Source organism: Cellulosilyticum sp. WCF-2 (genome assembly GCF_003990395.1).
Classification (GTDB): domain Bacteria; phylum Bacillota; class Clostridia; order Lachnospirales; family Cellulosilyticaceae; genus Cellulosilyticum; species Cellulosilyticum lentocellum.
The window spans coordinates 230,687-288,357 of the sequence record NZ_CP034675.1 but is presented as its reverse complement, the minus strand read 5'-3'; the positions used below and the strand labels follow the sequence as shown (position 1 = coordinate 288,357).

The 57,671-nt window shown below is 34.6% G+C and carries 55 protein-coding genes and 1 other annotated feature (1 of these 56 cut by a window edge); of the genes, 43 read left to right on the top strand and 12 right to left on the bottom strand.

Annotated features, from left to right (window positions below):
- From EKH84_RS01120 to EKH84_RS01060, 13 genes are all read left to right on the top strand, one after another.
- Positions 1-110: the end of a TetR/AcrR family transcriptional regulator gene (locus EKH84_RS01120; RefSeq protein WP_127064782.1), read on the top strand. Its footprint begins 517 nt before the window's first position; the window shows 110 of its 627 coding nt (coding positions 518-627); the start codon falls outside the window, past its left edge; its stop codon occupies positions 108-110.
- On the top strand, positions 110-1,360 hold the full coding sequence (locus tag EKH84_RS01115) for a cation:proton antiporter (protein WP_127064781.1): 1,251 nt from the start codon (positions 110-112) through the stop codon (positions 1,358-1,360). The genes EKH84_RS01120 and EKH84_RS01115 overlap by 1 nt, the downstream gene beginning before the upstream one ends.
- 404 nt (positions 1,361-1,764) lie before the next feature.
- Positions 1,765-2,130: a DUF2294 domain-containing protein gene (locus EKH84_RS01110; RefSeq protein ID WP_127064780.1), complete on the top strand. Its 366-nt coding sequence runs from the start codon at positions 1,765-1,767 to the stop codon at positions 2,128-2,130.
- 121 nt (positions 2,131-2,251) lie between these two features.
- Positions 2,252-2,755, top strand: a complete 504-nt coding sequence (gene purE / locus EKH84_RS01105; protein ID WP_127064779.1) for a 5-(carboxyamino)imidazole ribonucleotide mutase — start codon at positions 2,252-2,254, stop codon at positions 2,753-2,755.
- Between the two features lie 198 nt (positions 2,756-2,953).
- Positions 2,954-4,831, top strand: coding sequence for a DUF4914 family protein (locus EKH84_RS01100; protein ID WP_127064778.1), 1,878 nt, complete (start codon positions 2,954-2,956; stop codon positions 4,829-4,831).
- A 13-nt stretch (positions 4,832-4,844) separates the two neighbouring features.
- Entirely contained in the window at positions 4,845-6,056 is a 1,212-nt protein-coding gene (locus EKH84_RS01095; RefSeq protein WP_127064777.1) for a DUF3360 family protein, read from the top strand.
- Between the two features lie 116 nt (positions 6,057-6,172).
- A complete protein-coding gene (locus EKH84_RS01090; protein ID WP_127064776.1) occupies positions 6,173-7,636 on the top strand; it encodes an NADP-dependent glyceraldehyde-3-phosphate dehydrogenase in 1,464 nt (487 codons plus the stop codon).
- A 268-nt stretch (positions 7,637-7,904) separates the two neighbouring features.
- Positions 7,905-8,543: an HAD family hydrolase gene (locus tag EKH84_RS01085; RefSeq protein ID WP_127064775.1), complete on the top strand. Its 639-nt coding sequence runs from the start codon at positions 7,905-7,907 to the stop codon at positions 8,541-8,543.
- Positions 8,544-8,591: 48 nt separating this feature from the next.
- The gene (locus EKH84_RS01080) at positions 8,592-9,392 is read left to right on the top strand and encodes a sugar phosphate isomerase/epimerase family protein (RefSeq protein WP_127064774.1); all 801 of its coding nucleotides are present in this window, start codon (positions 8,592-8,594) and stop codon (positions 9,390-9,392) included.
- Between the two features lie 24 nt (positions 9,393-9,416).
- On the top strand, positions 9,417-10,250 hold the full coding sequence (locus tag EKH84_RS01075) for a pentapeptide repeat-containing protein (RefSeq protein ID WP_127064773.1): 834 nt from the start codon (positions 9,417-9,419) through the stop codon (positions 10,248-10,250).
- 56 nt (positions 10,251-10,306) lie between these two features.
- A complete protein-coding gene (locus tag EKH84_RS01070) occupies positions 10,307-10,996 on the top strand; it encodes an aspartate/glutamate racemase family protein (RefSeq protein ID WP_127064772.1) in 690 nt (229 codons plus the stop codon).
- Positions 10,997-11,032: 36 nt separating this feature from the next.
- Positions 11,033-11,485: a GNAT family N-acetyltransferase gene (locus EKH84_RS01065; protein WP_127064771.1), complete on the top strand. Its 453-nt coding sequence runs from the start codon at positions 11,033-11,035 to the stop codon at positions 11,483-11,485.
- An 895-nt stretch (positions 11,486-12,380) separates the two neighbouring features.
- The gene (locus tag EKH84_RS01060) at positions 12,381-12,992 is read left to right on the top strand and encodes a GNAT family N-acetyltransferase (RefSeq protein WP_127064770.1); all 612 of its coding nucleotides are present in this window, start codon (positions 12,381-12,383) and stop codon (positions 12,990-12,992) included.
- Positions 12,993-13,153: 161 nt separating this feature from the next.
- Here the strand turns inward: EKH84_RS01060 and EKH84_RS01055 are convergent, their stop codons facing one another.
- Positions 13,154-13,501 (bottom strand): hypothetical protein, encoded by a 348-nt coding sequence (locus EKH84_RS01055; protein ID WP_127064769.1) that lies wholly within the window; start codon positions 13,499-13,501, stop codon positions 13,154-13,156.
- Between the two features lie 3 nt (positions 13,502-13,504).
- Positions 13,505-14,785, bottom strand: coding sequence for a DUF1576 domain-containing protein (locus EKH84_RS01050; RefSeq protein ID WP_127064768.1), 1,281 nt, complete (start codon positions 14,783-14,785; stop codon positions 13,505-13,507).
- A 249-nt stretch (positions 14,786-15,034) separates the two neighbouring features.
- On the opposite strand from EKH84_RS01050, the gene EKH84_RS01045 reads away from it, so the two are divergent.
- Both EKH84_RS01045 and EKH84_RS01040 read left to right on the top strand, forming a co-directional pair.
- Positions 15,035-16,441: an MATE family efflux transporter gene (locus tag EKH84_RS01045; protein WP_127064767.1), complete on the top strand. Its 1,407-nt coding sequence runs from the start codon at positions 15,035-15,037 to the stop codon at positions 16,439-16,441.
- 62 nt (positions 16,442-16,503) lie between these two features.
- Positions 16,504-16,950 carry a MarR family winged helix-turn-helix transcriptional regulator gene (locus EKH84_RS01040; RefSeq protein WP_127064766.1) on the top strand — a complete coding sequence of 149 codons (447 nt, stop codon included), beginning with the start codon at positions 16,504-16,506 and terminating at the stop codon, positions 16,948-16,950.
- A gap of 82 nt (positions 16,951-17,032) precedes the next feature.
- On the opposite strand, the gene EKH84_RS01035 is transcribed toward EKH84_RS01040, so the two are convergent.
- Positions 17,033-19,372 carry a family 43 glycosylhydrolase gene (locus tag EKH84_RS01035; RefSeq protein ID WP_127064765.1) on the bottom strand — a complete coding sequence of 780 codons (2,340 nt, stop codon included), beginning with the start codon at positions 19,370-19,372 and terminating at the stop codon, positions 17,033-17,035.
- Positions 19,373-19,397: 25 nt separating this feature from the next.
- Positions 19,398-21,542: an RICIN domain-containing protein gene (locus EKH84_RS01030; protein ID WP_127064764.1), complete on the bottom strand. Its 2,145-nt coding sequence runs from the start codon at positions 21,540-21,542 to the stop codon at positions 19,398-19,400.
- Positions 21,543-22,264: 722 nt separating this feature from the next.
- Here EKH84_RS01030 and EKH84_RS01025 point away from each other — a divergent pair.
- The 11 genes from EKH84_RS01025 to EKH84_RS00975 all read left to right on the top strand — a co-directional run bounded on the left by EKH84_RS01025 (position 22,265) and on the right by EKH84_RS00975 (position 33,950).
- The gene (locus EKH84_RS01025) at positions 22,265-24,703 is read left to right on the top strand and encodes a heavy metal translocating P-type ATPase (protein WP_127064763.1); all 2,439 of its coding nucleotides are present in this window, start codon (positions 22,265-22,267) and stop codon (positions 24,701-24,703) included.
- Positions 24,704-24,845: 142 nt separating this feature from the next.
- Positions 24,846-25,052, top strand: a complete 207-nt coding sequence (locus EKH84_RS01020; protein ID WP_127064762.1) for a heavy-metal-associated domain-containing protein — start codon at positions 24,846-24,848, stop codon at positions 25,050-25,052.
- Positions 25,053-25,310: 258 nt separating this feature from the next.
- Positions 25,311-25,586, top strand: a complete 276-nt coding sequence (locus tag EKH84_RS01015; RefSeq protein WP_127064761.1) for a hypothetical protein — start codon at positions 25,311-25,313, stop codon at positions 25,584-25,586.
- 15 nt (positions 25,587-25,601) lie between these two features.
- Positions 25,602-26,945, top strand: coding sequence for an urease accessory protein UreH domain-containing protein (locus EKH84_RS01010; RefSeq protein WP_243118626.1), 1,344 nt, complete (start codon positions 25,602-25,604; stop codon positions 26,943-26,945).
- Between the two features lie 3 nt (positions 26,946-26,948).
- A complete protein-coding gene (locus EKH84_RS01005; protein ID WP_127064760.1) occupies positions 26,949-27,566 on the top strand; it encodes a DUF2318 domain-containing protein in 618 nt (205 codons plus the stop codon).
- Positions 27,567-27,637: 71 nt separating this feature from the next.
- Positions 27,638-28,975, top strand: coding sequence for a sensor histidine kinase (locus tag EKH84_RS01000; RefSeq protein WP_190283445.1), 1,338 nt, complete (start codon positions 27,638-27,640; stop codon positions 28,973-28,975).
- Positions 28,968-29,624: a response regulator transcription factor gene (locus tag EKH84_RS00995; protein ID WP_127064758.1), complete on the top strand. Its 657-nt coding sequence runs from the start codon at positions 28,968-28,970 to the stop codon at positions 29,622-29,624. The genes EKH84_RS01000 and EKH84_RS00995 overlap by 8 nt, the downstream gene beginning before the upstream one ends.
- A gap of 159 nt (positions 29,625-29,783) precedes the next feature.
- A complete protein-coding gene (locus tag EKH84_RS00990; RefSeq protein WP_127064757.1) occupies positions 29,784-30,962 on the top strand; it encodes an MFS transporter in 1,179 nt (392 codons plus the stop codon).
- A gap of 340 nt (positions 30,963-31,302) precedes the next feature.
- Positions 31,303-32,226, top strand: coding sequence for an ATP-binding cassette domain-containing protein (locus tag EKH84_RS00985; RefSeq protein ID WP_190283444.1), 924 nt, complete (start codon positions 31,303-31,305; stop codon positions 32,224-32,226).
- Positions 32,219-32,944 (top strand): hypothetical protein, encoded by a 726-nt coding sequence (locus tag EKH84_RS00980; RefSeq protein WP_127064755.1) that lies wholly within the window; start codon positions 32,219-32,221, stop codon positions 32,942-32,944. Before EKH84_RS00985 ends, EKH84_RS00980 begins: the two co-directional genes overlap by 8 nt.
- A gap of 460 nt (positions 32,945-33,404) precedes the next feature.
- Positions 33,405-33,950: a 50S ribosomal protein L25 gene (locus EKH84_RS00975; RefSeq protein WP_127064754.1), complete on the top strand. Its 546-nt coding sequence runs from the start codon at positions 33,405-33,407 to the stop codon at positions 33,948-33,950.
- Positions 33,951-33,984: 34 nt separating this feature from the next.
- Here the strand turns inward: EKH84_RS00975 and EKH84_RS00970 are convergent, their stop codons facing one another.
- The 5 genes from EKH84_RS00970 to EKH84_RS00950 all read right to left on the bottom strand — a co-directional run bounded on the left by EKH84_RS00970 (position 33,985) and on the right by EKH84_RS00950 (position 38,057).
- Positions 33,985-34,692 (bottom strand): YetF domain-containing protein, encoded by a 708-nt coding sequence (locus EKH84_RS00970; protein WP_127064753.1) that lies wholly within the window; start codon positions 34,690-34,692, stop codon positions 33,985-33,987.
- Positions 34,693-34,950: 258 nt separating this feature from the next.
- Positions 34,951-35,673 (bottom strand): OmpA/MotB family protein, encoded by a 723-nt coding sequence (locus tag EKH84_RS00965; protein WP_127064752.1) that lies wholly within the window; start codon positions 35,671-35,673, stop codon positions 34,951-34,953.
- Positions 35,673-36,467, bottom strand: coding sequence for a motility protein A (locus EKH84_RS00960; RefSeq protein ID WP_127064751.1), 795 nt, complete (start codon positions 36,465-36,467; stop codon positions 35,673-35,675). The genes EKH84_RS00965 and EKH84_RS00960 overlap by 1 nt, the downstream gene beginning before the upstream one ends.
- A 179-nt stretch (positions 36,468-36,646) precedes the next feature.
- Positions 36,647-37,570, bottom strand: a complete 924-nt coding sequence (locus EKH84_RS00955) for an anti-sigma-V factor rsiV (protein ID WP_127064750.1) — start codon at positions 37,568-37,570, stop codon at positions 36,647-36,649.
- A complete protein-coding gene (locus EKH84_RS00950; RefSeq protein WP_127064749.1) occupies positions 37,557-38,057 on the bottom strand; it encodes a sigma-70 family RNA polymerase sigma factor in 501 nt (166 codons plus the stop codon). Before EKH84_RS00950 ends, EKH84_RS00955 begins: the two co-directional genes overlap by 14 nt.
- A 377-nt stretch (positions 38,058-38,434) precedes the next feature.
- Between EKH84_RS00950 and EKH84_RS00945 the strand changes: the two genes are divergently transcribed.
- From EKH84_RS00945 to EKH84_RS00930, 4 genes are all read left to right on the top strand, one after another.
- On the top strand, positions 38,435-39,364 hold the full coding sequence (locus tag EKH84_RS00945; RefSeq protein ID WP_127064748.1) for an NUDIX hydrolase: 930 nt from the start codon (positions 38,435-38,437) through the stop codon (positions 39,362-39,364).
- Positions 39,365-39,453: 89 nt separating this feature from the next.
- Positions 39,454-40,140, top strand: coding sequence for a nicotinamide riboside transporter PnuC (gene pnuC / locus EKH84_RS00940; RefSeq protein ID WP_127064747.1), 687 nt, complete (start codon positions 39,454-39,456; stop codon positions 40,138-40,140).
- Complete coding sequence (locus tag EKH84_RS00935) at positions 40,137-41,144, top strand: AAA family ATPase (protein WP_127064746.1); 1,008 nt, start codon at positions 40,137-40,139, stop codon at positions 41,142-41,144. Before pnuC ends, EKH84_RS00935 begins: the two co-directional genes overlap by 4 nt.
- 1 nt (position 41,145) lies before the next feature.
- On the top strand, positions 41,146-41,703 hold the full coding sequence (locus EKH84_RS00930) for an NADAR family protein (RefSeq protein ID WP_127064745.1): 558 nt from the start codon (positions 41,146-41,148) through the stop codon (positions 41,701-41,703).
- Positions 41,704-41,904: 201 nt separating this feature from the next.
- Here the strand turns inward: EKH84_RS00930 and EKH84_RS22690 are convergent, their stop codons facing one another.
- Positions 41,905-42,840: a collagen-like protein gene (locus tag EKH84_RS22690; protein WP_127064744.1), complete on the bottom strand. Its 936-nt coding sequence runs from the start codon at positions 42,838-42,840 to the stop codon at positions 41,905-41,907.
- Positions 42,841-43,209: 369 nt separating this feature from the next.
- On the opposite strand from EKH84_RS22690, the gene licT reads away from it, so the two are divergent.
- The 4 genes from licT (at position 43,210) to EKH84_RS22890 (ending at position 47,629) form a co-directional block, all read left to right on the top strand.
- Positions 43,210-44,046 (top strand): BglG family transcription antiterminator LicT, encoded by an 837-nt coding sequence (gene licT / locus EKH84_RS00920; RefSeq protein ID WP_127064743.1) that lies wholly within the window; start codon positions 43,210-43,212, stop codon positions 44,044-44,046.
- A gap of 135 nt (positions 44,047-44,181) precedes the next feature.
- The gene (locus EKH84_RS00915) at positions 44,182-46,050 is read left to right on the top strand and encodes a beta-glucoside-specific PTS transporter subunit IIABC (RefSeq protein ID WP_127064742.1); all 1,869 of its coding nucleotides are present in this window, start codon (positions 44,182-44,184) and stop codon (positions 46,048-46,050) included.
- Between the two features lie 77 nt (positions 46,051-46,127).
- Positions 46,128-47,549, top strand: a complete 1,422-nt coding sequence (locus EKH84_RS00910) for a 6-phospho-beta-glucosidase (RefSeq protein ID WP_127067938.1) — start codon at positions 46,128-46,130, stop codon at positions 47,547-47,549.
- Positions 47,546-47,629: a fasciclin domain-containing protein gene (locus tag EKH84_RS22890; RefSeq protein ID WP_083801329.1), complete on the top strand. Its 84-nt coding sequence runs from the start codon at positions 47,546-47,548 to the stop codon at positions 47,627-47,629. The genes EKH84_RS00910 and EKH84_RS22890 overlap by 4 nt, the downstream gene beginning before the upstream one ends.
- Before the next feature lie 56 nt (positions 47,630-47,685).
- Here the strand turns inward: EKH84_RS22890 and EKH84_RS00900 are convergent, their stop codons facing one another.
- Complete coding sequence (locus EKH84_RS00900) at positions 47,686-48,984, bottom strand: D-alanyl-D-alanine carboxypeptidase family protein (RefSeq protein WP_127064741.1); 1,299 nt, start codon at positions 48,982-48,984, stop codon at positions 47,686-47,688.
- Positions 48,985-49,190: 206 nt separating this feature from the next.
- On the opposite strand from EKH84_RS00900, the gene EKH84_RS00895 reads away from it, so the two are divergent.
- From EKH84_RS00895 to EKH84_RS00875, 5 genes are all read left to right on the top strand, one after another.
- A complete protein-coding gene (locus tag EKH84_RS00895; protein ID WP_127064740.1) occupies positions 49,191-49,553 on the top strand; it encodes a hypothetical protein in 363 nt (120 codons plus the stop codon).
- Positions 49,554-49,572: 19 nt separating this feature from the next.
- On the top strand, positions 49,573-49,905 hold the full coding sequence (locus tag EKH84_RS00890) for a hypothetical protein (protein WP_127064739.1): 333 nt from the start codon (positions 49,573-49,575) through the stop codon (positions 49,903-49,905).
- 233 nt (positions 49,906-50,138) lie between these two features.
- Positions 50,139-51,176, top strand: coding sequence for a Na+-transporting methylmalonyl-CoA/oxaloacetate decarboxylase subunit beta (locus EKH84_RS00885; RefSeq protein WP_127064738.1), 1,038 nt, complete (start codon positions 50,139-50,141; stop codon positions 51,174-51,176).
- Between the two features lie 57 nt (positions 51,177-51,233).
- Positions 51,234-51,488 carry a TfoX/Sxy family protein gene (locus EKH84_RS00880; protein ID WP_013658869.1) on the top strand — a complete coding sequence of 85 codons (255 nt, stop codon included), beginning with the start codon at positions 51,234-51,236 and terminating at the stop codon, positions 51,486-51,488.
- 49 nt (positions 51,489-51,537) lie between these two features.
- Complete coding sequence (locus EKH84_RS00875) at positions 51,538-52,065, top strand: hypothetical protein (protein WP_127064737.1); 528 nt, start codon at positions 51,538-51,540, stop codon at positions 52,063-52,065.
- 205 nt (positions 52,066-52,270) lie between these two features.
- On the opposite strand, the gene pdxR is transcribed toward EKH84_RS00875, so the two are convergent.
- Complete coding sequence (gene pdxR, locus EKH84_RS00870) at positions 52,271-53,677, bottom strand: MocR-like pyridoxine biosynthesis transcription factor PdxR (RefSeq protein ID WP_127064736.1); 1,407 nt, start codon at positions 53,675-53,677, stop codon at positions 52,271-52,273.
- A 162-nt stretch (positions 53,678-53,839) separates the two neighbouring features.
- Here pdxR and EKH84_RS00865 point away from each other — a divergent pair, with 162 nt between their 5' ends.
- From EKH84_RS00865 to trpB, 4 genes are all read left to right on the top strand, one after another.
- Positions 53,840-54,670 (top strand): pyridoxamine kinase, encoded by an 831-nt coding sequence (locus EKH84_RS00865; protein ID WP_127064735.1) that lies wholly within the window; start codon positions 53,840-53,842, stop codon positions 54,668-54,670.
- Positions 54,667-55,194, top strand: coding sequence for a TIGR04002 family protein (locus tag EKH84_RS00860; RefSeq protein WP_127064734.1), 528 nt, complete (start codon positions 54,667-54,669; stop codon positions 55,192-55,194). Before EKH84_RS00865 ends, EKH84_RS00860 begins: the two co-directional genes overlap by 4 nt.
- Entirely contained in the window at positions 55,194-55,796 is a 603-nt protein-coding gene (locus EKH84_RS00855; RefSeq protein ID WP_127064733.1) for a TIGR04100 family radical SAM protein, read from the top strand. Before EKH84_RS00860 ends, EKH84_RS00855 begins: the two co-directional genes overlap by 1 nt.
- Before the next feature lie 253 nt (positions 55,797-56,049).
- Positions 56,050-56,311, top strand: a binding site (T-box leader).
- A gap of 146 nt (positions 56,312-56,457) precedes the next feature.
- A complete protein-coding gene (gene trpB, locus EKH84_RS00850) occupies positions 56,458-57,636 on the top strand; it encodes a tryptophan synthase subunit beta (RefSeq protein WP_127064732.1) in 1,179 nt (392 codons plus the stop codon).
- The last annotated feature ends 35 nt before the right edge of the window (positions 57,637-57,671 follow it).

Here is a 57,671-nt window from a genome sequence, read left to right as displayed (position 1 = left end):
AGGCATATGAGAGCTCCGATTTTAATTCTTTAATTGAAGCACATGAAATGAAATTATCTAAATTCTTAAATATTATGCTTTATGGCATGGCAAAAGAGAGGAGAGAATAATGTTACTTTTAATACTGAGACTTTTGATGGCAATTGGTATTGCATTTTTTGCTGGAAAACTGGTTTCAAAGATTAAGCTACCAGCAATTTTGGGGTGGTTACTTACAGGAATGATTCTAGGTCCCCATGCATTAGGACTTGTAAATGACGCTATTTTAGATGCCCAGTGGTATCATATCATTGTAAATATTTTAGAATGTGCAGTCGGTCTTTTGATTGGGACAGAACTTGTTTGGAAAAAAATTAAAACAACAGGAAAACAAATCATAATTACAACTCTAACCCAATCTCTAGGGACATTTTTTGTGGTAACCTTGCTATTTGGCGTTGTTTTCTACTTTACGAGTATACCTCTTTATCTAGCAGTTATCTTCGGGGGGATCGCACTTGCAACTGCACCTGCACCTGCGCTTTCTATTGTACGTGAATTTAATACGGATGGTCCTGTGACAAAAACATTGATACCCATGGCAGCCCTTGACGATATGGTGGCAGTTATTGTATTTTTCACAACCATTTCAATTATATCTGCCAATATTTCTGAGCAAAAACTACCTTTTTATATGATTCTAGTAGTAGTGTTACTGCCAGTTGTTATTGGTATTGTAACAGGGCTAATTGCAGGCTGGGTGCTAAAAAAAGAACGAACTGCATCTATTACTCTAGTACTGCTCATAATCACTTTACTTATTTCTTCAGGCGTTGGGTTTATATTCAACTATTGGGTAATGCCAAAGCCAGTCCTTAACTTTATGATAATTGGTATGGCCTTTTCTGCAACCTTTGCCAATATGATTTCAGAGGAACGCTTAAATCAAATCATGCATGATTTTAATCCTATCCTAGGTGTTTCTATGATTGTTGTTATTTTAAATCTGGGAACACCTCTTGACTATCATTTGATTCTAGGTGCAGGTGTGTTCACGGCAGTTTATATTATTGCAAGGGCAGCAGGTAAATACGGCGGCGCATTTCTAGGGGCAAGTATAACGCACTCACCTGAAACTGTTAGGAAATATTTAGGTCTTACCTTATTACCACATTCTGGTGTTTCGCTTGTATTTACAGGCATTGCAGTTTCTGTTTTAACCATCCCGGCGCCTGAATGTGCAAAGATTATCCAAGGTACCATTGCGGCAGCAGCAGTTATAAATGAAATAATTGCTGTAATCGTATCTAAAAAGGCATTTGAATGGGCTGGAGAATTTAATAAGAGACAGGATTTAAGCAATGAATCAAATAACCTATAGAGAAATTCAAAAATGACATTGAGCCGCGTACACTCAATGTTATTTTTTTATAGCGTTATTTCAAAAATTAATTCCTTTGTATTTACATCAGCATGTAGATAGTATTATTTTTATATAAGCAAAATTGTTTTCCAACTGATGCGATAGATATGAGATAGTTAAAATATTTGAGAAAAACATGGGGAATAAGTGTTATAATAAAAGAGATAAGTATTAAGGAATTAGAAATATGAAAAGGCATTCAAAATATTTTTTTAGAGATAGAAAAACAAATGTATGTCAAATAAAAACAATTATGCACACAAATGAATGGAATAAAATGTAATATTGCATTTTAATAAAAATATATTGACAATTATGGTGTAAGTTGATATTATTATGAATAATTAATAGGAGGTAGTTGCGTGACGAAAGGACAGTTAGAAGCTAAGATTAGCGAGGCAGTTAGCAGGTTTGAAGTTGAATATATGGGAAGAGGCCCTAAAGCCATTCGAACACATATAGTTAACGACATGATCATTGTGAGACTCATGGGTTTTCTTAGTCCTTCAGAACAAAAACTCACTGATAATCCTCAGGGTATCGAATTATTTAAAAAGATGCGCACTTCACTTTTTGAAGGTGGGAGAGAATACTTGGAAACATTAATTAATGACATTATTGATGTAGCCGTGATTAGCACCCATTCCGATATTAGTACTAAAACTGGGGAGAAAATCATTATTATTACCACTGATACTAATTTAGAGGAATTAGTCTCTAAAAAATAGATAATAAATGCGGAAGACAATGCAAAATAGCCTAGCTAAGTTGTAAGTAAGCCGATATCCAAGGATTATTCTGAGGGTATCGGCTTTTTTATTTTATTATCACACAAGAAAGGGTGTTTTTATGAGTAAGAAAGTTGCCATTATCATGGGTAGTGACAGTGATTTGCCCATAGTAAAAGGTGCAATTACCACCTTAAAAGGATTTGGCATTACCATAGAAGTTCATGTGATGAGTGCTCACCGCACACCAGAGCAAGTAAGTGCATTTGCAAGTACGGCTAGAAGTAATGACTTCGGTGTTATTATTGCTGCAGCAGGAAAAGCGGCACATTTAGCAGGCGTGATAGCAGCCCATACGACTTTACCTGTAATAGGAATACCGTGTGCATCTACTAGCTTAGAAGGTCTTGACGCTTTATTATCTACAGTTCAAATGCCAAAAGGAATACCTGTTGCAACAGTTGCTATTGATGGAGCTGATAATGCAGGGATTTTAGCAGCACAGATATTAAGTATTTCAGATGAAAAAGTAGCTGAAAAACTAGAAAAAATGAAGAATAACATGGTTAAAGAAATACTAGAAAAAGATGAGCGTCTGCAAACCGAAATATGGTGGAAGATGTAAAGGGCAATGAAGAATGAAAAGTGAAGAATTAATAATGAATGATGAAGAAATAAGAATTAAAAATAAAGAATAAAGAATTAGGGATTAAAGATCCAGGATGAGAAGTTAGAAATAGAGAATAAAACTTTAAGTGTTAATGAGTAATCATACAGAATTAAGACAAGAAGTTAACTAATAAAATAAGGAAGGGACGATAGCATGAAAGCATTAATAAACAAATTAAATTTACCAGATTACGTTGTAGATATTTTGGAGGGGAGTCCTCATATTGTATTTCCAAAATCGAAGGAGGAGTTGGTTAACTTATCTTTTGGTGATACAACAGGAGATGTATTTAATGTAACCTATGAAACAGAGGGGCATGGTATGGTTACTGAAGCAACAGTAACACGTTGCAAAAACGGCGTAGTTGTCAATTATCCAGATGATTATATGAGAAGACGTGATCCAGATTGTTTATTAGTCGCTGACCAGAATGATACAGATAAACCAAAATATGATGATGTATATAGTGAGAACTTTGATGGTCTAAGAAATGAAACTTTTGAATGGCTCAAGAGACAAAATCTTATTGTAGTACCTTTTAAAGCGGGTGGAGATGAATATGGCTATGATGCTCTTTTAATAGCACCAGCTAATGCAGGTTTCTTTGCTTGTGGGCTTGCAGATTTACAAAGCTTCTTAAATATTGATGAGCTTGAGCCAGCATTCTCACCTAAAGCTATTATCTTCCTTGCACCACCTTTTAGACATACGCATTTTGGTGGAAAACAAATGGTTATTCATAATAGACTTGAAAAAGTTCATGAGCTATTCTCTTATAATTTATATCCAGGTCCAAGTGCAAAGAAAGGTATCTATGGTGTTCTCCTAAACATTGGAGAAAATGAAGGTTGGGTAACAGTTCATGCTTCTACAGTTAAAGTGGTTACACCTTATGATAATGAGATTGTGATTATGCATGAGGGAGCTTCTGGTGGCGGTAAAAGTGAGATGCTAGAAGGCATTCATAAGCAATTAGACGGGCGTATTGTGTTAGCAGAGAATACGCAAACAGGAGAAAAAACTTATATCAAGATGGATGAAAACTGTGCCCTTTATCCTATAACAGATGATATGGCTATTTGTCATCCTGATATGCAAAATGACAGTAAAAAACTAGTAGTAAAGGATGCAGAAGCAGGTTGGTTTTTAAGACTAGATCATATTACAGGCTATGGTACTTCACCACAACATGAAAAAATATTTACTCAACCAGAAGAACCTATCGTATTTTTTAATATTGATGCAGTCCCAGGGTCTACTTGCCTCGTTTGGGAACACATTAAGGATTCTGATGGCAAACCTTGTCCTAATCCTAGAGCCATTTTACCACGCAGATTAGTACCTGATGTTATTGATGAACCAGTAGAAATCGATGTAAGAAGCTTTGGTGTAAGAACACCAGCTTGTACCAGAGATAATCCTACTTACGGTATACTAGGTATGTTTCATATTTTGCCACCAGCTCTTGCTTGGGTATGGAGATTAGTAGCACCAAGAGGACATAATAATCCAAGTATTACTGCATCTACAGGACTAGTAAGTGAAGGAGTAGGTTCTTACTGGCCGTTTGCAACAGGAAAAATGGTAGAGCAAGCTAATTTATTATTACAACAAGTAACAGCTAATAGTAATACACGTTATATCTTAATACCAAATCAACATATTGGTGTTTATAAGGTAGGGTTCATGCCTCAATGGATTGCTAGAGAATATATTGCAAGACGTGGAAGTGCTAAATTTAAGCAAGAACATTTAGTAGAAACACGTTGTTCATTACTAGGATATTCTTTAGATTCCATTAAGGTAGATGGACAATATGTAAGAAAAGCCTTCTTGTATCCTGAAAGACAAGGAGAGATGGGCGTAGAAGCTTATGATAAAGGAGCAGCTATGCTTAACGATTTCTTCAAGAAAGAACTAGAGAAGTTTAACACACCAGAACTCGATCCTTTAGGAGCTAAAATCATAGAATTAGTACTAAGTGATGCAAAGGTACAAGATTACGTAGATCTTATACCTATGAAATATTAAGGAAGAAGGCGAAATGAGGAAAATACGAGGCTACTTTAAGGGTAGTGACTTTATACCTGCTTTATCAGGATTAATAGGTAAAATCTCGCTCATTTCTTCCTTTGCAGTAGTTTGGGCTCAGGAGCTAGGAATAACAAATCCCCATTTTGTATTTGATAATGTGCGGCTAGAAATATTTGTGGGAGGAATAATCGCTTTAATAAGCACTTTGATTTTTCCAGAAATAGCAGTTGCAGGAACACTTGCACCATTGGTTGTACTCATTCCTTCTATGGTAAAGTTTGGCGTGCATCCACTGGTTTTAAGTGTATTGGTGGGGATTATTGGGCTCATTTTTGTTAAGGCAGGCTTGTTGTCAAGACTTATTCTTATGTCAAAGCACGTTAGTAAAACAAGTTTGACTTTAGTTTTTGGTATATCAGGAGTGATATTATGTATCCAAAAGCTCACTGCCTTCTTTAATAAGACTTATTGGATTCTAGCAGTACTGCTAATTGTATTAACTGTCTGCTACATTTATTTGTTGAAAAAAGAAAAGGCCTGGCTGATGATTCCTATTTCTGCAATCGTCTCACTTGTGTTACCTCTTTTAGGTGGAATAAAAATTAATCTATTAGAGCCAATGAATAACTTAGTTTTAAATCCTGGATATTGGTGGGAAGGAGTTTGGGGAATTGGTTTAGGTCTAAACTTGCCAACCATTTTAAAAACCTTACCCTTTGCCATATTTGTCATGTTACTCTGGGCAATGGATACAGTTGCTATCACCACTTTGTTAGATGAACAAAGTAAGGAGGAGCAAAAGAGGGAAGAGATAAACTTAAATCAATCATTTATGATGGTAGCCATAAGAAATATCATAGGAGGAATCTTTGGTGGAGCGCAAACAAGTTCTTTGTGGCGTAGCTTTTTAATACCACTTTTTATGATTAAAAGGCCTATGAGAGGGGCAACTATCTTATTAAGTGTGCTATGCATTACTGTAGGTCTATTGGGCATGCCGATTAAAATATTAGCTTTTCCACCCCTTGTATGGACTGTGCTACTTTTTGGTATATTTATGCCTCTATCACTTACAGGATTCAATAAATGGAGAAGAGGGAAACAGCTAGTACAAAAAATAGGGATTATTATATTAGCAGCTATTGGGATTGGCTATAGTCCAATCATTACTTGGCTAGGAGCAGTAGTACTTGAAAAGTTAAGTAAAAATAATGACATATAGATTTAGATGATAAAAAGGAGTATGATGAAACTATAAACATAGTTTTATAAATGAGGTCAGAGACTACAAAAATTTAATGGACATATAAATAATGACCTAAGAATGGAGGGATAATAATGTTTGGAGTATTGAAAGACTCAGATAAGAGATTTAAAAATTTATTAAACGGAGACTGGGTAGGTAGTGAGAGTAATCAATTTATAGATATCTACTCACCACTTGACCAAAGCTTATTAGGTAGTGTGCCTGCTATGACTAAGAATGAGGTAGATATCACTATGGCAACTGCTAAAAGAGCACAAAAACAATGGAAGCTTAAAACAGTAAATGAACGTGCAGATATTTTATATAAAGCAGCAGATCTTTTACTAGAGCATATTCAGGAACTTGCACATTTAATGATGCTGGAGATTGGAAAAGATATGAAGAGTTCACGCTCAGAGGTATCAAGAACAGCAGATTTTATTAGATTTACAGCAGATAGTGGCAAAAATGTCTCAGGAGAAAGTATTCCTGGAGATAGTTTCCCAGGATTTAAAAATAATAAAGTATCCGTTGTAAAAAGGGAACCGCTAGGTGTTGTACTTGCTATTTCACCTTTTAACTATCCAGTTAACTTAGCCGCTTCTAAGATTGCACCTGCGCTTATTATTGGAAATTCAGTTGTATTAAAACCAGCGACACAAGGCAGTTTAAGTGGTTTATATTTAGCGCGTATCTTTCAGTTGGCGGGGGTACCATTAGGGGTACTTAATACTGTGACAGGAAAAGGTAGTGAAATAGGAGACTACATTACAACTCATAAAGACGTTGATTTTATTAACTTTACAGGAAGTACAGAAGTAGGTAGAAGAATATCTAAGTTGACATCAATGGTACCTCTTCTTATGGAACTAGGTGGTAAGGATGCTGCTATTGTTCTTGAAGATGCAGATTTAGAAATGACAGCTAGCCAGATTGTAGCAGGAGCCTTTTCTTATTCCGGACAAAGATGTACAGCTGTAAAAAGAATTATTGTAATGGAAAGTGTTGCAGATGAACTTGTTCAAAGACTAGAAGAGAAAATAGGTCAGTTGAAGGTGGGAAATCCACTTGAACATGAAAGCTTAGATGTCGTACCGCTTATTAGTACAAAGGCAGCAGATTTTGTTTCTGAGTTAATGGAAGATGCTGTAGAAAAAGGAGCAGAGTTAGTTACTGGAGGACACCGTACAGGCAATTTAATTGAGCCTACACTTTTTGACTATGTAACAACTCATATGCGATTAGCTTGGGAAGAGCCATTTGGCCCAGTTGTACCTGTTATTAGAGTGAAGAGTAAAGAAGAGGCAATAGAAATTGCTAATGAATCAGAATACGGACTTCAAAGCTCTGTATTTACTCAAAATATTGAAGATGCATTTTATATTGCAGATCAGTTAGAAGTAGGAACTGTTCAAGTGAATAATAAAACTGAAAGAGGGCCTGACCATTTCCCATTCCTAGGTGTTAAATCTTCAGGTATGGGAACTCAAGGCATTAGATATTCTATTGAATCTATGTCTAGGCCAAAAGCAACGATTATTAATTTGCATAGATAAGTCTTGATTTAATAACCGATTTTAGTATGCAAGAGGAATTTTTTCAGAGGTAATAGGCACAAGCTACAAGCTTGTGCCTATTTGCTTTGTCCAAAACTGGCTTACACCAATATAATTTCTTTCATATCTTCCCCAAATATATTTTTAGAGAACTATTTTATATATTAGACTGAATAGTTGTGAAAATTTTAGTGGTATTACTAATATTGATGATATAATAGGGTGAGATTAATCGGTTCTTTATTGTTTTAAGAGGTGGAGGTGTATAATGGGGCATATTAAAGCCGTATGTTTTGATTTAGATGATACACTTATAAAAGATATTCATTCAGTAATGTATCTAAGTATACTTAATGACAAGCTAGATGAACTTATAGAAATCGAACGTGAGGAGCAGGAAAGAAAGTATGATTGGATTGAAGCGGATTATCTAAAAGCAGAATTAGCTAGAGGCGTACCTGTAACAAGAATAAAAGAACAGTTTGATACTATTCTAAAACCCATTAAAAATGTCAATGAAGTAATGAGTATGCTACATGAACAGCATATAAGAACTATACTTATTACAGCAGGACCTATTCAAGTTGCCAAGGTTGCTAGTGAGTTATGGGGAATGGATGCTTATGATGGCAGTTTATATGAATGTGAAAATGATTTGTTCACTGGCAGAATCTTGAGTCATTTAGGGGACAGGGGTAAGGTGAGTGTTTTAGAGAAATTTTGCTTAAAAGAGGGCATACAGCCTGATGAATGCATGGCTATTGGAGATGGTGCAACAGATATTCCTCTTTTCAGATATTGTGGTACTTCTTTAGGTATTAATTGCGGGGAAGAGGTAGCCAAAGAAGCAAATAGTGTTATTGTAACAGAGGACTTAATGGATATATTACAATACATAGAAAACTAAGTAGCATAAGTCTATGCCTATAAATAAACAGGAAAAGGGGAAATAAATATGAACTTTGGAATGCCAACACTTATTGAATTAGAGGGTTTAGAAGCTAATATAAGCCTATGCAATGAACTTGGACTTGATTTTATAGAGATTAATATGAACTTACCAGCTTTTCAAGCAGAATGTCTAGACGCAGAAGTACTTAATGAATTAAAGACAAAGCATAAGATGTATTTTACCTTCCATTTACCAGAGGATTTAGATGTAGGGCATTTCAATAAAAGAATACGGGAAGCGAATTTAAAAGTTGTAGAAGACACCATACAACTTGCAAGCAGAATTGATGCCCCTCTTATTAATATGCATATGAATAACGGTATTTACTTTACTTTGCCGAATAGGAAAGTTGAACTTTATGAGAAATTTGAAGAAGAGTACTTAAGAAATATTCTAGCGTCTTCCAACCATATTAATCAGATGTTAAAGGGAACAGGTGTTAAGCTTGCTATTGAGAATACAGGGATTTATCATAAGCCTTTTATTAGAAAAGCGGTAGAGATGTTCTTAGAAGAAACAGATTGCTATTTAACCTGGGATATTGGGCATGATTATTCAAGCGGTAAAAAAGACGAGGCCTTTATGCTTATTCATAAAGAAAGAATGAAACATATGCATCTTCATGATGCTATAGGAGAAAGAAATCACCTTGAGCTATTTACTGGTGAGATTGATTTGCCTTATTTCTTTGACTTAGCAAAGGAGAATAATTGTAGTTGTGTAGTAGAAACTAAAACGATTGAGGCTTTAAAAAATTCTACAATACGTTTGCTGGATAGAGATAAGGGTTTTTCGTTAACATAGGAAAGGACAGAGAAAAGAGACAAGATGAATAACAAGATTGAATTAATAGACCAGCTTTTTAAACATATAAAGATTGATTGTAGTAAATGCTTTGGACTTTGTTGTGTAGCCCTTTATTTTTCTAAATTAGATGGTTTCCCAGCAGATAAGGTAGCAGGGTGCCCTTGCAAGCATTTACAGTCAGACTTTGGATGCGATATCCATAGTGAGTTAAGAAATAAAGGCCTCAAAGGCTGCACATCCTATGATTGTTTTGGTGCAGGACAAAAGATAGCTCAGATAACTTATCGAGGGAAAAGCTGGATATCATCACCGAAGCTAGCAAAGCAAATGTATGAGGCGTTTTTAGTAATGAGACAGCTTCATGAGATGTTATGGTATTTGACAGAAGCAGTGACTTTAGAAAACATTGTATCTATCAAAGAAAGTTTACAAAGCATGATTGAAGAAATAAAACAGATGACTTTATTAAAGCCTAAGGCAATCCTTGAAATAGATATAGAAAGTCATAGAACACAAGTCAATATACTGCTAAAAGAAGCTTATAAATTAAATAGACAGGACAAGAAGTCTATTCAAAAAACTAGTTTTGAAAAGATGTTAATTGGCAAAGACCTTAGAAAAGCTAATCTGAAGGAAGCCGATTTAAGTGGGGCTATGATGATTGCCGCAAATTTAAAAGAGTGCGATTTATCCGGTGCTTTATTAATTGGTGTAGATATGAGAGATGCAGATATAAGAGGCGCAAATCTCAGTAAGAGTATATTTTTAACTCAGGCTCAAATAAATACGGCTAAAGGGAATCAATTTACAAAGTTACCAAGTAGGCTAGATAGGCCTTCTTACTGGGAGAAGTAAGTAAAGGATATAAATAGGATATTTAATGAGTAAGTATAACTTTAAGGGAGGTTCATATGAAAACAATTGGTATGATCGGTGGTATGAGTTGGGAGAGTACGGTCACCTATTATCAAATGGTTAATCAAGTAGTCAAAGAACGGTTAGGAGGCTTTCATTCCGCTAAATGTATATTATATAGTGTTGATTTTGATGAGATTGAAGCCTGTCAGGCAAAAGGTGAATGGGAAAAGAGTGGTGAAATATTAGCAGATGCAGCTGTAAATCTGGAAAGAAGCGGTGCAGATTTTATTATCATCTGTACTAATACCATGCATAAGGTAGCAGATCAGATTCAAGCAAAGGTTAATATACCTATTTTACATATTGCAGAAGTAACAGCTGGCAGATTAAAAGAGAATACAATAGAAAAAGTAGCCTTACTAGGCACTAAATATACGATGCAACAAGATTTTTACAAATCTAAGCTTATAGAACAAGGCATAGAGGTACTTATTCCTAATGAAGCAGATATAGAGGTTATTAATCATACGATTTATAATGAATTATGCCTAGGTAGCGTATTAGAAACCTCTAAAAAAGAATTTATTAGAATCATAGAAGAATTAGCTGATAAAGGAGCAGAGGGTGTTATCTTAGGTTGCACAGAAATTGGCTTATTGATTAAACAAGAAGATGTGAGTATTCCTGTATTTGATACGACTATTATTCATGCAACAAAGGCAGCACTTTATGCTATAGAGTAAAGACGACTTGTATTCAAATAGGGAGGAGAATAGATCATGCAGATTGTTTATACAACAAGCAGTGACCCACATTTTATTAAGCTTTGTGCAGCTTTAGATGAAGACTTAAATCATACAATAGGTAGCCAAAAACAAGCTGATCAGTATAGCCAATATAATACGTTAGAAAGTATAAAAGAAGTGGTATTAGCATTGGAGGATGGAGAGCCTATTGGTTGTGGAGCTTTTAAACATTATGAAAAAGGCATAGCAGAGATTAAGCGAGTATTTGTAAGGCCTGATCATAGAGGCAAAGGTATTTCTAAGCAAATAATAAATGCACTTGAAGAGAAAGCTAGAATGCAGGGATATCAGAAACTTATATTAGAAACAGGTAAGCGACTAGTAGTAGCTGCTAAGCTCTATAAGCAAATGGGGTTTGTAATAATAGATAATTACGGCCCATATAAGAATTTAAAAGAGTCAATTTGTATGGAAAAGCAATTGTAACAAGGCAGTTATTCAGCTATGCAAATTAAAATTTGTCTTGGCGTTTATGAGAAGTACGTCTGAGAGAAAATGAGTGGGTATGGGTGCCTTCCGTTGTTCCGGTTCACATTTTTTGAAGCACTAAGTTCACTTATTTAGATGAACGGCAGAACTCACTTCGTTCAAACAGCTGCCTAAAACCCATCTAAAACGTTCACTAAGTGCTTCTAAAAAATGCTCCCAAGTCACTACTCCAGGCACCCATACCCACTCATTTTCACAAACGTTGTTGACCTTATAAACATCCAAGACAGTGAAGCAGCGTGGAAAGAAGGCGTAACGACAGTTAAAAAATACTCGAAGCCGGGGGCAGGCGCCCAAGGCAATAACGTATAAAGCTTCCCATAAGTCTATTTTGTCAAGAAGTAGCTCTGTAAGGAAGCTAGGGAGCCTTACAAGCATTATTGATCTCTTAAGTGTTCAAACCCCTAAGTGAAAAGTGCAGAAAAAAGATAATAACAAGTTTTATTTTTTCTTGAAAACACTTAATGGAGGCGACTTTACGCATTATTGTTGGTAGAACTGAGAGAGGGTGGCTGCCTGACGGGGTGACTTCGGAGTATTTTCAGTAGGCACTTAGTGAACGTTTTGGATGGTACTTAGCCCACGTGTTTGAGCATAGCGAGTTTGTGGGCGTTCATCCAAAAAAGTGAGCTTAGTGCCTACTGAAAATGCGGAGCGGAATCACGGCAGGTAGCCACCCTCTCTCAGTTCCGCCCAAATAGCCCGTAAAGTTACCGACAAATTTCTGTTTGTATTGAAGTTTCTTTAAACAATTAAATGGTAACCTTGAAGCGTTAAAGAGATATTGATAGTATGTAAGTATATTAATCATTAAGAAGTAGGTAAAGAAGATATGGATATTGTACTTAGATTAGAAGAAGCAAAAGACTATGAAGTGGTTGAAAACCTAACAAGAGAAGCTTTTTGGGATGTTTATAAACCAGGTTGTGATGAGCATCTTATATTAAGGCAGTTGCGTGAATCAGAAGGGTTTGTAAAGGAATTAGATTATTTAGCTATTGATGGAGATAAAATTGTTGGAAACATTGCTTATACAAAAGTAACTGTAGAAAATAATAGCGCTGATAATGAGGTTTTATGTATGGGACCAATTGGGGTGTTACCTGAGTATAAAGGAAAGGGCATTGGTAGTATGTTGATGAGACATACTATAGAGTTAGCTAGAAAAATGGGATTTAAAGGCATTGTCCTTTATGGAGATCCTAAATTTTATCACCGTTTTGGTTTTGTAAATGCGGAGCAATATGGGCTTCAAACCTCCTGGGGGGCTAATTTTGAGGAATTTATGGCGCTTGAATTATCAGAAGGAAGCTTAAGTGGTATGAGTGGTAAATGCTTTGAAGATAAGGCTTTTGTAGTAAATGAAATAGCTTTAACGGAATTTGAAAAAAATTTTCCAACTAAAGAAAGTCACTTTGAAGAAAGACCCTCCAAGCATAAATAATAAGGTGTTATAACTCTGTGCTGAGTAGAATGAATTTTGTTTAGAAAATAGAATTGTGGTATTTATAAATAGCAATAAAAAAATAATAATAGCATTGGAAACTCAGAAATAGTTCCAATGCTATTATTATTTTTTTAGATTAGGCATTAACCTAGTGCAAATCAAAGGGCTTTTTCAAGTTCAATGGTTACATAGTTTTCATTGATATGAACACTAGCTTTATCTACCATCATCCCTATTAGTAGTAGTTGGCTGGTTTCACCTGGCTCGCCTAAGCCAACTAATTCCCAGTATACATCTTCAACACTATCATTTTTTTCTCTATTTAGGAAATCCTCCATTGCATCTAACTTATGTGCAAGAGCTAAATCGTAGTTAGAAGTGAATGTAATAATAGCAGTATCATTACTTTCTTGTATTCTAGAGCTGATATCATTACCTCCAATACCAAAAAAGAATATCGTTAATTCTTCTACTATTTTAGCTAATTTTTTTTCTTCATATATCATAGTTTATCTCCTAAGATTTCCTTTTCTTGAATGATTCTTAAAACTCTCCAGTAATGGTACCATGATAATAGCAACAAAGCCAGCTGAAAAGCCATTATTATATAGATTAAGGCCTGAATACATATCACTTGTACACATCACAATAGAAGTGTGTAGCATGCCGGCTAATATACCTGCTATTGGTCCAAATTGTCCGGCAATAGGTGCTATGCCTGCACTAAATAGTGCAGCAAGCTGAATGCTAGGCATAGTAGGTGTAAAGATTTTTAAATAAGTTGATAAATAGACTCCTAACATACATGGAATAAAGTTTTTGACATGGACACCAAATGCACCAAAGCCAAATACAGTTAATATACCACCTATAACAGGGCCAGATAAGTCTCCTTTTACAAGTAAGATATAGGTGAGGCTAACACTTCCTACAACGGACATATTCATTAAAGTTGCACCAAGTCCATCCATTAGGATAAAATCTGCAACTGCCCGTCCTGGATGTCGCAAGATTTTAAATAAAGGTTTTAGTTGCCCTTGATTAACCCATAAACCATAGAAAAAGGTAGCTATAAAATAGCCATATAAGCCAAGTACTAGCCAAATAGGCCTACCTTCCTGCCATATTAAAACAGGAGTACTTTCTAATCCAGTGGCCTCTAGAATACTCACAATACCGAAGCCTAATATACCAGCAGCAAATCCCACATTGAATAAATTGTAACCCATATGCATAGAAGCTGTATGCATCGCTAATGTAGGTAAAGTAAACCCAATTAAAATTCCGATAAGTAGTGCAAGGATTAAGTTAATAGGTTGCTGAAATGGTAATAAATAAACGACTTCAGTAACCAATGGTGATAGGCATGTACCAAACAATGCTGTATAGATATAACGATTCATCTTAGCATCGTGTACACGTGCATAGATATAAGTTCCTAATAATATAGGAAGTATATTGATTGGGTTTTTGCCAAAAAGAGCAAACCCAGCATTAATAAAAATAGCAGCTAAGGTTAGCCCTGTAAAAGAAGCTCTTAGCTTGATAATTAATATAAGCACAATGCTTAAAATAATACCACAATTAAAAAATGCAACACCATAACCTGCTAGTGCAAAGTAATCCGTTATCAGTGCATCTCTAGAAAGAATAATAACTTTCATACCATAGAATAGCTCCAAGGGTGTAGCCAGTATAAAGGATATTATAAAAAGCAAAGAAATAGTAGCAAAACAAAAAAACTTAATCTGAACCTGTTGTGTATTTTCATTACCTTTGGTTTGAATCATCAAAGACCCCTTTCTCTAGTTATTCATTTTGAAATAATGAATAGTGTATATTTAGGTATACTAATTTTATTAGTATACCTAATATTTTAATTAACATAATACACATTGTGCAAGCATAAATTTCTAGTTGGCTTATTTAGGCAGATTTTACAAACAAATCTACAATGCTTATTGTTGCATACGCAACAAAAATGTGTTAAACTTTGTTTCGTTGCATATGCAACAATATTGAACAAGGGAGAAGATAATATGGCAACACAGCAACAGACAAGTGATTTAGGCACAGACAGTATTGGCAGATTACTTATCAAGTTTTCCATTCCAGCTATTATAGGTATGGTCGTTAATATGCTTTATAACGTAGTGGATAGAATTTATATAGGAAATATACCAGATGTAGGAGGCTTAGCTATTACTGGTGTAGGAATTACTATGCCTATTACTCAAATTATCACAGGTATTGGCATGTTAATAGGGATAGGTACTTCAGCAAGTATTTCTATAGCTTTTGGTCAGAAGAAGAGAAAAGAAGCACAAAAATATTTGGGAAATGGATTCACCAGTATTATTATGGTGAGTATTGCTATTGCTCTTTTGGGGAATTTGTTTGTTAATCCCATTTTAAGAGTTTTTGGAGCAAGTGATGCCACGGTTCCATATGCAGCGGCATATATGAGACCGCTTTTTATAGGAACCATTTGTAACTTGTGTGCATTTGGATTGAATCATTCCATTAGTTCAGATTCTAATCCTAAAGTAAGTATGTACACTATGATGATTGGTGCTGCGATTAACATTATTTTAGATCCAATCTTTATCTTTGGTTTAAGAATGGGTATAGCAGGGGCAGCTTATGCCACAGTTATTTCACAATTTGCTGCCAGCTGTTGGGTTATTAATTATTTTACAAGAAGCAAGAAGTCAACTATTAAACTTACACTAGCTGATATGAAAATAGACCTAAGGATAATAAAAAATATTGTAATGATTGGCTTAGCACCTTTTTGTATGCAGGTTGCAAGCAGTATTGTAACAGTTATTTCGAATAGAGCTTTAATGACTCATGGTGGAGATTTAGCAATTGGAGCTATGGCTATAATAACTTCAATAAGTACTATCTTTATTATGCCTATCTTCGGTCTTAATCAAGGAGCACAACCTATTATGGGTTATAATTTTGGGGCAAAGCAATATACGAGGGTGAGACAAACCTATCTGTACTCTTTAGCCATATGTACGGCTATATTAGTTGTTAGCTTTTTATTCATTCAATTATTTCCGCACATAGCGGTAGGCATGTTTAATAATGATCCAGAGCTTACTGATATTACTGTATCAGGTATACGTATTTTCTTATTATCTATGCCATTAATAGGGATTCAAATGACAGCTTCTAACTATTATCAAGCAGTAGGAAAAGTGAAAAAAGCTATGATTATTAGTTTAACAAGGCAGGTTATCTTTTTAATTCCATCATTTATTATATTACCCAAGTTTTTTGGACTAAAAGGGGTATGGTATGCAGGACCAATAGCCGATTTATTAGCAGTAACCTTATCAGGCATTATTATTTTTAAAGAGATGAAGCATCTAAAACAATTAGAAAGTAAAGCTAGACCCATTGGATATGAGGGATATGAGGAGAATGTGGCTTAAAGAGATAGGTTATGATAAGATGATAGCAAGTATAACGATAAAGAAAAGAGTTGTAGACCATTATGAAACAGTATGAAACAGAAGGAATAGGAAGGTATATTAGCTATTTACATCGACTAGGTGCAAATTTCTTATCAAAAGAATATGATCAATATGAAATTGGATTTGGGCAATATCAGTTTCTTCTTAGACTTTATTTAGAAGATGGTGTTAGTCATGATGAATTAACAGAGCAAGTATGTGTAGATAAAGCAACGACTACAAGAGCCATTAAGAAGTTAGAGGAAAAGGGATATGTAAGGTTAGCTCCTAATGAAAAAGATAAGAGAAAATATCACATTTATCTTACAGAAAAGGCTTTGGCACAAAAAGAAGAGATATTAGAGATTTCAAGAAGGTGGGAAAGACAATTAATAGATGGTCTGGAGCAAGAAGAATTAAATCAGTTATTTTATTTGCTTCGAAAAATAACGAGATATAATTCAGGCCATTTATTTGAAGAAGAATGATAAAAGAGCATTGGAATACTGAGTTTCCAGTGCTCTTTTATTGTATAAATAGGAGAAATGATTTATGACCTAAGCAATTTTGCTATTTTAAAGAAGCATTTGTAATAGTCACATTAGATGAGCCACTACCCATGCCACACCCAAAAGTATAACTAGCACCAGCAGCTAGATTAGGCTGCCATGATGGGCTTGAAATAGTATAGGTATTACCATTACTACTTACGAGTTCTGCATTCCAAACAGAAGAAATAGGCCTATCTGTTGTAAAAGTGCATGTCCAGCCATTTAAGTCTTTACCTGTGGTATTAGTAATTGTAATATTAGCAGTTGCGCCATCTGACCAATCTGAAAGGATTTTAATGCTTATAGGAGCATTTGTCGAAGGTGAATCAGGAGTAGGTGTAGGAGTTGGAGTAGGTACAGTACTTTCTGGTGCACTGCAAGGCTCAAGTACCCACATCTGACAACTGTTTTTGTAATAAGTCCACTCACATACATTAGAACCATCAGTAGTTCCAAAGTTATAAACATCTAGAGACTTAGTGTCTACTGAACTCTTAGTTAAAATGCCGTAAACATTACTAGTCCCAGTTGGAACAAGCTTAAACTTTTGAGCATCCATACCATTAGCTGAGTAAATTTGGATATTAGTTCCATCTACATTAGCACCATTAGCAACATCTAACATATAGTCTAAGCCATTTTTAAAAGTAACATAGCCATTACCAGTATTTGTAAGGTACCACTTTTGACCATTAGCACCTGTACCAGTACCTATTTCAACATTCTGGCCATTTGCTCCGATATTATCTTTTACCTGAAGATATTTTTGAGCGTTAGTATTTTTAAGATAATACCAGCCATCGCTAAGCGTAGCGTAATTCTTTACAGTCGTATCTGTTTCAGTAGGTTGATCAGAGTAAGTTGCTGCCTTCCAATAATCTAGCTCCATATTCCCACTAAATACAAAGTATAAATCTTTGACACCAGAGATATTAGAAAGAGCTGAACTCACCTCTACAAAAGCGCCAGATGTATTAGGCACTTCAATATAGCCAAGTGCTGTGCCTGAAGGACTATTCGTACATACTTTAATAACACCACCAGTAGATGATTTAGCAGAAACAGTTATTTTAGATAAACCGTCTGAGAAATCAACGCCTTTAATACCAATCCAATCACCAGCATGAATATCTGTTAAAAGGGTGTTGCCACTACCACTTACATTGACACCTGCTTGAATAGCCATAGTTTCTGCTTCAACTCTTTCGTAAGGATTGAGATAAGAAACTTGAGATGCACCCGCCATTGTACCTTTTACTTCTGAAAGAACGCCATTATTTACAGATAGCTTGTCAAGGTGTGTAGAGCGATAGCCAAGGTTTTTACCAAATTGAGCGAGTTCTAATGTTCTTGTATGATAAGCTAAATAGTAGCTACCTTTAAATTCAAAGATAGAGTGATGATTATTACCGCCAGAACCATTAAAGTAAACACCTGGGTTTTTAAAGACTTCACCAGTAAAGGTAAAAGGACCAGTAGGGCTATTACTTACCATGTATTCTATTGCCCCGCCATTTATTCCTGAACCGGCAGTATTAAAGTTAGAACAGTAAGAGTAGTAGTATTTATTTCCTATTTTATTAATACCAGAGTCTTCGAATAAATAAGGCGCATCAATAGTGATAGGGGTACCAGCTAAACTTGTCATATCACTACCTAATTTAACAACACGTGCTGTTTTGGGATGTGCATTTTGACCTGTAGGAATACCGCCACCAAAATAAAGATAACCAGTACCATCACTATCTACAAACACAGCTGGATCAAAGCACCATACAACATCAGAGCAGTTAGGAGTCGAACGACTGATTAAAGCTTTTCCAATAGGGTCTGTCCAAGGACCTGTTGGACTATCAGCAACAAGTACACCTATACCATTGGCATTATTAGCAAAGTAAAGGAAGAATTTATCCTTGCCATTAATTTTTTTATAGGTTGCACAAGGAGCCCATGAATTACCTGCCCATTTGGCAACGCCTCTACTTCCAGCAACTTGGATAGTACCATGGTCTGTCCAATTTACTAAATCTTTGGAAGACATACAATTAAGGGTTTGTATAGTGCTATAGGAGTTTTCCTTTATACTACCATTTGAGTATTCATAAGAATCATTTGTAGCATAAAGATAAACAGTATCATTATAGACCATAACACTAGGGTCTGCTGCATATCTTTGAGTGATAATAGGGTTGTTTTCGTTTTGCTTTTTGTAGGCAGATGTTAGATTCAAGTTATTAAAAGTGGAAGAAAGGTCTGCAGCAGAGGCTGGGATGCCTGGCTGAGTAACTAGGCCTACCATAAGGAGTCCTGTTAATGCCAATTTTTTAATGTGTTTAATACTTTTTAGATACGCTTTCATATAATATCCCCTCATATCTTATAGATTATTTTAAAGATACATTAGTAATGGTTACATCAGATGAACCACTACCCATAGTGCAGCCAAAAGTATAGCTGCTTCCAGCAGTTAGAAGAGGTTGCCATGATGGATTAGAAATAGTGTAGGTATTACCATTGCTATTTACGAGTTGAGCATTCCAAAGAGCACTAATAGGTCTGCTAGTTGTAAAAGTACATGTCCAGCCACTTAAGTCTTTACCTGTGTTATTGGTAATCGTTATTTCAGCAGTTGCACCCTCTGACCAGTCTGAGATAATCTTAATGTTCATAGAAGCAGGTATTGAAGGCGTCTCAGGAGTAGGGGTTGGAGTAGTACTTTCTGGTGCACTGCAAGGCTCAAGTACCCACATCTGACAACTGTTTTTATAATAAGTCCATTCGCATACATTAGAACCATCAGCAGTTCCAAAGTTATAAACATCTAGAGACTTAGTGTCTACTGAACTCTTAGTTAAAATGCCGTAAACATTACTAGTCCCAGTTGGAACAAGCTTAAACTTTTGAGCATCCATACCATTAACTGAGTAAATTTGGATATTAGTTCCATCTACATTAGCACCATTAGCAACATCTAACATATAGTCTAAGCCATTTTTAAAAGTAACATAGCCATTACTCATATTGGTTAAGTACCATTTTTGACCATTAACCCCTGTACCAGTACCTATTTCAACATTCTGGCCATTTGCTCCTGTATTATCTTTTACTTGAAGATACTTTTGGGCATTTGTATTTTTTATATAATACCAGCCATCCTTTAGCACAGCATAATCCTTTACTGTCGTATCAGTAGGAGTAGGAGTAGGAGTAGGAGTAGGAGTGGGTGAAGGTGTAGGTGTAGGCTCTATAGGGCTTGAGGATCCTAAGGTGCAAACGAATGTAGAAACACTATTAGCAGGTAGGTTAGCCCAGAAGCTACTATTGCTAGTATCTATATTAGCTGTTTTGGCTAGATTTTCATTAGCAGAAGTTCTATAACGATCTACACTTTTTATGCTACCATTATTGATAACGAAATTTTGATTAATAGCTGAGGAACCCTTATTAATTGCAACAATAACGGCTTTATTATCACCTTTATAAGCAGATACATAAACATTTGTATTAGGATTACTGGTAGCAGCAACTTTTACGTAACCAGGACGTACAAACTTAGAGTATTGAGCCATACAATAACCTCTTTTACTGATTGTACCGTCCTCTTTCATAGGACCATATTGCCTACGAATATACCACCATACATAGGATTGAAAGCCATTTTCTAAAGCATTATGCATGTTATATGAAACTTCAATTGCCTCTGGCCAGCGATCTGCTGAATTATTATCACTATTAGGAACGTAAACCTCTGTCATCCAAAGATCTTTTCCTGCACCTTTTTGTTTAAAAAGTGGATAAGACATATTGCTGATACTAGTACCATAAAAGTGAGCACCAAGAATATCCATATTAGCAAGTGCTTGTGAATCATTTAAGATAGGATCTGACATATTTTTTAGATACTGAAATGACTCAGGAGCAATAACCCTGCAATTGATTGAGCCAGCATAGTTTTTCATAAAGTTAAGCATTTCTTGTGGTGTCCACCATGTCCAATCGTGTGCATAATCAGGTTCATTTTGAACAGAAATAGCATATAAATTGACATTGTTATTCTTCATATAGGTAACAAAATCATTGAGATGCTGCGCATATGCAGCATATTTATCGTATTTAAGGCGCTTTTGATTTGCAACACCATTACGAGTAAAGGTTTCAATCATATCACTTGGGGGATTCCAGGGTGAAGCAAAAACAATTGCTCCTTTAGCTACTGCAGCTTTTGCAGTTTCTAATTCTCTTGCCCAGTTATTCTTATTTTCATCCACATGAATTCTTAAAATAGAAAAGCCTAATTGATTATCTCCATTGCCAAAAGCGGTTTCTCTTTGAACGGATGTTAAATCTCCAGCCCAAGCTGGATGATTCATTCCTCCAAAGCCACGAATTGTTTGATATTCTGATGATAAATTAATGATTGCATCACTTGCGGCTAAAGCTTCATTAGGTGGCAATATTGTTATAACCAAAGCTAATGCAAGTACGTAAGATGATAATTGGGTGAATATTTTTTTTATACAGGTAATCATTTTTACATCTCCTTTGTATTCTTATTCTCCATAAATGTGCAAATTGAGATTAGATGATTTAAGTTATGTAAGTTGTTAGATAAATGATTAATCTTTTAGACTGAAATAAAGAGGTATTTTTATATGCTTTAGCATTTGAGAGTCTATTTCTGCTGTTAGAGTCATATTATTCTAGCGTCTCAGATGGTATCGTTTTGCACCTCCTTTATATAGTTCTTTTACTTTTATTATGAGTTTTACTTGGATGTAAATAACACTAAGATGACTTATGCATAGATTAGTTTTTTTATTGAGCGATTAATTGTTATCATTAGTAGACATGAAAAGCACTAAAAGTATAATGACTCAATTGTTTGTAGTTGATTATAGTGTAAGTTGTTTTATTTTGTGCTAAAAACACACAAGATGTAAAGAAATGCGTGATTTAATGTAATTAAAATAATTTTTTAATTATAAATTTTAAATATTTTGTTCAGAGTGTGTACTAAAATGTTAAATTAAAACCATATAAAGCATATATGCAGTAATGAAAATAGGTGGAATGACTTGCTTTAAATATATTAATAAGATGGATAGGGCTATAAAGAATTTAGAGAGTATGAACGATTTTATAGTAATAGAATAGGACAGATGAATGATTGACAAAATAAAGAAAGAGTTATAATATTAAATAACACCCCCTAGGGGGGGGTAAAATATAAATGGAAGAAAGGAAGTAAACTATGACAGATAAATCCTTTAAAATAGATGGCATGACCTGTTCAGCTTGTGCCAATCGGGTTGAGAGAGTTGTTAAAAAGTTAGAGGGCGTAGAAACAGCCAATGTGAATTTTGCTACAGAAACCTTAACTCTAAAATATGATGATGCTAAGCTACAACCTAAAGAGGTTGAAGCAGCGGTAGTAAAAGCTGGTTATAAAGTACACAAAAATGAAGCTGCTTATACCTTTAAAGTAGAAGGTATGACCTGTTCAGCTTGTGCTAATCGTATAGAAAAAGTGGTGAAGAAGTTAGAGGGTGTGGAAAGTAGTAATGTTAACTTTGCCAGTGAAAAGCTTACGGTTAAAGTAGATGAAGATCTTGTAAAAACAAGCCAAATCAAAGCTGCTGTAGAAAAAGCAGGCTATAAACTTATTACAGAAGAGGAAAAAAGCACGGAGAAGAAGAAATATACAGAAGAACAGCTTTTATTTGGGCGTCTTATTGCATCACTCATATTTACTGCTCCACTTTTAATCATTACCATGGGACATATGGTAGGTATGCCACTTCCTAGTGTGCTTGATCCAATGATGAATCCGCTCAACTTTGCAATGATTCAGTTAATTCTTACCTTGCCAGTTATGTTTATCGGCTTCAAATTCTATAAGGTTGGGCTTAAGAACTTAGTTAAACTTAGTCCTAATATGGACTCTTTAATTGCAGTAGGAACACTAGCTGCTATTATTTATAGCTTATATGGCACTTATAAAATTATCACACATCCAGAGGGCGGTATGGAGCATGCCATGCATCTGTATTATGAATCAGCAGCCACTATCTTAGCGCTCATTACATTAGGTAAATACTTAGAAGCTAGATCAAAAGGTAAAACTTCTGAAGCCATTAAAAAGCTTATGGGCTTAGCACCAAAGACAGCAACAGTTATTAGGAATAATGTAGAGGTAACAGTGCCTCTTGAAGAAGTGGTAGTAGGAGACGTAATCCTTGTTAAGCCAGGTGAAAAGTTGCCGGTAGATGGAGAAGTTATTGAAGGCAGTACTGCTATTGATGAAGCCATGCTTACAGGAGAAAGTATTCCAGTAGAAAAAACGGTAGGAAGTAAAGTTATAGGAGCAAGTATTAATAAAACTGGATTTATTAAGTATCGAGCTACTAAGGTTGGTAAGGATACAGCGCTTGCCCAAATTATAAAATTAGTAGAAGATGCTCAAGGGACTAAAGCACCAATTGCTAAAATGGCTGATGTAATCTCTTCTTACTTTGTACCAACAGTTATTATATTAGCAATTATCGCTGCTGTAGGTTGGTTAATAGCTGGAGAGTCTGCAACCTTTGCCCTTACTATTTTTATTGCGGTACTTGTTATTGCTTGTCCATGTGCCTTAGGTCTTGCTACCCCAACAGCGATTATGGTAGGAACAGGAAAAGGTGCAGAAAATGGTGTACTTATTAAAGGTGGAGAAGCCTTAGAAACAACTTATAAAATAGATACCATTGTCTTTGATAAAACGGGAACATTAACCGAAGGTAAACCAAAGGTAACAGATATCTTAACAGCTACTGCAGGTGAAGATGAATTACTTGTTTTAGCAGCTAGTGCAGAAAAAGGCTCTGAGCATCCATTAGGCGAAGCTATTGTAAGAGCAGCAGAAGAAAGAGGCTTAGCTTTTAAAGAGATACAAAACTTTAATGCCATCCCAGGTCATGGTATTGCTGTAGATATTGATAGTAGGCATGTGCTCTTAGGAAATAAGAAATTAATGGTAGAAGAAAATATTGATATTAGTACATTAACTACTCAGTCAGATAGACTGGCAGAAGAGGGTAAAACCCCGATGTATATTGCAATAGATGATAAATTAGCAGGTATTATAGCAGTAGCAGATACAGTTAAACCAAGTAGTAAAGAAGCTATACAAACACTTCATCAAATGGGTATTAAGGTAGCTATGATTACAGGGGATAACAAGAAGACTGCAGCAGCTATTGCTAAACAAGTAGGGATTGACATTGTACTTGCAGAAGTCTTACCAGAAGATAAAGCCAATGAAGTGCAAAAGCTTCAAAATGAAGGTAAAAAAGTAGCCATGGTAGGAGATGGTATTAATGATGCCCCTGCTTTAGCTAGAGCTGATATAGGTATTGGTATTGGTTCAGGAACAGATGTAGCTATTGAATCAGCTGACATTGTTCTTATGAGAAGCGACCTTAAAGACGTGCCAACAGCTATTAAACTTAGCAAGGCAACCATTAGAAATATCAAGCAAAATCTATTTTGGGCATTTGGTTACAATGTATTAGGTATACCAGTAGCTATGGGATTTCTTCATATCTTTGGAGGGCCATTATTAAATCCTATGATTGCAGCAGCGGCCATGAGCTTAAGTTCTGTTTCAGTACTTCTTAATGCCTTAAGACTTAAAAATTTTAGAGGATAAATTGGTGAATCATTTACTAAAGTCTTTATGATCTTTGGAGTAAAGTAATAATAGTAAGTTAGAATGAAAATAATAATATTTTCATAGTTAGCTTTTAAAAATAAAATGATAAGATAAAATAGTAATAAAAGGAGAGATGAAGATGAAAAAGAAAGTAATGATTGATGGTATGAGTTGTGGTCACTGCGTGGCACATGTAAAAGAAGCTTTAGGAGGTTTTGCTAAAGGAGAAGTAGAGGTAAGTTTAGAAGGTAAGTATGCAGTATTAGATACTGACAAGGCCAATGAAGTACTTACTGAGGCAATTGATGAAGCTGGTTACGATGTAACAGCTATAGAAGAGGTATAATACTCAGTAAGAATTAAGTTAATAAAATACAAGAGCCCTATAATAGCATGCCATTTGCTCGTGCTATTATAGGGCTTTTTTTATGGGGAAATTTAAATAATGGGGTAAAAATGATAAATCACATATTTATCCCACAAATCTCCCATACCTAAGCAGTAATTTTTATTTATGATAAGTCTATAGAATAGCTTATCTAGACATTTGTACAGCAGCAATTTATAAAAATATGACTATTAAAAGTAGGATAGGAGAAGGAATATGAATTTAGAAAAAGAAAATAAAAAAGAAAATCCTATGAACCAGAAAAAAGGTTTGCTAAAAGGAATAGGCATGATGGGGGCCTGTTGTTTGTTGCCTATTATTATCGTAGCCATAGTACCGCTTATAAGTAGTAGCCTTGGAGTAACAGGAACAAAGATAGCTTATACTCTGTCATCTCTTATATGCCCAATTATGATGATTGGAATGATGCTTGTAATGGCAAAAGGAAGTAGTTGTTGTTCAAAGGATAAAGAAAATAAGTCGGAAAAATAATGAGTGGTTGTGGATATGAAGATGCAAAGACAATACACAAAAGAGATTATTAAGATTGATGGAATGACTTGTGTAAGCTGTGAGAGGAGAATAGGCAGTAAATTAAAACAAACAAAAGGGGTCATTAGCGCTAAAGTAAGCTACACTCAGAATCACGCTGAATGTTTGTATGATGAGGAACTTATTTCCTTCGAAGACATAGCACAGGTTATTGAGAAACAAGGTTACAAGGTTATAAGGAAGGAAAATGCGGATGCAAAAATAGACCGCATAACTAAAATAATAGGAGTAATGATTATTATCTTTGCCCTTTATCATGTGCTGAAGTATTTTGGCTTTACAAATTTCTTTTATATTTTTCCAGAAGCCAAAGAAAACATGAGTTATGGCATGCTATTTATAATAGGATTACTGACTTCAGTTCATTGTATTGCCATGTGTGGTGGTATTAATTTATCACAGTGTATACAACCTGTTACTAAGACCGAATCTAAGAAGCATAGGTGGGCAGCACTAAGACCTAGTTTTTTATACAACTTAGGGCGAGTGATTTCTTATACAGTAATGGGTGGGATTGTTGGTGCATTAGGATCGGTTATCAGTTTTTCAGAAGGAGCAAAGGGAAGTATTCAGATTATTGCTGGCCTGTTTATGATGATTATGGGGCTGAATATGTTAAATGTTTTTCCAGGGCTTCGCAAACTAAATATAAGTATGCCAAAAGCTTTTTCTAGAAAATTATATAGCAAATTAGGGAGTAATAGTCCCTTATATGTAGGCTTAATAAATGGCCTAATGCCATGTGGTCCACTACAAGCTATGCAATTATACAGTCTTTCAACAGGAAGTATGTTTAAGGGCGCATTGGCTATGTTTTTATTCAGCTTGGGGACAGTACCTTTAATGTTTGGGATAGGGGCCTTGTCTTCATTACTTAGTAAGAGGTTTACACATAAGCTTATATCTATAGGGGCTGTTTTAGTTGTGATTTTAGGTGGAGGTATGCTCAGTAGCGGACTGAGTTTATCAGGAATAATGGTTCCTGGTAGTGTAAGTGCTAATAATAATAGTGTAGTACGTATAGAGAATGGTGTTCAAATAGTAGAAAGCAAATTAGCTTCAGGTGAATACCCTGTTATTGAAGTACAAGCAGGCATGCCTGTACAATGGGTGATAACAGCTGAAAAAGGCTCTATTAATGGGTGTAACAATAGAATCTTTATTCCAGAGTATGAGAAAGAAGTAAAATTCAAACTCGGAGAGAATGTAATAGAGTTTACCCCTACAGAAGAAGGGGAGTTTGTATATAGTTGTTGGATGGGAATGATTAGAAGTAGCATTAAAGTAATTAAGAAATAAATAATGAATAATAAAGAGTTAAGAATTAATGGAGAATGCAAATTAATAGTGAAGAATAATCAACAAATGGTGAATAGAGAGGAATTAAAGATGGGTAATCATAAGAATAAAAAGAGTAACAACTCTAAAAGTATGGTTTATGTGGTGATAGGAGCAGCGCTCGTAGCAGTAATAGCAGGGAGTTTATTTTTTAAAAAGGAAGGTAATAAAAATGAAGGTAAAGCAAAAGAAAATGTGGTAGTATTAGAAGGGAAAGACTTAGTTATACCTATTAATGAAATCACAAATGAGGCAAGCTATTATCCAGTAGAAGTAGATGGAGTGGGCCTAGAAGTACTAGCTATTAAAGCCACAGATGGAACCATTCGTACAGCCTTTAATACTTGTCAAATTTGTTATAGTTCAGGAAGAGGATACTATGAGCAAGATGGAGATGTCCTAGTTTGTCAAAACTGCAAGAACAGATTTTCTCCAGATGAAGTAGAGGTAACTAGAGGTGGATGTAATCCAGTTCCTATTTTTTCAGAGGATAAAACAGTAGATGATACTAACATTACTATTTCCAATGCATTCTTAAAAGAGGCAACAGGTATTTTCGAGAATTGGAAAGAAGCTTATTAAGAATAGAAGGACAAATTAAAAAACTATCTGCGCAAGTAGATGGTTTTTTATGCATAAGGGGATTTATGATAATGAAGCAAAAAATGAAGCTTAATCAGCAACTTGCAATAACATTGATGGTACTGATATTAGGAAGTATAATGGCCTTTGGTGTTATACTCCCTATAAGTATTAAATATTTTATAGACCACAAGAACTTTAATACACTTATCAGTGAGCAAAATGAGTATATTAAACTAGGAAAATACTATAATACTTCACAAGGTAAGAAAAATGGGGTATATCATCTTCAATTTGATAGCAATAATAATCTTGTTATAGATCAAACAGATGATGATCTCATTCATCACCAGTTAATGTATCCTGAGTTTTTTTCGGAGATAAAAGAGCAATGTAGAGAACAAAAAAAACAAGTGGAAATGCGTAAATTTATTGATGGTCAGGAAACTCTTTATTATCTTATTAATAATAAAGATTCAGGTGAAAAAGTTATTTCATACAGCATAGATACTGGTAATCAATATTTATCTCATCAATTATTTATGACGACATTAATTATCATTATAGTTGCTTTAACCATCATTTTAGTAAGCTTCTTTAAATGGAATAATAGATTTATTAATAATTTAAAGCAGATTCAACACGAGCTAGACCTTATAGGGGATGGTCAGCTAGAAGAAAGTATTCGTATTAATGAAAGCACTTTGGAGTTTCAAGAAGTTATGGATTCCTTAGAACATATGAGGAGAAAACTTTATAATAATGAGCAGACTAAGAAGAGGATGATTCATAATATATCTCATGATTTAAAAACACCTATCGCAGTCATTAAGAATTATTCAGAGGGTATCATAGATGGTGTTTATCCTTATGGTGATGTAGAGCAAACTGCTCATGTTATCTATAGCCAAGCAGAAAGACTAGAAAAGAGAGTACAAGGCTTATTGTATTTAAATAGATTAGAGTATATCAGAAGCCAAAATGAAAGCTATAGAGAATTTGCAATCGATGAGCTGCTTGAAGAAGTAATAAGCTATATGTTTGACCAAGATCAGCTCATCAATGTGCGATTGGATATAGTCCCTCAGAGGTTTATAGGTGATAAAGAAAAATGGCGTATTGTATTAGAAAATTTATTTGATAATGCTAAGAGATATGCAAAAAATGAGATTAGTATTAAGTTAACAGACCAGAAGTTATCAATCTTTAATGATGGAGATAATATAGAAGAAGATCTAGCAGAAAGTCTATTTGAGCCCTTTGAAATAGGGAAAGATGGAATGTCAGGTTTAGGACTTGCCATTGTAAAAAGAACAGTCAATATGTATGGGTATGATATTAGATATGAAAACGCCGAAACAAAGGGAGTAACTTTTATCATTTATAAGGATGGGAAAGCTAATGAGTAGTATTGTTGCATTAATTGAAGATGAAAAAAACTTAAGAGATATTATAAAAAGTTATCTGGAAAAAGAAAGCTACAAGGTACTAGCTTATGAGAGTGTGGAAGCAGTAGGGGATTTAAATGAAGAGGTTCATTTATGGATTTTAGATATCATGCTACCAGGTAAAAGTGGCTTTGAAATGATGGAGAGAATAAGGAAGGAAGACGCAAAGGTACCTATTATATTAATTTCAGCAAGAGACCAAGATTTTGATAAGATTATGGGATTAGAGAAAGGTGCTGATGATTACATTGCCAAGCCGTTTTCACCAAAAGAATTAGTCCTTAGAGTAAAGAAGCTATTGGATAGATGTTATCAAAAGGAAGAAAGCGTTACTTTAGCTGGCTATACTATCGAATTAAAGACCCGTAAAGTATATGATAAAGGGGAATTGGTTGACTTATCTAATAGAGAATATATGTTGCTTTTGTTTTTGTATAAGAATAAAGAGCATCCACTTACTAGAAATGAGATACTAGATCATGTGTGGGAAAGAGATTACTTTGGTAATGATAGAGTAGTAGATGATTTAATGCGTCGCATGAGAAAGAAAATGCCTAGACTTCAAGTTGAGACTATCTATGGGTATGGTTACCGTTTAGAAGGGAATTAAATAACTATTTAGAGAGGGTTGTAGAGATATAGCCCTTTTAATGTGTATCTATTTAACTTTATATAGTACAATGGAATAGTCAGAAGTTTTAGTAAGACTTAAATAGCTACAAATATATATGCTAGATTTAAAATGACTTTAATCAAAGGGGAGAATATGATGACTAAAAAAGCAAAATTATTTATTCCTTGCTACTACTCGTTTTTAGCTAACGGTATGATGGCCTTAGTAATAGGTGCTGTTATGCCTTATCTCATAGAAGAAGCAGGGATCAATTATAGTGTGGCAGGAGGTTTACTATCTACTTTTGCTATAGGAAACTTTTTGGCGAGCTTTGTGAATCCACCAGTAGTAAAACTATTAGGGAGAAAAATAACAAGTGTGATATTATCAGCACTTATTCCTATTAGTTTATTAATGATTACTTTATTACCACCTGTTCCTGTACTTTATATAGCCTGTATCTTATTAGGAATTGGAAGGGGAACTGTAAGTATTACCAACAACATGGTTGTAAATGATTATGATGGTACACCAGCAGCACTTAATTTATTACATACTGTATTTGCCATTGGGGCTTTCTTAGCACCATTCTTAACTGGAGTATTTATTAATAATGGTTTTAACTGGCGCTTTATTATTTATACGATTATTGTTTTAAGTGCCATTTCAAGTATAGGCTATGGCTGGATGCCACTTGATGAAGATAAAAAAGATAAAGCAGAGAAGAAAGAAAAAGTGAAGAATCTAACTGCCAAAACAGAAGCTCATGATTCAAAAGCTTTCTTAAAAAACATAGATTTCTATATTATCGGTTTCCTTTTATTCTTTTATCTAGGAGCAGAGAACTGTGTTAATGGCTGGTTTGTAACCTATTTTAAAAGCACAGGTATTATGAGTGATACGTATGCTACTAATCTGGTGTCTATTACATGGCTAGTCATTATGTTAGGCCGTTTAGTCACAGCTTATCTTTCAAGTAAAGTAAATAAGCAGAAGTTAATCTTAATTAACTGTATAGGCACAACTATTTTCTTCTTATTACTGATTTCTACCACTAACCTTGCCCTTATTACTCTAGCAGTAGCAGGCATGGGATTCTTCTTTGCTGGTATTTATCCAACTTGTATATCTAATGGTGGTATGTATATCAAAGGCTCTACTACAGGAATGTCAGTACTGTTAGCAATTGCAGCCTTAGGCGGTATTATAGCACCACAGGTCATAGGTATTGTTGCAGACCAAATAGGTATGGTAGGAGCTGTTACCATTTTGACTATTAACGTAGTGTGTATGGTGATTCTGGCGATTATTAATTATATGAGAAATAAGAAGTAGTAAGTCTAGTTTAACCAAGCATTAGTGAACAAAAAGAGATATTTAAGTGACTTGGTATAGAATATAAGGGTATATTAAAGCTCTTGATAGAGGCATTAAATGATGTCTGTATCAAGAGCTTATTTTATGCTGTGGGTATCTTTGACAGGTGTTTGTTGTGTATATAATAATATGATAATTATTAATTAAATATTTTGAAAATAAATAATTTACAAAAATAATTAATGTGTGATAATCTGTTAGAGATGATAAATGTATAAGCTTTAGTCATGATAAAGTATTAAAATGTGGAATAGGCTAAAAGCAAAACAACCCAACTTTAATGAAAAGAGGTGGTTTGATGAATAATAGTATTTTAAAAGCAGAGAAATTAAGCAAGGTATATAGGGATATTCCAGTTGTAGATCAAATTGATTTAGAGATATCGGCAGGAAGGCTTTATGGGCTAATAGGAAAAAATGGTGCAGGTAAGACTACCTTTATTCGTATGGTTGCAGGTCTTACTAGGCCCACATCAGGTAAATTAGCATTGTATGGAGAGGAAGACCCTGATAAGTGGTATCTACAACGTAAGAAGATGAGCTTTATAGTTGAAACACCTTATATACAGCCACAATTCAGTGCTTATGATAATCTTAAACTACAATGTTTACAAAAAGGCATAAAGGATGAAAAAAGAATATACGATGTTTTGGAGATAGTTGACTTAAAGGATACCAAAAAGAAAAAAGCAGGAGAATTTTCTTTGGGGATGAAGCAAAGGTTAGGCATTGCTATTTCCATGCTGTCAACGCCAGAATTTCTACTATTAGATGAACCACTCAATGGATTAGATCCTGAAGGCATGTTAGATATGAGAAAGCTATTACTGCAGTTAAAGGAAACCTTCAATACAACCATTTTAATATCAAGTCATTTATTAAGTGAGCTACATCAAATCGCTACAGATTATATTATTATGGATAAGGGAAAGATTGTGGAGCAGATTGATTGTGAGGTATTAGATGCAAGATGTAGTGACTACCTACTTGTTGGTGTAAGTGATAAAGTAGAGGCATTAAAGACATTAAAGCAAGTATTGCATATTGAACATTGTGAGGTAGAAGATAAAGATTATATACGCGTTTATGATAAGAACATCGATGTTGAGGAAATAGCTGCTACTCTAGTCTCCAAACAATTGAGATTACATCACTTAGCATATAATAAGAATAGTCTTGAACAATATTTTATAAGTAAGATAGGAGGAAAACTAGATGCGTGATATTATGGCAGCATCCTTTTATCGTTTTAAGAAAAGTAGGGATTTATTTTATGCAATACTAGTTGCAATTCTTATAGGTACATCCTTGGGATTTAGTACATATGTGCAGAATGAAGAAATTAGGTTATCTGTTATAGGAAGTATTGATACTTGGATGTTTATGAGTTTTTTGATTATCATGATTTTTATCACAGCCTATTTAGCGGGGGATTTTAGAAATAAAACGATTTACTATGAGATAATGAGTGGGCATAGTAGTAGCGAAATAGTTATCGGTAGGATGATCCCAATAGTTATTTTTTCAATCATTATACTATCTGTAGAATTAATAGGTACTTATAGTTTCGGTATAATATGGGGGGGATGGGGAACTGTAATAGGCTCGTTTAGAGAGGGAGTAATACGTTGGTTTTTATTAATGTGTAATGCCTTACCTTTTATAGTTTTATGTATGTTTAGTATCTATTTAACAAAAACAGTAGTAGGAGGTTTAGTGCTTGATTGGCTTATGTGGATTATTATACAGATTCCTTTGTTTCTAGTAACAGTTGTCCAGTGGAATATCAGTAACTTCTCATTAGTGATTAATATGCGAAGGATTATGGAAACACCTTTAGATTATTTGTTTTGCTTGAGCATCATAGGAATAAGTATGATTAAGGTTTTATTTATTGTTGTTATAAGCATTTGGGTATTAAAAAGAAGTGATTTGAAATGAGAGATTTATTCTAAATGAGAGAATTGTGACTTATTAGATTTGATTTCTTAGGAAAGAAGTTTATGAGCCTTGCCTTTCTTTATCATTTATGATATGGTTAATAAAACTAATAAATAAAAAAGAACCGTCTATAAGAAGGGCTTTTGGTATTGCACCGTATGGTGTTGTATGAAAAGTCCTTCTTTTTTACAATAGGAGATGGGAATAGCAATGCGGGCTCTTAGTAGTCGTACAAAAGAATTGAATAATAAAAGAACCGTCTATAAGAGGGGCTTTTAAATATTTTTACTGTAAGGTAATGGTATGAAAAAAGTACCTTCTATTTTTATATACAGAAATAGCCACATCTGAAAATGTTAGCACTAACTATAAGTAAAAGAGAATTGTGATGAGGCATATCTGTATTTAATTAATGAGAATGTAAGTTTTTACATTAATATATAATTAGGAGGAATAAAAAATGGATATTATTACAGTAGAGAAGAGAAGTGTGTTAAAAAAGGCCAAGCAACTGAGGCGAAATGGTATTATACCTAGTGTTATTTATGGTGGTTCCTTGCCGGAATCACTTTTGGTTCAAATTGATAAGAATGCTGCTAAAAAATTACTCCGGTGTAAGCGTGAAGGTAGCAAGATGGAAATTGAGCTTGACAGTAAGCTCATTCCAGTACAAATTAAAGATATCGATAGCAATATTGTAAACAATGAAATCCTTCATATTAGTTTTCAGGCATTAGAAGCTGATAAAAGGGTCAATAGCAAGGCTCAGATTATCTTAGAAAATGCAGATAAGGTAGTGGGTGTTTTGGAACAGCTGCTATTTGAAGTGCCTTATTCGGCTTTACCTTCCGATATGATTGATACAGTAGTTGTTGATTTGGAAGGATTAGCGGTAGGAAAGGTCCTAACACTAGAAGATATTCCTGTCTTTAAAAACGAAAACATCGATTTACAAGTAAGTGCAGATAGCATGATCTTGAAAATTACTGATAGAAAATCCTCATAACCACAGGTTGCCGTAATGAGCTTACTTTGTAGGATTACTCTAATAAGTCAGCTGTCATTTTTTCAGTTAGTTTTTTATAAACGCATAATTTATTATTACGGTCACAGGTTGCTAAAAAGACTTCAGAAATATCAGAGATATCGCGTATACGAAGCTGTTTGGTAAGCCATTTTTCATTATTACCTATATGCTTTAAGTTCTGTAACATTATTTTGCCATCAATAATAACGTTAGCTACTAAGTAATTTTGAGAGGGAGAAATGTTTAAGTCTTCTCCTGTAATGGGACGCTTATTGGAGACTGGAAGAAAGCTGATTTTGCCGTTAGGTTCCAGGAGAGCTGTTTGAATATCAGTAAGGTCGAAGTAGCCATTCACACGGCATTGTACAAGGAATTCACCTAAATCCATTTTGGCTTTTGCAAAAGTTTTATAATAGAGTTGTCCATTATCATATAAAATACTAGGTTTACCTGTTGCAAGGCGACGAATTTTAATTGATTTATTAGTGAGAAGGGATAATAAGATATTAAATAAAGCAAAAACAATCATAGCAGTAAAGGGCTTTAGAAGATCTGTAAACTCACAGGTAGCCATCTCAGCTGCAATCGAACCAATAGTAATACTATTGATATAGTCAAACATACTTAGTTGTGACATTTCACGATTTCCCATTAACTTGCTTAAAGTAAATAAAGCTACAGCTGAACCTAACGCAGTTATAATAGCTTGAATAACTTCCATTATATACACTCCTATTTCATAAAACGATTTAGAAATAGTATGCCTAAATTAAAAAAGGATATAACTACAAAATATATTAATTTTTAGCCCTTGGCTATAGCTTTGACTTTATAAAGAAGTCATGATAGAGTGGAGGCAAAAATACTATAGAAAGTACTATAAGACAAGAAATTAAGGACAGCTTTGAAAAAAAGAAGTATTAAAATCTCAATAATGAAGATTTTAATACTTCTTTTGTATGTTTAGTGAAGTTGCTAGCTATTTAGATGCCTGACTTTCCTCATAAAAAGTACTACTTAGTAGTACGATATCAATTCGTCTATTTTTAGCGCGTCCTTCAGGCGTATCATTGGAAGCAATAGGTCTATATTCACCGTAAGAAATAGCTGAGAGTTTAGAAGCTGGGAGCTTACCTTCATCAATAAAAAGATGAACGACGTTAATAGCTCTTATGGATGCCAGTTCCCAGTTAGAACTAAACTGAGAGGTATGAATAGGAAGATTATCCGTATGTCCTTCAACCACTACATCATTAGTGAAGGTTTTAAGTATATCACAAATTTCTAGTAGATTCTTCTTATAAGCAGATTGTATATCTGCTTTACCACTATCAAATAAAATATTATCATCAAAGCTAAGGGTGAGGCCCTGAGGTTCAACATGAAGACTGACTTGTTCGGTTAAATCATGAGTTTCTAAGTAGTCCTTTAGCTTAGTTTGAATTTCCTGAGAAGCACTTATGGTTTGGTGAAAAGGAATGGAGGAGTCTATACCAGCAGCATTTGCATTTGACATGCCCGCACCCCCTTGTAAAATACCAAGTGAGTTGTTAAGAGAACCAGCAAGTTCCTCGTACTTTTTACTATCTACATTACTCATGCTATACATAACAACGAAGAAAATCATAAGCAGTGTAATAAGGTCAGAATAGGTGAGAAGCCAACGCTCACTATTTTCTTTTTTAGGTTTTTTCTTAGCCATTAGTCATCACCTAGCTTTAACTCTTTTAATACCTTTTCACGTTCTTCTTGTGTTAGGAAAGCAGACATATCATCTATAACAAGTTTTGGATGCTTTCCTTGTTGCAGGGCAACAAGTGCATTAATAACCATTTGATTACTTAGAGACTCTTTTTCACTAATATTTTTCAAACGTGTAGCAATAGGGAGCCATAGTAAGTTAGCTGTACCAACACCATATAAAGTAGCAATGAAGGCAACAGCAATTTTAGGCCCTAAGGTACTTGGATCACTTAGGTTTCCTAAAACGTGAACGAGTCCCATAACTGTTCCGATGATACCCATAGTTGGAGAGTAACCGCCAGCAGACTCAAATATAGCAAAGCCAGCTTCATGTCTAGCATCTATATTTTCAGCATCTGTTACTAGAGATTTATATATATGATTAGTATCTACACCATCTACAATTAAGCGAAGTCCTTTGGTAATAAGAGGGTGCTTAATACCGTTTCTGCCAGCTGCATCTTCAAGGGCAAGTATACCTTCGGCTCTAGCAATAGTAGTGAGTTCATAAAATTGTTTGGTGATTTTATAATTATCAATAGGCTTATAATTAAATAAAACACCGATGATTCTAGGAAGTCTTTTAATCTCTTCCATAGGGAAAGATAAACCTACTGCGCCGATGGTGCCGCCGAAAACAATGATTGCAGCTGTTCCAATAAACAAGGCTAAAAGATGTCCACCCTCTAAAATAAAACCAAGAAATAACGCGCCAAAACTAAAGACTAAAAATACAATAATAGAGAAATCCATAGGCATACTCCTTTATTTACAATAAATTACAATGATTAATTATGTATCTAATTATATTTCTTCTAAAAAAAATATCAATAAAATAAGAATACTCTGGGAAATGTTTAACGTAATCTTTATGTAAAAAAATCCCAAGGACTTTAGTGTGTAAAGTTCTTGGGATTTTAGATGGGTGAGATTTATTTAATATAGGTATTGCTTACTAGAATATCTTGAATCGTATCAGTTGGGATTTCAAATTCTTGAATACCCATAGAGCCAGGTCCTACAATATATTTATCAAAGGAGATAACAAGTTTACCTTGATCTGTAATATAGAATGGTTGGTCAGCTAAAATGCGATCAAAGCCATCAATAGCATCAGGTTCACCGGCAATCCAGTACATTAAGTTTGAATCAGCAGCTTTTTTGGTTCTCATTTGCTCTTTAATGTTTTCACTGATGATTTCTATATAACTATCATCTTTAAATAAACTTGGAAGTGTAATAATTATCTCGTTTTGCTTATCAATAGTATCATAGGTCATAGTTGTAGAAGAAGAACCAACAGTATTCACGACGTAGCGAGCGATAGATAGAATTTGATCATTATTAGTTTTAATTTCAAAACCAGAATCTATGCCTAAGTGACCACCTTCTTCAAAAGATTTCATGTCAGCAACATCTTTTTCAAATTGTTCATAGAGTTTTTTGTTTTCTTCTAGGTATTTTTGATTTAAAGTAGCTTCTAGTTTTTCATTAGTTAAGCCTTCTAATACAGGTGTATTTATAGTAGCTTCATAGGTATCTTCATGATAATCAAATTGTCTAAAACTAACAACTTTAACTAAGGTATTAAGAACTGGAATATCGCTTAAAGACTTAGCAAAGGTAGGACTTAAGTTAGCAGCTCCTACAAAACCAACAATGATTGCAGCTGCAGTGGCAGCGCTATTTCTAATCCATTTTTTCATAATAATCATCCTTTCTGTTTTTTTACCTTTTTCAATAGCGGCATTCACTAGGCTATCTAGTTCTTTAGGAATTTCAATAGTATTCATGTGTTCTAAAAGTTGATTGGTTAGTTGTTCATTATGTGTTTCGTCTGCTTTATACTTGTTCATGGGCTTCACCTCGATAATCATTTTCTAATAAAGGTTTTAATTTTTTTAATGCACGATATAAGGTGGACTTAACAGTGCTAAGATTTTGATCCATAATATGGGCTATTTCTTTAAGTTCTAGGCTATTGTAATACCTTAAAAGAACAATGGTTTTTTCATTATAGGATAAGTGGTCTAGAGCTTCTTCTAGTTCAAAAGGTTTGTAATGGTCGTAGGTGGGTTCACCATAACTTTCTAAAGCTTCATCCCGGGTGTCTATGTAACGGTTTTTCTTTTGTAAATATGTTTTACAGGTATTAATGATAATCTTACAGAACCAAGTATTAAGGTAGTTCACATCCTTTAAGGTATGCTGATATCGAAGAGCTTTGACAATGGCATCTTGAACGATATCAAGAGCATCTTCCTTATTTTTCACATAGCTATAGGCTATGCGATAGTATTTTTCTTTATTTTCAATGATATAGTTAATGATTTTATTTTCCATATGCTTACCTTCTATGATCATAGTAGTTTCTAATGGGTTGTTACATCTATTAGACTATTTTAAGTAAACAGAAGTTTCAAGTGAGTAAAATATTCTTTTATTGAAGTTAAGTAAATTGAAATTCGTAATATATAAGTGAAGGCTGCTGAGAACCTTCACTTATATATTACGAATTTCAATTTGGAGAGTAATTCTAAAGTTAAAATCTGAATATTGACTATCGTGAAAAAATAATATACTATGTTAGTAACAAAAAGATAATAACAGAATACAACTAACAGTAGATTTATGAGATGACAATGGAAAAGAATACCCATAAGTATAAATGGATAAGCGTACTTATAGATAGCACGGGTTGAGAGAAGGAGAAGGATAGCATGGAAGAGATTAATCATAAGAAAATCAGTGAAGCTGAATATTTGTCCACATATTCTAGTAGTGAATTTGAAAGGCCGTCAGTAGCTACAGATATGGTGATTTTTACTGTGGCAGAATCGGAGAAAGAGAATTATCGTAAGTTGCCAGAGAAGGAGCTCCAGCTTCTATTAATCAAAAGAGGAAAGCATCCTTTTTTAGGTCAGTGGGCACTGCCAGGTGGATTTGTAAGGCCTACAGAAACAACGGAGCAAGCTGCTCAAAGAGAGCTTTGTGAAGAAACTGGGGTGCAAGAAGTATACCTAGAGCAGTTGTATACCTTTAGTGAGCTAGGGAGAGATCCAAGAACTTGGGTAATGAGCTGTGCTTATATGGCACTAGTTGACCAAAGTCTTGTTAAACTAAAAGCAGGAGATGATGCTGATGAGGCAAAATGGTTTAAGCTTATTTATAAGAAAATAGAAGAAACAGAAGAAACAAAAGAGGGGGGGCTTATTAAATATGAAAGGTATCAGCTTAGTCTAGAAGCTAGAGAAGAACAAAATCAAAGGGTAGATAGGAAGGAAAAGAAAGAAAAAGTTCAGTTACAAGCAGAGATAGAAAAGAAAATAGTAATAAATGATAATGGGAGAACGAGTGAATTATTCATTACAAAGAATTCTGGTATAGCCTTTGACCATGCCAAGATCATTGCTTATGCTGTAGAACGCCTAAGGGGAAAAATAGAATACACAGATATAGCCTTGCATCTGATGCCAAGACAATTTACTTTAACAGCGCTTCAACAAGTCTATGAAGTGATTCTAGATAAACCTTTATTAAAGGCTGCTTTTAGAAGAAAGATAGCGGATTTAGTAAAAGAAACGGAGAACTATACAGATAAAGTAGGACATAGGCCATCTAGATTATATGAAAAAAATTGGATGGATTAGATAGTTACATTGTATGAGTAGAGTAAGGTTTATTAATAGATTAGGAAAACCAAAATAAGGAGAATAATAAAAGAAATGGGGAGAGAAAAATGAAACAAATAGGAAAATGGAATGCTTATGAATTACTTTGGTTAGGCCTATTTTGCGCTGTGGCTATAGGAATTACGATTGCTACAAAGGATAGTTTCTTTGGCTTTACTGTGTTTTTAACGGGGGTGTTGTGTGTCGTATTAACGGCTAAAGGAAATATTACAAGCTATATTTTTGGTATGTATAATACCTTTGGTTATGCGTGGCTTGCTTATCAAAATGGTTTATTTGGAGAAGTAGCATTAAATCTGCTATTCTTTGTACCTATGAATATAGTGGGATTTATTATGTGGAAAAAGCACTTAGATGAAGGCGTTGTAGAAATGAAACGTATGAATTTAAAGGGGGTTTTTATAACAGGAGTTATATGTGTGATAGGCATTATTGCATTAGGTTATGGTCTGTCGCTCATACAAGGTCAAAACTCACCTTTTATAGATGCGACGACAAATCTCCTATCTATTGTAGCAACTATATTAATGGTAAAGAGATACCGTGAGCAATGGATGGTTTATATCGCTCTTAATATTTTTACTATCATTATGTGGGGCATTAGAACAGTAGCAGGAAGTCCGGATGGTATTATTATGGTTGTTATGTGGAGTGCTTATTTAATCAATTCATTTTATGGTCTATATACTTGGAGTAAGGGGGCAAGTAAACAAAGTGAGGAGGTGGCGGCATGAGCAAGGTAGGACTTACACTCGGGAAGTATGCACCTTTTCATAAAGGTCATCAATATGTTATCGAAACAGCCCTTGAGGAAAATGATGAAGTTATTGTAGTGATTTATGATACGGACGTGATACCAATACCTCTTTATGTAAGAGCTAATTGGATAAGAACCTTGTATCCTCAGGTAACAGTCATAGAAGCTTGGGATGGACCGGTAGGGTATTCTCATGAAAGAGAGTATGAGATGAGAGAAGAGCAATATATTTTAGGATTACTGAATGGTAAGAAAGTAGATGCCTTTTATTGCAGCGAATACTATGGAGAACATATGGCTAAGGCCTTAGGCGCCATAGATAGAAGAATAGATGAAGCGAGAGAAGTAGTACCTATATCTGCAACTATGATTCGCTCCAATCCTTATCAGTATAAAGAATTCCTAAGCGATGTTGTTTATAGAGACCTTATTATTAAAGTTGTTTTCGTAGGTGCCATGTCTACTGGTAAATCTACTATAACAGAAGCTTTAGCGAAAAAGTATCATACGACTTTTGCTAGTGAGTATGGTAGGGATTATTGGAGTGAACATCAAGTAGATCGCAGGATAAGCTTTGAGGCCTTTGATGAAATTGCCGTAGGACATATTGAAAGGGAAGAAAAGGCATTTTTAGAAGCTGATAAATATTGTTTTGTTGATACTAATGCTATTACCACTTATATGTTTGCGCTAGATTATCATGGTAAAGCACCAGATTTACTTACCAGATTAGCATTAGAGAATAGTAGTCGGTATGATTTATTCTTCTTATGCGAAGATGACATTCCTTATGATGATACTTGGGATAGAAGTGGTGATCAAAAGAGACATGTATTTCATAAGCAGATTATTGCTGACTTAAAACAAAGAAGAATTCCTTATATTACTTTAGAAGGAAGCCTAGAAGAAAGAATTAAAAAGGTAGAGAGGGTATTAGAAAGCTTTGAGCCTTATAATAACTTCTTTGGAAAGGAGCTTTAATATGGTTTTTGACTTAGAAAGCTTGCAAAAGGAGTATCAATCAGGAAAGACTTATAAATATATATTCTTTTGGGGACATACACCCAATAAAGTAGATACTATAGATACCAGTTGTTTTAGTCAATGGTGGCCTTGCAAATTTCAAGTAGATGAAATTTGGTATAGCTGCGCGGAACAATATATGATGGTTGAAAAAGCTAGGTTATTTGAAGATGAGGAAGTAGCAGAAAAGATTCTAAAGGTAGTTCATCCCAAACAAATGAAAGAATTAGGTCGTCTTGTCAAAGATTTTAAACAAGAAGTATGGGAAGAACATTGCTATGAAATTGTTAAACGAGGAAATATGGAAAAGTTCTCTCAAAATCCAGAATTACTAAATTATCTTTTATACACTAAAGGAAGCATTTTAGTAGAAGCTAGTCCAGTGGATAAGATTTGGGGAATTGGTATGGATAAAAGAAATGAAGCTGTAGAAAATCCTATGAAATGGGAAGGTAAAAACTTATTAGGTTTTGCCCTTACAGAAGTAAGAGAGGCAATCCTTAAGAGAGAAGGGTGAGACTTTGCAATTTTAGATACCTTTAAGGATAAAAAATGTTTAAGAGCATTTCAAATTATTTGGAGCTAAAAATACAAAGAGACTATCGCACGAAAGGTGAGAGTCTCTTTATGATTATATCTCTTTTATTATTTTGGATTACCGGCGACTACTACATTAGATTGAATTGTCGCCAATTTTTATGCATAGCTAGTTAATAACTTATGCAGTGGGAGCAATGGTCACGATTGAAATAGAGCCAAGTACTCCAACAGAAGAAGTCATAGGGCTACTAAACTTAAAAGATAAAGTTGCAGCACAGGTGCTAGCAGCAATAGTTATGAACGTTCCTGATGCAGTACCATTACCATTGCTAGCGGTATTAGTAACAGCAGTTGCAGCATAAGCGCCTTGGAATAACGAATTAATATAGGGGACAATCTGAAAAGAACTATTTACACCAGGAGTACCTAGTACTATATAACTAATTTGATAGGTATAGCCTGCTTTTAATTGTATTGTTGTGGCATTTAAAAGTTTAGTTGTTCTACCAACATCAAAGGCTTGGAATAAAGATATATCATTTAAAGAAGTGACAAAGTCATTAAAGGTATATTGAGCATAATTATTAATGAGTATTCCTGCAGGCCCAGTAGGACCGGTAGGACCTTGAATGCCTTGGTTACCTAGAGGTCCGGTAGGCCCAGTAGGTCCAGTAGGACCAGTGGGTCCAGTAATACCTTGTATACCAGTAAGACCTTGAGGTCCAGTAGGGCCAATAGGGCCTTGAACACCTTGGATACCTTGGACACCTTGGGGACCAGTAGAACCAATAGGGCCTTGAATGCCTTGGCGACCAGTAGGACCTTGAGGACCACGGGGACCAGTAGGCCCAGTAGGTCCAGTAAAACCTTGAGGACCGCGGGAACCAGTAGGCCCAGTAGGACCTTGAAAACCACGAGGCCCAGTAGGCCCAGTAGGTCCAGTAGGTCCAGTAGGACCTTGAGGACCACGAGGTCCAGTGGGACCAGTACATTCAAAGCACAGAGGACTAGGACAATGTTCATCGCAGCATGAATTAGAAGAGCAACTCTCACAGCAATTACAATGACAATGAGAGGAACATTCGGTATGATGTTCATGATGGGTCTGTTTCATAGTTTAACTCCTTATATAATATGGTGTTATTTTAATAATATGAATTTGACGGGCCGAATGTCACATTAATGCATAGCAATAATTTACTAAAAAGGAACCGGTTAGTATACAAAGAGCAGTAAAGAAAAATTGGTTAAAATTCATAAAAATAAGTCTGGACGATAATTTATAATGTAAAAAAACACAATAGATACTTGACATATATATCAAATTCGTATATTATGTAAATATAATCAATTAAATAAAATAGTTGGATTGTTACTGGTAATGCAGGCTATACCATTTTGTGAATGAATAGGTTTTATTTATTGTTCTATTCACGGAGGTGGTATAGCCTTTTTTGGATAAAATAGGGAGGTACCACGGATTATGAAAGTTGTTAAAGTCATTAATAATAACCTCATCAAATCCTTTGATGATAAGAATAATGAAGTATTGGTTATGGGATGTGGACTAGGATTTAAAAAGGTCCCAGGAGACGAGATTAATGAAAGCTTAATTGAAAAGATTTATACAGTAAATGATAAAACTAACTCTTCTCAGCTTATTCAACTTCTCGAAAAGATACCTCTTGAACAAATCCAAACTACTAACGAAATTATTAGCTTTGCTAAGGCTTCGTTAGGTAAAAAGTTAAACCAAAACATTTATATTACCTTAGTAGATCACATTAATTTTGCACTAGAACGTCAGAAAAATGGCGTGGTCATTAGAAATGCACTACTTTGGGAGATAAAAAAGCTTTATAATCACGAGTTTTTAGTAGGAAAAGAAGCACTTAATATTATTTCACGTAGACTAGGTGTGAGTTTACCAGAGGATGAAGCTGGTTTTATTGCCCTTCATTTTGTAAATGCTCTTATGGATGATTTATCTATGGAAAAAACCACAGATATGACAAAGATGATTCAAAGAATACTAAGCATCATCAAATACCATTTCAAACTGGAACTTGATGAATACTCTATTCATTATGAACGCTTTATCACACACCTTAAATTTTTCGCTCAGCGTATTTTCACTGGGGTAAAAATAGAGGATCAGGACTCGCAGTTTATCGAAGTTTTAAAGTTTAAATATAAGAAAGAGTATGAATGTACTTTAAAGGTAAGAGATTATATTAAGCAAGAATTTAATTGTGACCTTACTGAAGATGAAATGATTTATTTAACCATTCACATTAATCGTATTACTACAACTATATAAACAGATTATTATATAAAATAGGATTGTTACTTTAAGTAGGCTATACCTAAATAAAAATGAATTAGTTTTCGGCTAATTGATTCTTATTTAGGTATTTTTTTATTCCATTTTTAAAGAATAAGGGAGGATGACACGATGAATTACAAAAGTTTAGCAGAAGAAATTCTTCGCCTAGTTGGTGGGGAAAGCAATATCGCATCACTTGTACATTGTGCAACAAGATTACGTTTTACCTTAAAAGACGAAAAGAAAGCCAATACAGCAAAACTTAAACAAACTAAAGGTGTTATGGGTGTTGTAAGTAGCGGTGGTCAATATCAAGTTATTATTGGTAGTGATGTATCACATGTTTTCAAAGAGATTATGGGCATGACAAAATTAGAAAATAGTAATGCTGGAGAAGAAAAAGATAATCGTAAGATAGCGGATAAAGTAATTGATACGATTTCGGGTATTTTCACACCAGTCTTACCAGCTATTACAGCAGCAGGTATGCTTAAAGCAGTATTAGCCATTCTTATTACCACCAAACTGATTACTAATGATTCACAAACCTATCAAGTATTAAACTTTATGGCAGATGCAGGTTTTTACTTCTTGCCAATCTTACTTGCGAATTCAGCAGCTAAAAAGTTCAAAGTTAATCCATATATGGCCATGATGATTGGTGGAATGCTACTTCATCCAACATTTACAGGCATGATTACTGCTGCTAAAGAAGCAGGTACAGGTATCGCAGTATTCGGTATGAATATTCCATTAGCCAGCTATGGGTCAAGCGTAATTCCTATTATCTTATCAGTATGGTTAATGTCTTATGTAGAACCATTTGCTGATAAAGTATCACCAAAAGCAGTTAAGTTCTTTTTAAAACCATTAATTACAGCAATGGTAGTAGGTATTGCGACATTAGTTGTTGTTGGACCACTTGGTTACATTATTAGCGATAAAGTTGCAGTTGGTATTGGTGCAATTGAAGCACGTGCAAGCTGGTTAGTACCAACAATCATAGGGGCGTTATCACCACTTTTAGTTATGACAGGAACACATTATGGTATTATTCCAATTGGAATCAACAACATTATGACACTCGGTTATGATACATTTGTAGGACCAGGAATGATGGTTTCTAATGTGGCTCAAGGTGGAGCTGCATTAGCTATTTCTTTAAAAACAAAAGACTCAGAGTTCAAACAATTAGCAAGTACTGCAGGTATTACAGGTTTATGTGGGATTACAGAGCCAGCATTATACGGTGTAAACTTAAAAACTAAGATAGGTCTTTATGCATCTATCATTGGTGGAGGTATTGGTGGTCTATTCTTCGGTATATTTGGAGTTGCTAGATATGCAACAGGTTCTCCAGGACTATTAACATTACCAGTTTATATCGGTGGAGATTCAATGTCTAACTTCTACTATGCATGTATAGGTGTAGTAATCAGTATTGTGGTAGCATTTATTATTGCATTTGCACTTTATAAAGATTCAGTAGATGAAACAGTAGAAGAGAAAAAAGAAGAAGTAAAAAAAGCACTAGTTAAAGAGGGAATGGTAACTGTTTGTGCACCTCTTACTGGAGAAGCAGTAGCATTAAGAGAAGTAAATGACTTGACTTTTGCAGAAGAAATTATGGGACCAGGGATGGCTATTATCCCAACAGAAGGTAAAGTGGTTTCACCAGTAAATGGAACAGTAGCAATGATTTTTGAAACAAAACATGCTATTGCCTTAGTAGATGATAATGGAACAGAATTATTAATCCATGTAGGTCTTGATACAGTTAAATTAGGTGGTAAGTACTTTACAGCTCATGTTAAAGCAGGAGATAAAGTAAAAGTAGGCTCACCACTTGTAGATTTTGATTTAAATGGTATTAAAGGCGAAGGCTATGATATCATTACACCAGTGATCGTAACTAACAGTGCTGAATATAGCAGTGTCTTACCAATTACTGATAGAGCTGTAAAAATGGGTGAAGAAGTTATTAAAGTAGTAAAATAATAAAGTATATAAACAAGGGGGATGTACTAATGGGAGACTATTTGGTAGCATCCCCTTTTGGGAAAGAGGGACAGAAGATGAGTGGACTTAGAAAAGACTTTTTATGGGGCGGCGCAACAGCTGCTAATCAATGTGAAGGTGGTTATCTATCAGGAGGCAAAGGCCTTGGAACAGTAGATGTCATTCCTCATGGAGAATATAGAAAAGCTATTATGAAAGGTGAAATGCACTATAAAGATTTACCAGAGGATGCATACTACCCTTCTCATGAAGCTATTGATATGTATGGCAACTATAAAGAAGATATTGCTTTATTTGCAGAAATGGGCTTTAAATGCTATCGTTTTTCTTTTGCGTGGTCACGTATCTTTCCAACTGGTAAAGAATTAGAGCCAAATGAAGAGGGACTTAAATTCTATGAAGATTTCATTGATGAATTATTAAAATACAATATTGAGCCAGTTGTTACAATTTGTCACTTTGATTTACCACTTACACTTGTAGAAGAGTATGGTTCATGGAGAAGTCGTCAAGTAATCGATGCTTATGTAAGATATTGTGAAGCGATTTTCAAAAGATTTAATGGTAAAGTTAAATACTGGATGACATTTAACGAAATCAATATGCTCATGCACTTACCATTTATGGGTGCAGGGATTATGTTCGAAGAAGGAGACAACAAACTTCAAGTACAATACCAAGCAGCTCATAATGAACTAGTAGCATCAGCTTTAGCAACTAAGCTTGCTCACGACATTAATCCAGAAAACAAAGTAGGTTGTATGCTTGCAGCAGGAGATTACTATCCATATAGCTGTAAACCAGAAGATGTATTTGCAGCATTAGGTAAAGATAGAGAAAATTACTTCTTTATTGATGTTCAATCAAGAGGAGAATATCCAAACTATGCTAAGAAATTCTTAGAACATAACAATATTCAAATTGAGATGGGTCAAGAAGATGAAAAGATCTTAAGAGAAAACACAGTAGATTTCATTGCATTTAGTTATTACTCATCAAGAGTGGTAAGTGCAGATCCAACAGTAGGTGAGCCAAAGTTAGGGAATGCCTTTGCTGGTATCAAAAACCCACACTTACCTGAAAGTGAATGGGGATGGCAAATTGACCCACTTGGTCTTAGAATTACAATGAATACTTTATATGATCGTTATCAAAAACCACTTTTCATCGTAGAAAATGGTTTAGGTGCAGTAGATACTTTAAAAGAAGATGGCACAGTAGATGATGATTACAGAATTGCTTATTTAGAAGCACACATTAAGGCAATGATTGAAGCAGTAGAAGAAGATGGTGTAGACTTATTAGGTTATACACCTTGGGGATGTATCGATCTTGTAAGTGCCTCAACAGGTGAGATGAAAAAACGCTATGGTTTTATTTACGTAGATAAAGATAATGCCGGTAATGGTACATTAAAAAGATATAAAAAGAAATCATTTGATTGGTATAAAGAAATTATTGAGAATAATGGACTATAATTCATAAGAAAGATATAGTAACTAAGAATGGTGTTATCCATATTATTGATAAAGTGATGATGCCTCCTAATAATGAGTAAGTAGTATAAAAGGTCAAAAGGCCATACATTATGTATAAGCCTTTTGACCTTTTATACTACAGTGGAAGTCTATCAATAGTTGAAATTGCTTCAGCAAAAGTTAATATGCGATTTGGATTAAAAAGAAAATTTGAAGGAAGCATTAAGTCACGGTCTATCATATAGGAGATGGCAGCTTTAGTGTCGTCAGAAAGATGAGTCACATCACTAGGGAGAGGTTTGGTAGTCGTAATAGCTAGAGTAAGCTGCCATTTCTTTGCGGCAAAGGTCATGATTTCAGCAAAGCTACTTCGTGTTATCAAATCTCCTTTTTTTAGCCCAACTAAGTCATAGACTTCTTGCATGGTTATGCCATTATAGCTTGCTCCGACTTTTTTCAGCATTGCCACTAAATCTTCGGTATAAATGGTATCATTATAGTTAGTAGCATTATTTGCCCAGCCTTTTTCTACAGCTCTAGTAATACTAGGTTCTGACCAAGGGGTAATGGTTTTATTTTTAAGGGTGTAGATATCACTTTTTTGCTCTACACCATAATAGGTTTTAGCATAGTCAAAAAGTTTATTCACATCTATGTATTGATTAGGTGTTTTTTCATACATGACTACAGCAATAAGCTCCATATCACCATAAACAGCTTTTGCTACTAAGGTTTGGCCTGCATCAGAATGGTAACCTGTTTTACAAGCCACTACTGCTGGATTATAGTAAGGGGTTTCGCTTTTTAGCAATCTAGAAGTATTTTTTATAGGAATATATTTATTTTTATTATTCACATAGAAATTAAACTGAGCTGTGCCAGCAATTTTCTGAACAGTAGGGTTAGCAAAGGCACCTTTAGCAATCTGCGCCATATCATAAGGGGTTGTATAATGATTAGGATCATGATAACCATGAGGATTAGTGAAGTGAGTATTCATAGCACCAAGAGCCTTGGCTTTCGTATTCATTAACTCTGCAAATTTACCTATAGTACCAGAATGAGCTAAGGCTAAGTCATGAGCAATAAAATTATCTGAACCTAATAATAAACCATAAAGACCGTTGATTTTGTTATAACTATCGCCTACCTTTAAGCCGATTTCACTACTATCTTTAGGAATTGTATTAACGCTATTTTGACTTTTAGTGATGATATGATTTTCAGAGAGTTGTTCCTCTATAATGAGAGCCGTTAAAAGTTTAGTAATGCTCGCTGGATAAAATTTAGAATAAGCATTCTTTTCATAGAGAATGGTATTGGTTTTAGCCTCAATTAATATAGCGCCTCTAGCTTCAACTGTAGGCTTAGCTAAGAATGAAGGACTGATAAATAGAATGAATAAAAACGTTAATACATAAACTGACTTTTTCATTACCTTGGGCCTCCTAAAATGGCGCTTTATTTGTAAAAATACTTAAAATAGAATAAATATAAATACAAGTAATTTTAGCATAAAGTTTACATACATAGAATAGAAAATACATAAAAAAGATATAAATAATACGTCAATAATAATAAAAATATTGAGTTTTCTGTAAAAATTCAGTAGTATATATATAAATAATTGAAGAGGTGGTTATGATTAATCAGGTATTAAAAAAAACGTTATTATGCTCAGTAATAGGATTGACAATAGCACTTAATTTTTTTGCAATACATAATATTTTTAAAGTGCATAATGTTGATGAAGTATCTAATGTTAGTGCAGTATCTCAAGAAAATACTAAAACTATTCTAGTAAAAAAACAAGAAATCCATGTTGTATATAGCACATGGGATGAATGTATTAAAGCAGGTAATAGTGTTAAAGCAAAAGATGTATTAGATGCTAAAGAGCTTGAAAATGTATATTTAGATAGGGAATATGAGTTTGTTGATGCCGTAAGGATAGGAAAAGCAGGAGGATTTTTAGTCACCTATAAAGTGATTAAAGATAATTAAAAACAAAGGATGTGATGGTATGGGTAAGAGAGTAAAGAAGCTAGTTTTATTAATAGCATTGATGGGAGCATTAATGGTTCCTGGGCAAATGGCTTTTGCAAGCGAGTTAAGTAATGCAGATGTCATTAATGATGCAGATTCATCTACAGAAATACCCAAGGCAGTCGTATCTAAGCTTAAGGAAAATGTAGTAATAACCTATGATACGCTTGAGGAGGTGGCAGAGAGTTATTACTATACCGAATTTTCAGGTGGATTATGGTGGTCAGGGACCTTATATTTAATTTCAACTAAAAAGACTAGTGCTGGATACATGGCATTTTACTCAGGTACACTTTTCGCAAATACTTGATTCGGCTTTAAAACATATAACGAAGTTAATAACAAATGCAAGTAATCCTTTTGCTTACCAATATATGAATAAGACTTAATAAGCTTTATCAAGCTAAGGTGCTGCCTACGGGTAGTGCCTTTTCTACTAAATGAATATAAATGTTTTAGCTTCGTTGAGAAATGCTATAATATAAATAAAATCAGCAGTTAATAGCAATAGATGAAAATATTGTGATAGGGAATGGTGGCAAAATGGAGGTTTACTATAGTGCTTCCTTATGGGAAGGACCCAGAGGAAAAACAGGGACGAAACAAGTATTAAACTGGAGCTTTAATCATTTGGGAAGAAAACGTATTATTCCTTGTGCGTATAGATTCAGTAAAGGTATCGTATTTGATATTATAACACTTATAGAGAAAGAAGAGCTAGAAGCCTTTGCTAAGAAATGTGAAGGAATAAATGAAAAAGAGCTTAGTCAAAATCAGAGAAGACAGTTAGAGCAAGAGCACCCTTATAAAGAAGTAAGCCTAGCAGAAATTTGGATTAATGGGAAAAGGGTAGAGAGAGGTTATAGTAGTACTGGAAGTATACAAATGCCATTCTTACATGACAGTGATGAGTTAAAGCCTATTAAAAGTGCTTATAAAAGAAATCTAAAGCATACCAGCTGTTTTGCCTGTCAAAGATTTTGTGTGCCTTATCCTAAAGAAGCAAAGGCTAGGATGCGTATTAGAAGACAAGAAAGGGGAGATGTCATTAATACTCTAAAGCTTGTTACTTATGAAGAACAGATATTTTATCCTATAGGACAGCGGTTTCAGCTATCAGATTTAGACAAGACCAAAGAAATAAAATTCAAGCATCCGACTACGGAGATAGAGCATACTTTATATTTTCAAATAGAAGAATCCGTTGAATTACCAGAACAGGCCATGCTAGGAGAGAAATTCTATGTTACTTCAGCAACATATGAAATAGTACCAGCTCTTAATGAAAAGGAACGTTTAGAATTTGATTCTACTATATCTTATAAGAGAAAAGCGACTCATACGTATGAACCAGAGAGTGCTAGTAGTATTGGTATTATAGGTGGCGCTAGTGGGCCAACAAGTATATTTTTAGCAGAGAAAGGGGAAGAATTACCCAAAGGACCTCATGGCGTAACATTACATACTTGCTTCTCAAAAATAAGTACAGATAAGGGAGAAAGTGCTCAATTCATTTTGCAAGGCATTCATATCACCAATCATCCTAAAGAATCTTATGAGTATAAAAGGAAAAGTCTGTGAGGATAAACATGCAACGCAAATGGTATAGAAATAAATATTGAAAGAAGGGAAAAGAGAATGGGAGAACTAAGTAAACTACCTAATATTGGGAAGGTGGTAGAAGCACAGCTTAACGAAGTAGGCATTACCACCACTGAACAATTAAAGAATTTAGGGAGCAAAAAAGCATGGTTAAAGATTAAAGAAATTGATGATTCGGCATGTATTAATCGCTTATGCGGTCTAGAGGGAGCCGTACAGGGAATCAGATGGCATGATTTAGACAATCAAACAAAGCAAGACTTAAAACATTTTTATGAGGAACACAAGTAATTTAATAGGTGGGCGTAATGAGTATTAATTAATATAAGAGGGGTGAAAAATGGGGAGCAAAAAGCAAACAAAGCTATATAATTTGATTTTTCCAATCTGGTTATTATGGTTATTTCCTTTAACTTGGATTGTGATATTTCCGGCTAATTTCTTAATTGATTTAACAGTAGTAGTGGTTACCTTAAAGGTATTAAAAGTCAATCAGATAAAAGAGATTGCTAAGAAAGTGATTTTCAAAGTATGGATTTTCGGTTTTATATCTGACTTTATTGGGACATTAGCTATGTTTAGTGTTAATTTTGTTGATATGGCTATAGAGAATAAGTCACCTTTAGGTGAGTGGTGGTACAAATACTTAACTAATGCAGTTACATACAATCCTTTTGAGAATATTTATGCTGTATTATGGGTAAGTGTTTGTATTCTGATAGCAGGCTGTTTTATCTATTTGTTTAACTACAAAGTGAGTTTTAAAAAAGTAGATTTAGATGAAGCTATTAAGAAGAAGTTAGCCCTATCATTAGCAGTGTTTACTGCACCTTATTTATTTTATTTACCTACGTCTTTATTTTTCTGAAGTTTTTATGTCTTAGCTAGTGACGAAAAATATTAATCTGGTATTGTATAGAAGATAGGGATAGAGCATGATAGGATACAAGAAATAAGCGAAATAAAAAAGCCGCTAAACCCTTGATGTGACTCCGATAAGTTAGACCTAAAAATCTAGTTTATTGGGGTCAGTTCACTTTAGGGTTTGGTGGCTTTTGTCTTGAAAAAATAAATTAGTGATAGGTTTTAATGCATTTAGCTAAAATATCAGTTCCTTTTTGAATATCAGAAATACTACAAGCTGCAAAGCTGAGTCTAATATAGCGGTCTTTAGAAGGATCTAAATGAGGAAAGAAAATAGGGGAAGGGAAAATGAGTAGTCCCTTCTCATAACATTTTTCATAAAGATGCTGAGCAGACATCCCTTTAGGTAAACGAAGCCAAAAACAAACGCCACCTTGTGGTTTATAAAGCTCTACCTCATCATTTTCAAGTTCCATGAGTTTACTAAGCATACACTCATAGCGGTCTTTATATATTTTTTTCATGTAATGAATGTGCTCTTCCCACTTATTATTCTTAAAATAAAGCTCTAATGCGCGTTGCATCAGACCAGAAGAAGAAATATCTGTGGTTTGCTTGGTACGGGTAAAGGCTTCAACTAAAGCCTTAGGCATGATAATAAAACCTATACGAAGACCAGGCATAAGGAGCTTGGAAAAACTTTTAAGATAAATAACCCTATCTTCTGTATCAAGTGATTTGAGAGATAGAGACCCCCTGGTACCATAAGTTAGCTCCCACATGGAATCTTCTTCTAATAGATAAAAATCATAGGTATGAGCTAGTTTAAGTAAGGCTAGAAGAGTAGCCTTGTTATAGCAAATAGTTGTAGGGTTTTGAAAGTTAGGCATGATATAAACAAGCTTGGGCTTACAAATCTTAACCTTCTTTTCAAATTCAACTAAGTCAAGTCCTTGTGGGGTAAGCGAAACAGGGACAATGCGGCAACCTCTAGATTTAAAAACATCTACAGCACCGTTATAGGTAGGATTTTCCGTAATCACACTATCGCCAGAATATAAAAGACTCTTAGCGATAATATCTAAACCTTGTTGAGCACCTGATACCATTTGAATGAGTTCAGCTTTGGTTTCAATATCATAAGTTTGTTTTAAAAACTGTGCCAATACTTCTCTAAGCTTCATATAACCATTAACTTCCTGATAGCCAAAGGCATAGCCTTTATCACGCTCCATAACCTCTACGATATACTCCTTGAAAGTTTCAGTAGGGAAAATGCCAGGGTCAGGAGAAGCACTAGAAAAGTTAATAAGTTCCTGTTGATAAAGTGGCTTGGGTGTAAAAACAGAGGCTTCCTCAGTAAGACGCTTAGAAACATAGTAACCACTTCCTTGTTTAGAAGTCACATAACCAGTATGCTCTAGTTGCTTATAAGCATTAATAACTGTAATATTATTGACTTCTAACGCTTTAGCAAAGCTTCTAATAGCAGGTAATTTATCTCCAAAAGCTAAGTCCCCCTTAATAATAAGATCTTTTAAATAATGAAAAAGCTGAGCATAAAGGGGTTCAGTTGAATTCAAATCAAATTGTAACGGTACAATGTTTATATTCATAAAAAAGCTCCTTGTCTTGTATTGACCATAATAGGGAATTGTGTGAAAATACATATATTAATTTACAAGAAATACTAAATTGTATCGATACAATTAGTTTATAAAAAAACAGAAGAGTTGTAAAGCATTAAATAACAAAGATACTTTCTTAAGGAGGCCCCTATGAAAAAGGCAGCAGTTATTAATGATCTATCGGGTATAGGCAGATGCTCTTTAACAGTGGCACTCACCTTGTTAAATACATTACAGGTGCAGGCTTGTCCATTGCCAACGGCTATTTTATCAAACCAAACGGGGTTTGATTCATTTTCCTTTTTAGATTTTACCCCTTATATGGGACAGTTTTTTCAGCATTGGAAAGCTATTGGATATCGTTTTGATAGTATTTATTCTGGCTTTTTAGGATCTAAGGAGCAGATTAAAATTGTGTTAGAATTCATTCAGCTTTTTAAAGAAAATAAAACGCTGGTTTTAATAGATCCAGTTATGGGGGATAATGGTGAGCTTTATAGTATTTATGATGAAGCGTATCCTACTCATATGAAGGAGTTAGTAGCTAAAGCAGATATTATTACACCTAACATAACAGAGTTTTCACTATTAACAGGCTATGACCTAGCTTGGGGCATTAACCAGGAGAAGATTAAAAGCTATGCCAAAGAATTAGCTAAGTTAGGGCCTAAACAGATTGTTATTACCGGGGTTTGTGATGAAGCACATCCTGAGCGATTAATGAATATAGGGCTAGACTTTAATAAGGCTATCTACTTTATGAAAGAAGTAGCTTATAATGGTAAGTCCTATAGTGGAACAGGAGATATTTTTGCTTCTGTGCTATGTGGATATTTAACCCATGGTTATAGCCTAGAAGAAGCAGTTGATATAGCAAGTACATTTATAAGTCAGGCTATTACATATACATCGGACTTTAATTTGAGCACAAAAGAGGGAATTATGTATGAGCCATTTCTAAAGGAGCTGAGTATAAAATGAATCAATCAGAAAAAACAAGAACATTAGTTATGACGGCTTTATTTGCAGCGATTATTTTTGTAGTGACACGTATTAATATTCCAACGGGAATAGGGGCACACGTTATTCATGTGGGAGATAGTATGATTTATTTAGCGGCTTGCATACTGCCAGTGCCTTATGCTATGGCAGCAGGTGCTATTGGTGCTGCTTTATCAGATGCCATTACACCCGGAGGTATGGTGTGGGTGATTCCAACAATGCTTATTAAGCCATTATTAGTCATCTATTTTACAAGTGGTAAAGGCAAGTTCATTTGCGTAAGAAATGTAGCAGCAGTAGTATTAGCAGGTTTAACAGGTGTATTTGGGTATTTTCTTGCCGATGCCATTATGACAGGTAACTTTATGGCTGGTCTTGCAGCTGTATTACCAGGTTTATTACAACCACTAGGTAGCGCTATTGTATTTTTAGCTATGGGTTATGCTTTTGATATGATGGGAGTAAAAAATAAATTAAAAAGACAACTAAGGGGAAATGTATAATGACGATTATTTACCAAATAGAAAACAGTTTATATGTCAACTTAACAAACAAATGTCCTTGTTCCTGTACCTTCTGTGTAAGAATCGACCATGATACTGTAGGGCAAAATGATAACTTGTGGTTACCTCATGATCCAAGTCTAGAGGAAATTTTAGATGATCTAAAGAATTATAATTTAGATAGCTATGACCAAATCGTCTTTTGTGGTTATGGGGAGCCTCTTACCAGAATTGAAACAGTTATAGAAGTATGCAAATATATTAGAGAGAAGAGTAAAATTAAAATTCGTGTAAATACCAATGGTTTAGCGGATCTTATTCATAATAAGCCAACAGCAGAGCTCTTAGAGGGATATGTAGATGCTATTTCTATTAGCTTAAATGCACCAACTAAAGATGAGTACTTAAAAGTAGCAAGACCTCGTTTTGGTATAGAATCGTTTGATGCCCTTCTTAAATTTGCCATGGATTGTAAAAAGTATATTGGAAGCGTGACTTTTTCTGTAGTAGATAAGGTAATATCAAAAGAACAAATTGAAGCTAGTAGAAAACTTGCAGAAGAAATGGGAATTGACTTACGTGTAAGAGAATATATTGAATAGAAAGTATAGAATATAATAATAGCGTAGTTGATACTAAGGAATACAACTACACTATTATTATAAGGTGGTTTAAATATTTTATGTTGTTATATTGGGAGTTTTATCTTCGTAATTCTTATAAAGGCATTATCTTAAATATACTAATGATTATAGTGAGAAAAAGGTACATAATAATATAATAAAATGTGAAATATATAAAAAATATTGACAATCTATTAAGAATTGCATATCATAAATAGTAATTAAATCGGAATTAAATTCTAGGAACAAAAAGAGTACTTATAATTAAGTGCCTCAGCGAGCTGGCGATTGGTGAAAGGTCCAGTGCAGGAGATTATAAGGAATGGGTTTGGGAGATGCCTGGTGAACTAAGAGTAGTCAGAGCCGTAAGTTCTACGTTACAGGAACAGGATATCGCATCATAAATGCCGTATCTGTTAAAGAGATATCTTTTTAGGGGATTAACCTTGCAAAGATATAATTTGGGTGGCACCACGAGTTCTATCGTCCCATGGATGATAGGGCTCTTTTTGTTTGCAAGCATAAGGTGTAAATCCAAAAAGCTAGTCCCTAGGGTTCTAGAAAATTCCTCATTTGATTGAAATCATAGTAACTATTCATAGAAATGAGTTACTAATAAAACTTATTGGAGGGATTGATTATGTTAAAAGATGTATTTGGAAGTTTTGGTGGCGCTTATGTGCCAGAAGCACAACTTAAAGCACTTAAAGAGTTAGAAGAAGTTTTCTTAAAGTATCGTGATGACGAAGATTTTAATGCAGAGCTTAACTATTATTTAAAAGACTATGTAGGTCGTCAGTCACCACTTTATTATGCAGATAACTTAACGAAAGTTTGTGGCGGGGCTAAAATTTACTTAAAAAGAGAAGACCTTAATCATACAGGAGCCCACAAGATTAACAACGTACTAGGGCAAGTATTACTTGCAAAACGTATGGGTAAAAAGAAAGTAATTGCTGAAACAGGAGCTGGTCAACATGGTGTTGCAACAGCAACAGTAGCAGCACTTATGGGTATGGAATGCACTGTTTATATGGGCAAAGAAGATATGAAAAGGCAAGCACTTAATGTATTTCGTATGGAAATGCTAGGGGCAAAGGTAGTAGCAGCTACTTCAGGTACTCAGACCTTAAAAGAAGCCGTTGATGAAGCTATTGATGCATGGGTAAATGCTTCTGATGATACCTTTTATGTACTTGGCTCAGCAGTAGGACCACATCCTTATCCAACTATTGTAAAGCACTTCCAAAAAGTCATTAGTGAAGAATCTAAAGCACAAATTTTAGAAAAAGAAGGTAAGCTCCCTAAAGCAATTATTGCTTGTGTAGGTGGTGGTAGCAATGCTATAGGTTCTTTTGCGGCCTATATAGAGGATTCAGAAGTTGAACTAATCGGTGTAGAAGCAGCAGGAAAAGGTATCGATACACCAATGCATGCAGCTACTATAGCTATGGGTGAGCCAACAGTATTACATGGAATGAAGACGCTTTGTGTATTAGATGAAAATAAAGAAGTTGCGCCTGTCTATTCTATTTCACCAGGGCTTGATTACCCAGGGATAGGGCCAGAGCATGCTTATCTTAATGAAATAGGTAGGGGTAAATATGTCTCTATTACAGATGATGAAGCTGTTGAAGCACTCATAACGCTTTGTAAAACGGAAGGAATTTTGCCAGCTATCGAGAGTTCTCATGCTTTAGCTTATGCTATGAAGTATGCTTCTACTTGTAAGCCGGAGGAAACCATTATTGTTACGGTTTCAGGTCGTGGGGATAAAGATGTTGAGGCAATAGCTGATTATTTGAAAGAAAATCAATAGAAGTTAAAAAGAAAAATCTATTTACTATAGGAAAT

What these genes read in the sequence shown, in the direction of transcription:
- EKH84_RS01115 (WP_127064781.1), top strand. Translation starts at nt 110, where the DNA reads ATGTTACTTTTAATACTGAGACTTTTGATGGCAATTGGTATTGCATTT.
- purE (WP_127064779.1), top strand. Translation starts at nt 2,252, where the DNA reads ATGAGTAAGAAAGTTGCCATTATCATGGGTAGTGACAGTGATTTGCCC.
- EKH84_RS01100 (WP_127064778.1), top strand. Translation starts at nt 2,954, where the DNA reads ATGAAAGCATTAATAAACAAATTAAATTTACCAGATTACGTTGTAGAT.
- EKH84_RS01095 (WP_127064777.1), top strand. Translation starts at nt 4,845, where the DNA reads ATGAGGAAAATACGAGGCTACTTTAAGGGTAGTGACTTTATACCTGCT.
- EKH84_RS01090 (WP_127064776.1), top strand. Translation starts at nt 6,173, where the DNA reads ATGTTTGGAGTATTGAAAGACTCAGATAAGAGATTTAAAAATTTATTA.
- EKH84_RS01085 (WP_127064775.1), top strand. Translation starts at nt 7,905, where the DNA reads ATGGGGCATATTAAAGCCGTATGTTTTGATTTAGATGATACACTTATA.
- EKH84_RS01080 (WP_127064774.1), top strand. Translation starts at nt 8,592, where the DNA reads ATGAACTTTGGAATGCCAACACTTATTGAATTAGAGGGTTTAGAAGCT.
- EKH84_RS01075 (WP_127064773.1), top strand. Translation starts at nt 9,417, where the DNA reads ATGAATAACAAGATTGAATTAATAGACCAGCTTTTTAAACATATAAAG.
- EKH84_RS01070 (WP_127064772.1), top strand. Translation starts at nt 10,307, where the DNA reads ATGAAAACAATTGGTATGATCGGTGGTATGAGTTGGGAGAGTACGGTC.
- EKH84_RS01065 (WP_127064771.1), top strand. Translation starts at nt 11,033, where the DNA reads ATGCAGATTGTTTATACAACAAGCAGTGACCCACATTTTATTAAGCTT.
- EKH84_RS01060 (WP_127064770.1), top strand. Translation starts at nt 12,381, where the DNA reads ATGGATATTGTACTTAGATTAGAAGAAGCAAAAGACTATGAAGTGGTT.
- EKH84_RS01055 (WP_127064769.1), bottom strand. Translation starts at nt 13,501, where the DNA reads ATGATATATGAAGAAAAAAAATTAGCTAAAATAGTAGAAGAATTAACG.
- EKH84_RS01050 (WP_127064768.1), bottom strand. Translation starts at nt 14,785, where the DNA reads ATGATTCAAACCAAAGGTAATGAAAATACACAACAGGTTCAGATTAAG.
- EKH84_RS01045 (WP_127064767.1), top strand. Translation starts at nt 15,035, where the DNA reads ATGGCAACACAGCAACAGACAAGTGATTTAGGCACAGACAGTATTGGC.
- EKH84_RS01040 (WP_127064766.1), top strand. Translation starts at nt 16,504, where the DNA reads ATGAAACAGTATGAAACAGAAGGAATAGGAAGGTATATTAGCTATTTA.
- EKH84_RS01035 (WP_127064765.1), bottom strand. Translation starts at nt 19,372, where the DNA reads ATGAAAGCGTATCTAAAAAGTATTAAACACATTAAAAAATTGGCATTA.
- EKH84_RS01030 (WP_127064764.1), bottom strand. Translation starts at nt 21,542, where the DNA reads ATGATTACCTGTATAAAAAAAATATTCACCCAATTATCATCTTACGTA.
- EKH84_RS01025 (WP_127064763.1), top strand. Translation starts at nt 22,265, where the DNA reads ATGACAGATAAATCCTTTAAAATAGATGGCATGACCTGTTCAGCTTGT.
- EKH84_RS01020 (WP_127064762.1), top strand. Translation starts at nt 24,846, where the DNA reads ATGAAAAAGAAAGTAATGATTGATGGTATGAGTTGTGGTCACTGCGTG.
- EKH84_RS01015 (WP_127064761.1), top strand. Translation starts at nt 25,311, where the DNA reads ATGAATTTAGAAAAAGAAAATAAAAAAGAAAATCCTATGAACCAGAAA.
- EKH84_RS01010 (WP_243118626.1), top strand. Translation starts at nt 25,602, where the DNA reads ATGAAGATGCAAAGACAATACACAAAAGAGATTATTAAGATTGATGGA.
- EKH84_RS01005 (WP_127064760.1), top strand. Translation starts at nt 26,949, where the DNA reads ATGAATAATAAAGAGTTAAGAATTAATGGAGAATGCAAATTAATAGTG.
- EKH84_RS01000 (WP_190283445.1), top strand. Translation starts at nt 27,638, where the DNA reads ATGAAGCAAAAAATGAAGCTTAATCAGCAACTTGCAATAACATTGATG.
- EKH84_RS00995 (WP_127064758.1), top strand. Translation starts at nt 28,968, where the DNA reads ATGAGTAGTATTGTTGCATTAATTGAAGATGAAAAAAACTTAAGAGAT.
- EKH84_RS00990 (WP_127064757.1), top strand. Translation starts at nt 29,784, where the DNA reads ATGACTAAAAAAGCAAAATTATTTATTCCTTGCTACTACTCGTTTTTA.
- EKH84_RS00985 (WP_190283444.1), top strand. Translation starts at nt 31,303, where the DNA reads ATGAATAATAGTATTTTAAAAGCAGAGAAATTAAGCAAGGTATATAGG.
- EKH84_RS00980 (WP_127064755.1), top strand. Translation starts at nt 32,219, where the DNA reads ATGCGTGATATTATGGCAGCATCCTTTTATCGTTTTAAGAAAAGTAGG.
- EKH84_RS00975 (WP_127064754.1), top strand. Translation starts at nt 33,405, where the DNA reads ATGGATATTATTACAGTAGAGAAGAGAAGTGTGTTAAAAAAGGCCAAG.
- EKH84_RS00970 (WP_127064753.1), bottom strand. Translation starts at nt 34,692, where the DNA reads ATGGAAGTTATTCAAGCTATTATAACTGCGTTAGGTTCAGCTGTAGCT.
- EKH84_RS00965 (WP_127064752.1), bottom strand. Translation starts at nt 35,673, where the DNA reads ATGGCTAAGAAAAAACCTAAAAAAGAAAATAGTGAGCGTTGGCTTCTC.
- EKH84_RS00960 (WP_127064751.1), bottom strand. Translation starts at nt 36,467, where the DNA reads ATGGATTTCTCTATTATTGTATTTTTAGTCTTTAGTTTTGGCGCGTTA.
- EKH84_RS00955 (WP_127064750.1), bottom strand. Translation starts at nt 37,570, where the DNA reads ATGAACAAGTATAAAGCAGACGAAACACATAATGAACAACTAACCAAT.
- EKH84_RS00950 (WP_127064749.1), bottom strand. Translation starts at nt 38,057, where the DNA reads ATGGAAAATAAAATCATTAACTATATCATTGAAAATAAAGAAAAATAC.
- EKH84_RS00945 (WP_127064748.1), top strand. Translation starts at nt 38,435, where the DNA reads ATGGAAGAGATTAATCATAAGAAAATCAGTGAAGCTGAATATTTGTCC.
- pnuC (WP_127064747.1), top strand. Translation starts at nt 39,454, where the DNA reads ATGAAACAAATAGGAAAATGGAATGCTTATGAATTACTTTGGTTAGGC.
- EKH84_RS00935 (WP_127064746.1), top strand. Translation starts at nt 40,137, where the DNA reads ATGAGCAAGGTAGGACTTACACTCGGGAAGTATGCACCTTTTCATAAA.
- EKH84_RS00930 (WP_127064745.1), top strand. Translation starts at nt 41,146, where the DNA reads ATGGTTTTTGACTTAGAAAGCTTGCAAAAGGAGTATCAATCAGGAAAG.
- EKH84_RS22690 (WP_127064744.1), bottom strand. Translation starts at nt 42,840, where the DNA reads ATGAAACAGACCCATCATGAACATCATACCGAATGTTCCTCTCATTGT.
- licT (WP_127064743.1), top strand. Translation starts at nt 43,210, where the DNA reads ATGAAAGTTGTTAAAGTCATTAATAATAACCTCATCAAATCCTTTGAT.
- EKH84_RS00915 (WP_127064742.1), top strand. Translation starts at nt 44,182, where the DNA reads ATGAATTACAAAAGTTTAGCAGAAGAAATTCTTCGCCTAGTTGGTGGG.
- EKH84_RS00910 (WP_127067938.1), top strand. Translation starts at nt 46,128, where the DNA reads ATGAGTGGACTTAGAAAAGACTTTTTATGGGGCGGCGCAACAGCTGCT.
- EKH84_RS00900 (WP_127064741.1), bottom strand. Translation starts at nt 48,984, where the DNA reads ATGAAAAAGTCAGTTTATGTATTAACGTTTTTATTCATTCTATTTATC.
- EKH84_RS00895 (WP_127064740.1), top strand. Translation starts at nt 49,191, where the DNA reads ATGATTAATCAGGTATTAAAAAAAACGTTATTATGCTCAGTAATAGGA.
- EKH84_RS00890 (WP_127064739.1), top strand. Translation starts at nt 49,573, where the DNA reads ATGGGTAAGAGAGTAAAGAAGCTAGTTTTATTAATAGCATTGATGGGA.
- EKH84_RS00885 (WP_127064738.1), top strand. Translation starts at nt 50,139, where the DNA reads ATGGAGGTTTACTATAGTGCTTCCTTATGGGAAGGACCCAGAGGAAAA.
- EKH84_RS00880 (WP_013658869.1), top strand. Translation starts at nt 51,234, where the DNA reads ATGGGAGAACTAAGTAAACTACCTAATATTGGGAAGGTGGTAGAAGCA.
- EKH84_RS00875 (WP_127064737.1), top strand. Translation starts at nt 51,538, where the DNA reads ATGGGGAGCAAAAAGCAAACAAAGCTATATAATTTGATTTTTCCAATC.
- pdxR (WP_127064736.1), bottom strand. Translation starts at nt 53,677, where the DNA reads ATGAATATAAACATTGTACCGTTACAATTTGATTTGAATTCAACTGAA.
- EKH84_RS00865 (WP_127064735.1), top strand. Translation starts at nt 53,840, where the DNA reads ATGAAAAAGGCAGCAGTTATTAATGATCTATCGGGTATAGGCAGATGC.
- EKH84_RS00860 (WP_127064734.1), top strand. Translation starts at nt 54,667, where the DNA reads ATGAATCAATCAGAAAAAACAAGAACATTAGTTATGACGGCTTTATTT.
- EKH84_RS00855 (WP_127064733.1), top strand. Translation starts at nt 55,194, where the DNA reads ATGACGATTATTTACCAAATAGAAAACAGTTTATATGTCAACTTAACA.
- trpB (WP_127064732.1), top strand. Translation starts at nt 56,458, where the DNA reads ATGTTAAAAGATGTATTTGGAAGTTTTGGTGGCGCTTATGTGCCAGAA.